Below are 42,720 nucleotides of genomic sequence, written 5' to 3'. Positions count from 1 at the left end.
CTCCCTCAAAACCCCGGCCCCCGCGGCCCCGCTGCGGCCGCTTCGGGGCCGCCACCCACCCCCTCGGGCGGCCGCCCCCCCCACTACACCCACCAAACAGGGAGCGTTCAGAGGCCCGCACGGAGCTCGTCGAAGGTCGGGAACTTCGTGGCGATGTCGCTGCCGGTGAAGTTGCCGATCCAGCCGTCGTCGTCGTGGAAGAACCGGATCGACACGTAGTCGGGCGTGGTGCCCATGTCGAACCAGTGCGTCGTGTTCGCCGGCACGCTCAGCAGGTCACCCGCCTCGCACAGCACCGCGTAGACCTTCGAGCCGATGTGCAGGTAGAAAACGCCTGCGCCGCGGGCGAAGTAGCGGTCCTCGTCGTCGTCGTGCGTGTGCTCGGCGAGGAACTTGTTCCGGAACTCGACGGCCTTCACGCGGTACTCGTCGGTGTCCGCCGGGGTCATCTCCACCGCGTCGACGTAGGTGTAGCCCTCCGTCTCGCTGACGCGGGCGACGTCGGATGCGTAGACCTGCAGGGCGTTCTCGGCGGTCACACCGTCCACAACGGACCACCGGTGGAAGCGCACGCCGTGCTCCTTGAGCGCGGTGGCGATCTCCTCCGGGTCGGTCGTGCGGACGAGCGTCTCCTCGGGGCCGGAGTCCGGCCACACCGTCAGCAACGTCATCAGTGCCTCCCCGTAAAGATGTCTCGCGTCTCCACCTTGAAGCGCAGCAACCACTCCAGGCATTCCAACCGGTGCCGGGCCTGGATCAGGTCGTCACCCCACACGTACACACCGTGCCGGGCCACGAGCAACGCCGGAACACCGGGATCGAAGCCCTTCTCGAACGCGTCGCCGAGCTCGACCATGTCCTGCGAGTTCGGCACGACCGGGACCACGACCTCCTCGTGGGCCTGGCGGCCGAAGCCCTTGAGCATTTCGAGGTCCTGCAGCACCACGCCGTCCGGCCAGTGCTCGGCCGCGACGACCGGGGCCAGCGCGTGGACGTGCACGACGGCGCCCGCACCGGCGACGCGCGCGATCCTGGCGTGCAGGCCGGCCTCGGCGGACGGGATCTTGTCGCTGTCGACCGCGTTGCCGTCGGCGTCGATCACCACGCTGTCCTCGGCGGTGATCTCGCCCTTGTCCACACCGCTGACCGTGACCGCGAGCCGCAGCGGATCTCGTTGCAGCACCACGGAAAGGTTGCCCGAGGTGCCGCGCATCCAGCCCATCGCGGCGTATCGGGCGCACTCGCGGGCGAGCTCCGCCGTCACGAAAGCTCCCAGACGGTCGGGTGGGGCGTGAAGTCGGCGTTGCCGTACGGCTCGCCGGCGCGCGCGACGCCGACCGTCTTCCAGCCCGCCTCCTGCGCGGCGTGCAGCTCGGCCGGGACGTCGCTGTAGAAGGTGATGTCGTCACTCCGCAGCACCGCGGCGATCTTGCGGTACGACTCGGCCTCGCGCTTCGGGCCCGCGTTGACCGTGTCGAAGTGGTGCTCCAGCAACGGGGTCAGGTCGCCGTCCGTGGTGTGCTGGAAGAACGCGATCTGGCCCGCGACCGAGCCGGAGCTGAAGATCGCGAGCTTCACGCCGTCGTCGTGCCACTTGCGCAGCGCGGGGACGACGTCCGGGAAGAACTCCGCCACCAGGTCGCCCTGCGCGTAGCCCTGCTGCCAGATGAGGCCCTGCAACGTCTTGAGCGGCGTGACCTTCTGGTCGGCGTCCATCCAGTCGTGCAGCGCCTTGACAACGTCGTCGTGGCCGCTCAGTTCCTTGATCTGCTTGACCGCGTCGGCGACCACGGGGTCGTCACCGTGCTGCTCGATCCACGGCCCGAGCCTCGGCCGGGCGTAGTCGTACAGGACGACCAGCACCTGGTCCGTCGCGCTCAGCGTGCCCTCGATGTCGAGCACGACCCACTTGCTCACCGCTGTTCTCCCTCGTAGTACTTGTCCAGCTCCCCTGCGCCGAAAACGCCCCGGTCCGTCACCACGTCCGTGACGAACTGCGGCGGCGTGACGTCGAACGCCGGGTACAGCCCCTTCACCCGCGGCGTGGCACTCGGCCTGCCGAGCACCTGCAGCACCTCCGCGCCGTCGCGGTGCTCGATCGGTACGTCCCGTGCCGTCGGCGCCTGCCGGTCCGGTGCCTGCACCAGGGCGTGAAACGGTACGCCGAACGCGTGTGCCGCCACGGCCAACCCCAGTGTGCCGACCTTGTTGACGACGTGCCCGTCCATCGTGACCCGGTCGGCCGCCGTCACCAACGCGTCGATCTCGCCGGACTGCAGCACGGCCGCGCCCATGCCGTCGGTGATGAGCGTGGTGTCGACGCCCATCTCGATCAACGTCTCGGCGGTGAGCCGGGCGCCCTGCAGGTAGGGGCGGGTCTCGGTGCAGAAGAACCGCAGCTGCTTGCCCTGCTGCTGTGCCGCCCTGACCGTCTCGGTGAGGTAGAGGTCGGCCCAGCAGTGCGTGAGGACCGTCGCCTGCTGGGGCAGCAGATTCGCGGTGTGCTCGCCCAGCGCCTGGCTCCTGGCGCGATACCTGCGGTCGCCTTCCTCGGCGCCTTTGAGGGCGTGCGTGACGTCCTGTCCGGCGTCGACCGCGTCGAGGACGATCTTGGTGGCCTTGCGCAGGGCGTTGTTGGTGCGCCTGGTGTTCTCGAGCGCCGCCGCGGTTTTCGCGAGCTCCGCGCGGGCCTGGTCGAACGGGAGGTGTTCGAGGGCGCGCGCCTTGAGCACCATGCCGTACAGCACCGCGAAGTACGGGCCGGAGGACTGGGTGACCATGTCCTCGATGGCCCGCGCGACCTCCTCGGCCGTGCGGCAGAGCACCCAGTTGCGTTCGAACGGGAACTCGCGGCGGTCGAGGATCAGCACGCCTTCGTCGGTGAGCCGGACCGAGTCGGCCAGAACCGGTTGCATCAGCTGTACCCGGTGCAGGCGGGGCGGGCGCCGGTGAGGAAGTGCTCGCCGACCTCGCGGGCCTTGTAGACCACCGGGTCGTGCAGCGTCAGCGTGCGGGCGTTGCGCCAGAAGCGGTCGACGCCGTACTTGGCGGCCGTGCCGCGCGCGCCGACCTGCTCGAAGATCCGGCTGGTGACCTCGTTGACGACCTTGGTGCTGACGACCTTGGCTTCGGAGATGGTGACGGCGACTTCCGCGCGCTTCTGCGGCGTGAGGTGGCGACCGAGCTCGGAGGCCTCCCACAGCCGCCGTCCGGCCTCGTCCGCGAGCAGCCCGGCGGCCCTGGTCTGCGACACCATCTCGCCGTACGCGACGACGATGTACGGGTCCTCGGTGGCCGCCTCGACCCCGCTGACGAACCACGGCCGCGTCTTGGTGCGGGTGTAGTCGGCGGCTTCCTGCAGCGCACCCTCGGCGATCGCGACGTAGAGCTGGGCCAGCACGAGCTGGAACCCGATGGCGGCGAGGCTCAGGCGCGGGTCCTCGCCTGCCGGCTGCACACCGAGGATCTCGGTGACCTCGACGTTCTCGAAGTTGACGCCGCCGGACGCGGTCAGCCGCTGCCCGATGTTGTCCCAGTCGTCCAGGTAGGTGATTCCGTCGGCCTTGCCGTCGAGCAGGAACGTGAGCTTCTCGCCGTTGTCCGTGCGGGTCGCGCTGACCACGATCCGGTCGGCCTGGGAGGCGCCGGTGGCGAACGTCTTGCGGCCGTTGAGCAGGAACCCGCTGCCCTTGGGCGTGAGCTCCAGCGCCGCGTCGAGCGGGTTGCTGACGCCCGCCCAGAACTCGTCGGGCCGGACGCTGAAGGGGACGTCGAACAGGCCGCTGCGCCAGATCTGCAGGTAGTGGTACCCGAGCAGGTGCCCGGCGTTCGCGTCCGCGGCGCCGACGACCCGGTTGATCCGCTGCTGCAGGTCCCACTCCCGGACGTTCAGCAGGCCGCTCTGCCGGAGCAGCTCCACCTCCTTGGCCGGTGGCTGGTTGGCCCGGTCCCTCTCCGCCGCGTCGGACCTGAGCGTCGCGGCGACCTCATGCGCGACGTCCAGCCAGTTCGTCATCCCTGCTCCTCTCGGTGGTACCGCGTTCAACTTACTTCGTCACACCACCGGGCTAACCACGATGTGAGAGAGACCGTCCGCTGGCAGACTGCCCGCGCACCCCGCTCGACGGGGGCATGAACTCTAGGGAGCAATCGGTATGGCGCAAGGCACCGTGAAGTGGTTCAACGGCGAGAAGGGCTTCGGATTCATCGCGCAGGACGGCGGTGGTCCGGACGTGTTCGTGCACTACTCGCAGATCGAGGGCAACGGCTTCAAGTCGCTGGAGGAGAAGCAGCGCGTGGAGTTCGAGATCGGCCAGGGTCAGAAGGGACCGCAGGCGCAGGCCGTTCGCGCCATCTGAGTTGTTTCCGGGGAGCCCGCTCGGTCCTTGCGGCCGGGCGGGCTTCTTCATGCCCGGGCATCCGGCGTCGACCGAAGCGGGCGGCGCGGCCCGTCGACCGCGCCGCCACCGCTTCTCACCGCGGGAATCGGTGTCCGTGAGGGCGCTCCGCGCCCGAGTTCGCGTGGCAACCGAGGGAGTCGAACCCTGCGCGGCTTGTGAAGGCGGCGCTCAGAACCGGCCCTAACCCTTCGGCTGGGCGACGGCTGCCGGGTGGAGTTGTACTACCGGTGAAGAGGGTGGGACGTTGCGTGGGATACCCACAGTGTTAAACGACCAAACGCTTGAGAGCGTTTCATGTTTCACTCAAGTGGGTGACTCTGGTCACCGTGCGATACCTCCCTGCAGTCGCAGCGCTGCTGCTGCTTCCCCTGGTGCCGACCACCGCGCACGCGGCTCCGTCGGGCACGTACTACCTCACCGGCGTCCGGACCGGCCTCAACGTCGCCCAGAGCGGCACCGGACTGGCCCTGCACCGCCCGAAGGGCAACGAAGACCACCAGCAATGGCGACTGAGCGACGGGAGGTTCGAGAACACCGACTCGCCGGGTCAGTGCATCACCCGTCAGCTCACCATGGGTTCGTGCTCACAAGGGGATGCGGTTCACGAGCTCCGTCAGTTCGGTGATCAATGGGAGATCTTCGGCCTCGGCGGCGAGTCCCGCTGGTACCTGACGCCGACCCAGGCGCAGACCGAGCCCATGCCGGCCGATCCGCGGCTGGACCAGATGACGTTCCTGACCGCCCACAACGCCTACGCGAACGGGGTGGACGGCGGGTTCGCGCCGCCGTTCGTCAACCTCGCCAAGAACCAGACGCGCGGCATCGTGCAGCAGCTGAGCGACGGTGTGCGCGGGTTCATGCTGGACATCCACCAGACGCCGGACGGCGCGATCCTGTGTCACAACAGCTGCACGCTGGTGAGCCGGCCGGTGGCGCTCAACGTCGACCTTCAGCGGATCGTGGATTTTCTCCGAAACAATCGGAGCGAGGTCATCACGGTCTTCCTGGAGGACTACGTCGACGCGAACACCCTCCGAAACGAGCTCGGCAGGGTGCGGGGGTTGAACGACGTCCTGTACCGGGCCGAGGGCGTGCCGCAGAACGGGTGGCCCAGGCGCAGTGAACTGCAGGCGGCGAACAAGCGGTTGCTGATCTTCACCGACCACGGCAGGGACGGCCGCGAGGACTCCGGTGTCCTGTACCAGCGGGACTGGACGGTCGAGAACTACTGGTCGATGGGGCCGGGGCTGGGCGACTCCGACTGGTCCTGTTACAGCCGATGGGATGAAAAGCCGCTGACCGCGACCGGCAGCTTCCAGCCGTTGTTCGTCATGAACCACTTCCGCGACGTGCCGTTCACGGCCACGGCGACGAACGACAACGGCAAGCTGCTGAATCGTGCTCAGCAGTTCTGTCAGCCCGCTGCGAGGAAGAAGCCGAACTACCTGGCGGTCGATCTCTATCACCTCGGCAATGCGGCCCAGGCGGTGCAGCAGCTCAACGAGTACGTATATCGCCCGTAGCCCAAATCGTGGGAGTTGTACGCTCCGCGCATGGCCTCGATTCTGTTCACGCGCGGAGCGCCCTCTCTCGACATCATCGACCAGGAGGGCCTGCGCGAAGCGGCGCAGAAAGCCTTCACGGACGACCCCGGCGGCACGTTCGCGTACGGCACGAGCGTCGGTTACGTGCCGTTGCGCGCGTGGATCGCGGAGCAGCACGGTGTCGAGCCGGAGCAGGTGCTGGTCACCAACGGTTCGATGCAGGCCGACGCGTTCCTGTTCGAGCTGCTCGTGCAGCCGGGCGACGACGTGGTGGTCGAGGCGCCGACCTACGACCGCACGCTGCTGAACCTGCGCCAGCGCGGCGCCAAGATCCACGCCGTCGAGCTGGAGACCGACGGCATCAACGTCGACGCGCTCGAGCAGCTGCTGGAGAGCGGTGTGCGGCCGTCGCTCGCGCACATCATCCCGAACTTCCACAACCCGGCCGGCTACACGCTGTCCGAGGCGAAGCGGGCGCGGCTGCTCGACCTCGCGGCCAAGTACGACTTCGTGCTGTTCGAGGACGACCCGTACATCAAGGTCCGGTTCGAGGGCGAGCCCCTGCCGACCATGCTGTCGCAGGACAAGAACGACAAGGTCGTCTACGCGTCGTCGTTCTCGAAGACCATGGCGCCCGGCATCCGCTGCGGCTACCTGGTCGGCCCGAAGGCGATCATCAAGAAGATCCAGGACATCGCCACCACCACGTACATCTCGCCGAACATGGTGGCGCAGTCGATCGTGAACTCGTACTGCCGTTCCGGCCGTCTCGAGGAGTCGGTCGTCAACGTGCGCACGGCACTGCGCGCGCGCAAGGACGCCCTCGTCGCCGCGTTGCAGCGGGAGCTGCCGGAGGCCGTCTTCACCGCGCCGCAGGGCGGCTACTTCATGTGGGTGGAGCTGCCGGGCGTGTCGATCGAGAAGCTCTTCCCGGTCGCGAAGGAGCAGGGTGTCGAGTTCGTGAAGGGCTCGGACTTCCTGCTGGAGGGCGGCGACAACGCCATGCGCCTCGCGTTCTCGGGCGTCACGCCGGAGCAGATCGACGAGGGCATCACGCGCCTCGCCGCGGCGGTCCGCTCGCTTTCCTGATCTGGCTCTCCAGGTGCTTCGGCAGCGCGTGTCGCTGCCGAAGTGCCTGGCGCAGCTTCGGAACGGCCGCGCGGAACGCCCGCGGATCGCGAAGCGACGCCGCCACCGCGCGGTGCACCGGCCGTCGCATCCACGACGTGAGCACGGCGTTGCGGCGTTCGACGAGATCGCCGCCGGGTGCGCGTGACGTGGCCGGGTGGTGGTGCGCCACCACGTCCTCGACGTAGCAGAGCGCCCATCCCGCCGCCGCGAGGTCCCACGAGAGCAGCGTTTCCTCGCCGCGGAAGAACAGCACCGGGCTGAAGCCGCCCACCTCCAGGTACGCCTGCCGCCGCACGATCGCCGAGCAGGCCATGAAACCGAGCACCGCGGGCCCCGCGACGCCGATGCCCAACGGGCTGTCGCGCAGCAACGGCGTGATCGGATCCGGCCGTTCCGACGGGCCGACGAGGGTGCGCGCGGCGATCACCGCGAGGTCCGGGTGGGCGTCGAAGATCGGTTCGGCGCGTTCGAACGCGTCGGGTGCCCACCACGAGTCGTCGTCGGCGAAGGCCACGTACGGGGTGCAGGCGGCGCGCACGCCCAGGTTGCGGGCGACGGCGCCGAGGTTCACCGGCGACTGCAGCACCCGGACCTCGGGGAACTCCGACCGCACGCGCGGCACGGTGGCGTCGGTGGAGGCGTTGTCGACCAGGATCACCGGTACCGCCAGCTCGCTGAGGTGGGACAACGTCCGCAGCAGGCTGGTGGCGCGGTTGCGCGAGGCGATGACGACGGTTGTGCGGGCCACGACGTCGGCTACCCGGCAGGCCGCCGAACAATCCCGGCGGCGGGTGCGCCTGATACTGTGTACACAAATGATTAGTACACCAAGTATCCCCGAGAACCCGCTCGAACTGGAGCGTCAGGTCTGCTTCGCCCTCGCCGTGGCCTCCCGCACGGTGATCGCGGTGTACCGGCCGATCCTGGAGCCGCTGAACCTCACGCACCCCCAGTACCTGGTGATGCTGGCGCTGTGGGAGCGGTCACCGCGCACGGTCAAGGACCTGAGCGCGGTGCTGCAGCTCGACCCCGGCACGCTCAGCCCGTTGCTGAAACGGTTGGAGGCGATCGGTTACCTCGAGCGGCAACGGGACAAAGCCGACGAACGCGCGCTCGCCCTGACCCTGACCGAGGCCGGTCGGGAGCTGAGGACCGAAGCGCTCAAGATCCCCTTCAAGGTCGTGGAGCAGCTGGACATGACGTTCGAGGAGCTCGCGCAGCTGAACGAGGTGCTGCACAAGGTGATCGCCAAGGCCGCTCGATGAACCCAGCGCTGAAGGTCTGGTACTACGCGGGCGGCCGTCTTCCGCAGAAGCACCGCGAGTTCGTCTACGACGACGTGACCGGTCCGAAGTGGTTGGTGCGGTTCACGATCCGCAGCCTCGTGCAGGTCACGCCGCTGGTCACGATCATCGCACTGGCTCTGGTGTTCGGGCTCGGCTCGCCGTGGCCCCTCGCCATCTCGTGCGGTGGGCTCGGTTTCGTTGTAGGACTGTACTTCGCGTTGTCCTACGCACCCGAAAGCGTGGATTACCGGCTCACCAAGTACGGGTACCCACGAGGGTCGGCGACCTCGGGGCGCCGGGAGCGAAACGCCGCGCGGGACCGCGAACGACAAGCGCAGTACGACGCGGTCTGGCGGCGATCTGAGAGGTAGGACGGTCCTATGGCCTTGCTGAGCAACGAACTGGAGTTCACGAGGCCGCAGATCCTCACCCTCTCCGCGGGGTTGTTGCAGCTCGCGTTCGGATGGTTCGACGTGTTCGGCCTGGACCCGAACTACCACGTGATCCAGCTCGGGGTCGGTGTGCTGGGCGTGGTCTGCGCGTGGCGGCACGACCTCGCACGCATGTACGGCGTGCTGTTGATGCTTTCGTTCGGAATGTTGGCGTTGTCGCTCAACGACGTGACGACCGAAAGCTTCCTGGAAGTCCGCACCGCGCTGATCGGGCTCGTCATCACCGTGGCCAGGCCGGCAAGGGGCGCTCGACGCTAGGGTCGCGGGCCACCGACCGCAGCGCCGTCAGCGTGGCGTAACCGGAGGCCAGCAGCGCGGCGTCCGTGCCGGGGGCCGGGGTGTCCTCCGAGCACACCGTGACGAGTTCGACCTCGTTCTCGCCGACCTCCTCCACCCGGCTCTGCACGGCACCGAAGCGGGCCAGCCCGGCCCAGCGAAATCCTTGCACGTCGACGATGTTCGGCACGTTCAGCGAGAGCACCGAGGCCGCCGGCAGGTCGAGCAGCACCGGCAGGACCGCGCGCACCGCCTCACCTGCCTTGTCCCACAACGGTTCGGACCCGTCCAATCCGACGTCGAGCGAGACCGCCATGGCGGTGACGTCGTTCAGGTGGCCGGTCAGCGCCGCGCCGACGGTGCCGGAGTGCAGGATCGCGCGGCCCACGTTCGAGCCCAGGTTCACGCCGGACAGGACCACGTCCGGTTTGCCGCCGAAGCCGCCGCGGCACGCGATCAGCGCGATCAGGCCCGGATGAGCCGCGACCGCGTACGCCTCGGCGTCGAGGCCGGGCAACGTGCGGCGTTCGCTGAGCACCCGGCCGGTCTCGCCGACCGCGGCCACCGACGCGCTCGTGCCGCTGGCCTCCGCGGACGGTGCCGCGACCACCACGTCGAGGCCGCACGACAACGCCGCGCCGGCCAGCGTCACGAGGCCGAGCGAGTCGATTCCGTCGTCGTTCGTGATCAGGGCACGCATCACGCGCCGGAACCGCCGGTCGGGTCCTCCCCGTCCTCAGGTGCGGGCGCGCCGCCCGGATCCATCTTCTCGTCGGCGTGCCACTCACCCGGTCGCGTCATGTCCAGGTACTCGTCGACCTCCTGCGGCGTGGGGTCGACGCCCACCTCTTCGGCGAACTCTTCAGCCTCTTCCGGATCCGTCATGGGCGACGGGTACCCCGGAAGAACGCTCAGCAGACTTCGAACGACGCCTTCCGGGATGCCCGTCGCAACGTCCTGAGCAGCACGGGACCTGTCACGACCACGAGCACCGCGGTGGTGACCGCCCGCCCGAGGTCCCAGCCGAGCGAGGTGGTGAGCGTGAAAGCCGCGAGCCGCACCAGGTTCTCGCCCGCCGGCGCGGCCGGGTCGAAGCTCACCGACGTTCCTTCGCCTACCGCGAACGGCCAGAACGACAGGTTCAGCAGGAACCCGTAGGCCAGCGAACTGATCACGCCGTAGGCCGCGAGCAGTGCGATCTCGGTCTTGCCGCGCCACTGCGGGAGCAACCCGGCGCCGAGCGCGACCCAGGCGGCGCCGAGCATCTGGTACGGCAGCCAGGGACCGACGCCACCGGTCAGCAGCGCCGAGGCGAACAACGTGGTGTTGCCCAGCACGAACCCGAATCCCGGCCCGAACACCCTGCCGCTCAGCACCATCAGGAAGAAGATCGTCTCGATGCCCGCCGTGCCCGCGCCGAGCGGCCGGATCGCGGCACCGAGCGCGGACAGCACGCCGAGCATCGCGATCGCCTTGGAGTCCATGCCCTTCTCGCTCAGCTCGGCCAGCACCACCGCGAGGACGAGCGGCAGCAACAGCGCGAACGTCCAGGGCGCGTCACCGCCGTGCGCGATGTCGCTGGCCGGCGCGACGAACAGCGGCCAGGTGAACGCCGCCAGTCCGATCACACCGGACACGGCCAGCGCGATCGCCGACCTCCGCCTGATGGCGATCACAGGGCCGCCTCGACGTCGGCGACCGTCAGCCACGGGCCGAGGATCTTGCTGACCTGCGGCGCGAAGATCGGCGACGACGTGACGACCTCGCGTGCCGGACCGTCCGCGACGACCTCGCCCTCGGCCAGCACGACCACCCTGCTCGCGTACTCGGCGACGAACTCCACGTCGTGCGTGGCCAGCACGACGGCGCTGTCCAGTCCTTTGAGGACGCCTGCGAGCGCCTCCTTCGCCGGGTGGTCGAGGCCGCGGGTGGGTTCGTCGAGGAGCAGCACGTCCGGGGTGCCGGTCAGCATCACGGCGAGCACGAGCGCCAGGCGTTGACCTTCCGACAGGTCGCGCGGGTGGGTGTCGTCCGGCACCTGCACCAGGCCGTCGAGCAGCTTGCGGCACGTTCCCGGTGGTCGTCCGGTCTCGGTGTCGGCCTGGGCGCACTCCTCGGCGACCGTTTCCAGGTAAAGCAGGTCCTGCGGCTGTTGCGGGACCAGCGCCACCTTGCGGCGCCGCGCCTTCGGTTTCAGCTCCTCGGGATCCGTGGTGCCGACCGCGACGGTGCCGGACGTGCGCTTACCGCTGCCCTGCACCGCCCAGAGCAGCGAAGACTTGCCGGAACCGTTGCGGCCCATCAGCGCCACGCGTTCGCCTGCACCGACGCTGAGCGAAACCCCGCGCACGGCCTGAACGTCGCCGTACTTCACCGTGACGTTCTCGGTGTGGAGGACGGGCTTGAGGTTTTCGGTCGGCTCGGCCGCGGGTTCGGGCAGTCGTGCGCGCAGAGAGGCCGCTTGCCGGCGTGCGTCCCGCACGGACACCGGTACCGGCGACCACCCCGCCACCCGCGCCAGCCTCACCACGGGCGGCGCGACCGGTGACTTCGCCAGCACCGCGCCGACCTCGCCGATCTCGGCCTGCGGCAGGAGCAACGCGCGGTCCGCGTACTGGGCGACGCGTTCCAGGCGGTGTTCGGCGATCACCACCGTCATGCCCAGGTCGTGCACCAGCCGTTGCACGGCGGCCAGCACGTCCTCGGCGGCGCCGGGGTCGAGCGCGGAGGTCGGTTCGTCCAGCACGAGGATCCTGGGATGCGCGGTGAGGGCGGAACCGATCGCGACCCGCTGCTGCTGGCCGCCGCTGAGGGTCGCAAGTGGACGGTCACGGAGTGCGGCGAGACCCAACAGGTCCAGGGTTTCCTCGACGCGTTTGCGCATCACGGTGCCCGGCAGGCCCAGCGACTCCATCGAGTACGCGAGCTCGTCCTCGACGTTGTCCGCGACGAAGCCCGCCACCGGGTCCTGTCCGACGAACCCGACGACGTCGGCGAGCTCGCGGGGCGGGTGGTGTGCGGTGTCGCGCCCGTCCACGAGCACGCGGCCTCTCAGCGTGCCGCCGCTGAAGTGCGGCACGAGACCGTTGATGGCGCGCAGGAACGTCGACTTGCCGGCGCCGGTGCGGCCGACGACCAGGCACAGCTCGCCTTCGCAGATCTCCACGTCGACGTTCGCGAGCACCGGCCGCTCGGCGTAGGTGATCGTGACGTTCTCGAACCTGATCATGCTTCCCTCACGATCACCACCGGTAGCAGCGCGAGCAGTACCGCCAGCGCGGGGACCACCGGCAGTTCCGGTGCCTGAAGCGGAACCGTCGACGGCGACAGCGCCGGATCCCCCGAGAACACCAGTGCCGCTGCGGCGATCATCCCGCTGCAGGCCACCCCCACCGCCCTGAACGTCCACCGGTCCGGCCGGTACCGCGTGCGCGGCACCCTCCGCGCCCCCACCCTGAGTCCCGCGACCGCCAGCACCCCGCCGATCGCGAGCAGCGGCCAGCCCACGCAGACGTCGGCGAGCAGCCCGTACGTGCCGATGCAGAACCCGAACAGCCCGGCCAGCACCAGCGTGCCGGTGAGCAGGCGGTCCCGCGTCGAGATGCCGGCCGTGCGCCCGTACCCGCGCGCGTCCATGGAGGCGGCCAGCACGAGCGACCGGTCGAGGGCGTCTTCCAGCACCGGCACCAACATCGTGCGGATCGCCCGTGCGCCTCGTGCCGTGTCGCCCCTGAGCTGCCGTGCCTTCCTGACCGACCGCGCGGACGCGACCAGTTGCGGTGCAACGGTCAGCGCCACCACCACGGCCACGCTCACCTCGTACAGGGCGGCCGGCAGCGAGCGGAGGAGGCGCTTGGGGTTCGCCAGGGCGTTGGCGGCGCCCACGCAGCTGAGGATCGTGGCGAGCAGCAAACCCTGGTACAGCGCGAATACCAGACCTTCCGCGGTGACCGGGCCGCCGATGCGGATGCCCCGGGCCCAGGTGGGGAGCGGGACCTGGGGCAGGGTGAAGAGGGTGGTCGGGCCTGCCGTGCCGCCCAGGAAGACGTGCAGGAGCACGCGCAGGGCGATGACCATCAGGCCGAATTTCAGGAACACGCCGTAGGTTCCGGACCACGGGGTGTTCGCTCGGCAGGTCACGACCACCAGGCCCGCCACGGCCAGGACCAGGCCCAGCACGAGCGGGTTGGTGGTGCGGCCGGCGGCGGTGGCGAGGCCCAGGGCCCAGAGCCACCACGCGCCGGAGTGAAGCCTCACTCTTCTTCTGCTCGGCGACGACGGCGAGCCACGAGCGCCCCTGCCACGACCAGCCCCGCGATCACCAGCACGCCGGCCGCGGTCCACCACCAGCGCGGCCCCGGCTCCTCCTCAGCCCGCTGGGCCTTCTGCTCGACCACGACCGCCGAGGTCTCCGCGGTGGAAGAAGTCGTCGCCGGCGGAACCGGCTCGCTGGATGGCGAAGGTGCCGCAGACGAGGTCGGCGGCACAGCAGTGGTCACCACAGGCGGGGCCGGAGGTTTCGGAGCCGGAGGTTGAGGCGCGGGCGGCTGCGGTGCCGGTGCCGGTGCCGCCGTCGGCGGTGCCGTCCCCGGTTGCGCTCCCGCCCCGAACGCCCAGCCTTCTACGCTCCCCCGAGCCGGCACGTACGTCGCCGCACCCTGGTTGCTGTAGACCCACGAACCGCCGGCGGAGGCGTGCCAGTAGGACCAGTAGGCCGAGGCGGGCGGGGTGTTGACGCACTTGTCGGCGTCCGCGCCGGGCTTTCCGTCGATGCGGCAGACGAAACCGGGCTGCCGGGACGCGTAGGTGTACCCGAACCCGGCCGCGGTCAGCGCCGCCACACCTGAGGCCGGACCACCGGGCGCGCAGCCCTGCTGCACGCCTCCCCCGAGGCTGCCGAAGTCGACGACGACCGTCACGCCGTCGCAGTCCGCGGCCGACGCGGGCACCGGGAACGCGCACGCGATCACCAGTGCCAGCGCGAAGAAGAGCCTCGTCACGGAGTGGCGCCCGGTGCGGTGCCGGCACCGAACGACCAGCCCTCGACGGTGCCGGGGGCCGGGTCGTAGCTGCCGGCGCCCGCGGTGCTGTAGGTCCAGGTGCCGCCGGGCGAGGCGTGCCAGTACGACCAGTACGCGCTGGTCGTCGGCTTGGTGCACGGGTTCGGCAGCGAGTTGATCGTGCACACGAAGCCGGGCTGGCGCGGCACGAACGAGTACGTGAAGTGCGCTCCCTTCAGCGCGTCCAGCCCGGTCGCGTAGTCACCGGGGGCGCATTCGGTCTGGACGCCACCGCCCAGCGCGGTGAAGTCGACCACGACCTTCACGCCCGCGCAGTCGGCGGCGGAGGCCTGGGGCGTCACCACGAACGACGCGGCCAGGGCGAGAACAGCGAGGATCCGGCGCATCACGCACCAACCTTCCGACGACGGGCTGCGACGAGGAGCACGGCGCCGACCAGCACCGCGGAGGAACCGAACAGGGTCAACGGCACCGCCTGGTCAGGACCGGTCGCGGCGAGCGGCGGGTCGACCGGAGCAGTACCGGCGGGCGCCGGAACCGAAGGCGGAACCGTGGATGGAACCGTGGACGAAGGAGCAGGGGTGCAGTCGCTCCCGGGCACCCCGGCGGTGGCGGAAGCGGCCGTCACGTCGGCGAGGCTCACGCGGGCGAGGCCGAGCATCGCCTGCGTGGTGGCGCGAATCGCCCCGTACAGCTCGAACCCGCCGCCGTCGTACGCGACCGCACCGCGCTGCGCCTCCGGTCCGGAACACCCGATCTGCAAGGACTTCAGGTACGCCACGGCCTTGTCGGCGGCGTCGGTGCGGCCACCGGCGACGAGCGCGCCGACGGCGAGCCCGGTGCTGTTGGCGTTCGTCCCGGCCGTCGCCGACGGGAACCCGCCGTCCGCCTTCTGCTGTGCGGCCAGCCACGTGAGCGCGTCAGCCGACGCCTTCTTCTCCCCCGCGGCCAGCAGCGCCTGCAGCACCATCGCCGTACCGTCCACATCGGACTTGCACACCGGCTCGCCGAACGAGATCGGGAACCCGCCGTCCGGGCACCGCGTGGAAACCTGGTACGCCAACGCCTTGTCGAACGGCAGCCCGGCGCGCTTCAGCACGATGATCGCCAAAGCCTGCGTGAACGCGTTGGTCTGGTCGAACGAAGGATCGGTGCGGTCGCGATAACGCCCCGACTCCTCCTGCAACGCCGACAACCGCGCGAGAAGATCCACGCCCGCGAACTCGTGCGGGTCGGTCCCCAGCGTCTGCGCGACCAGCGCCAGCTTCACCAGGCCACCGACGTACGACTCGCTCTCGCCGTCACCGGCGAAGTACGTCAGCTGCTCGGGCTGGGCGAGCCACGCCGCCGCCTTCACCGCGGTCGACTTGCCGACTCCGGACGCCGCCAGCGCGAAGACGCCGTCCGCGGTCAGCCCGTGGTCGAGCAGACCGGGCCCTCTGAGCAGGTGGTCGCCGTTCTCGAACTGACCGGCCAGCCACGTTCCGGCCGACGGCGCGGGCTCGGCGGCCGCGGGTGTCGCCACGAGCGCGACCGCGACGCACGCGGCCAGCACGGATTTCCGGATCACTACGCCTCCCTGCCCCGCTGTCCTCGACGGGGTTGGTGGAGCTACCGCACGCCACGGGCAGTCGGACTTTCACCGTTGCGGGTCAGTGCCGGAGTTGCACCGGCTTCCCCCGCGGCGTGCGGATGCTGTTGTCAACACCCGATCGTGCGCGAGCGATCATGTTCAGTCAAATGCCTGTGAGCCGGGCCATCACACGGCACAATCGCGCCGTGGGGGAATTCGAGGAACTGGTCCTGCGGGCCGTGCCGGCGATCGAGGCGCTCATCCCGGCGGAACCGGCCGCCGAACTCGGCCGCTACGAACCACGTCAGTGGACCGACGGCCGCCGGCACGGCACGCCCGCGCAGCGAGCGCTCGACGACTTTCCGGGGCTGACCGCGGAACGGCTGCTCGGGGCGCTCGAACTCGGCGTGGCCCGGCTGACGCTGACCGCACCCGCGGAGGCGGTCGCGGGTGTCCGCCCGCTCCCGGACGGCAGCAGCTTCTCGATCCTGTCGTTCGTGGGCCAGAGCGCGCTCAAGACACCGGTCACGATGGCCGCCGCGATGTACCCCGGGGCGATCGAGCTGATCACCGAACGGGTGCGCACCACCGCCGCCCTGCTCGACCTCGGCGACCTGACCGGCGACGAGGCCGCGGTCGCCGCCAAGCACGGCGCGGCGCATCTCGCGCTGGCGGTGGCGGTCTCGGCGGCCGTCCTGACCAGGCTCGGCACCCCGGCGTCGAAAGACCCGCTGGCGATCATCGGCATCGCGATCGGCGTGACCGCGCTGCTGCTGCCGGACATCCCGAAGCCACCGGCGTACGCGCAGGCGTTGCTGCGGAAGCGCCGCGACGAGTACATGGGCTCCTCCTGGGAGACGAGCGTTCCGGTGTCCGGCCACGAGTTCGTGTGCGTGGAGGAACCGAGCCGTTCCTCGGCGGACTTCGCGGCGACGGGTCTCGTTGCCGCCGTCGACACCGGTTTCGCCGTGCACACCGGAATCGAGGAAGGCCGCGTACCGGTGTCGGTGCGGGTGGTGCTCGAAGTGCCCGCAGAGCCGGACGTCGCGCACTGGGACGAGGTCGCCGAGGTCAGCTTCACCGCGGTCGACGGCGACGCCAGGCTCGGTCACGGTGGCATGCCGCCGTGGCCGGGCGACTTCCGCGTCCGGGTGTCCGCCCGTGGCCGGGACGGGGACGACGACGAGGCGTACGAGCTGCTGATCTGGCCGGCACCTCACGCGGAACCCTTGGTGCGCAAGAAGACCGACAGGATCGGTCATCGGCTGCGCGGCGAACCCGAACCGGAGCGCGAGATCGCCCCGGAAGCCGCGCTGAGGTGGTTGCCCAACCTCCTCGGCGAGGCGGCGACCGTCACGGTCATCACCGGCCTCGACGTCGACGACGTGGTGGACGACTTCGAGGACGACTCCATCGCCGTCGAGATCGACGGCGGTGTCGTCGTGGTCGAGGACAACAACTACGTCGGCTCCAACCGGGAAGTGCTGGAACACCTGTCCCGCAAGGGGAAGGCGGCCAGCTACTTCTGGAACGTCAACGCGCTGACGCGGCTGTCGTTCGCCCGCGGCGGCGTACTGATCTCGTCGGAAGAACTTTGGGAGGAAACCGACTTCGGCGGCGACCCGGAGGTCGCCGCCGCTCTCGACGGGCTCGACTTCGGCGACTGGCGGCACCGCAACGCCAAGGGGATCACCGCGGTCGTCCGGTTCACCGGCGCGGTGCTGCCCAGGGACGACCTCACCGCCGCGATCGAGGACCTTTACTAGCATCCGGCCGCTCGTCGAGGTGGATGAAGGGCTCCTTCATCCACCCCAGGTGGAGCAAGGAGCCCTTCATCGACAACAGGGCGACCTGTTCAGTACGTTGTGAGCTGGAAGTCGTTGACAATGCGGTAGAACTCGTCCGTACCCGACAACGCGCCCTGGCTCGTGCTGTTGCGCACCGCGAAGTCCTGGTTGGCCGTCACGTACGGCCGCATGATCTCCTCGTAGCGCTGGAACGCGGTCGCGGCGTTGGTGTGCAGCTCGCCTGCCAGCACGTACGCGCCGATCAACGCCATGCTGGTGCCCTGACCGGACAACGGCGAACCGCAGTAGCCCGCGTCGCCGAGCAGCACCACGTTGCCGCGCGACCAGGAGTCCATGCGGATCTGGCTCATCGAGTCGAAGTGGAAGTCCGGTGCCTCCCACATGTGCTTGAGCGCGGTCTGCCACTCCCAGCCGGCGTCGGCGAACTTCTCGGCGATCAGCCGGCGCTGGGCGTCGACGTCGCGGTGGTCGAAGGCGACCTCGCCGTTGAAGCCCATGTAGACCCGGCATTCGGCGTTGGAGCGGGCGCTCATGATGCCGCCGCCGACGACCTCGCCCTGCTGGAACGTCTGCCAGTGGTCGAGGCCCAGCCAGTTCGGCGCGGTGAACACGGCGAGGTTCATGCCGAGGTGGCTGATGAACTCCGACTCCGGCCCGAAGACCAGCCTGCGGACGTTGGAGTGCAGGCCGTCCGCGCCGACGATGACGTCGAAGTCGCGCGGCGCCGCCTTCTCGAACGTGACGCGGGTGCCGTCGATCGAGGTGATGGTGTCGTCGAACAGGTACTCGACGCCGTCGGCGGCGTTGTACAGCATGTTCGCGAGGTCGTCGCGCAGCAGCTCGACGTCGGGACTCGACAGGTCGCCGCCGCTGACGGTGTGCGTGGTGGAGCTGAACAGCTCGTTGCCGTCGCCGTCGAGCATGGTCATGCCGCGCATGTTCGTGTCGAACGACCGCAGCTGCTCGCCGAGGCCCATCCGCTCGACGACCTCCAGCGCCGGGCCGCGCACGTCGATGGCCTGGCCGCCGGGCCGCAGACCGCGGGCCCGCTCGACGACGGTGACGTCGAACCCGTGGCGGCGCAGCCAGTACGCGAGCGCGGGACCGCCGATGCTGGCGCCGGAGATCAGGACGTTCTTCATGGTGTTGCCCCCTGTGGGTCGGTGTTGCCCACAAGGTGCCGACCGGCGCTGACCGTCCGCTGACCAACCGCGGTCAGCGTTTGACAGCGACCCCCGCGAACGGGACCTCGTTGATCTCCGGGTTCGCCGCGAAGTCGCCCTCGCCGTCCGGCCGCCACGCCGGGCAGCCGACGAGACCGGGCTCCACCAGCTCGAACCCGTCGAAGAACCGCAGCACCTCGTCGTACGTGCGCGGGAAGGCCTGGTTCTGCGAGCTCTTGGTGTTGTAGGTCTGGACGGCCTCGTCCATCCCGGTCGGCTTCGCCTCGGCCGACGCGTGCGACAGGGCGAGGAAGCTGCCGGGCACCAGCCGGTCGCGGTACTGCCCGACGATCGCCGCCGGGTCCCACTCGTCCGGGACGAAGTGCAGCAACAGCAACATGAACAGCCCGACCGGCTGGTCGAAGTCGATGAGCTCGCGGGTCGGGCCCGCGTCGAAGATCGTGTCGAGGTCGCGCAGGTCGGCCTGCAGCACGGCCGTGTTCGGGTTGTTCGCGAGGATCAGCTCGCTGTGCGCGACGGCCACCGGGTCCTTGTCGACGTAGACGACCCTGCAGTCGGGCGCCTCGGCCTGCACGATCTCGTGCAGGTTGCCCACCGTCGGGATGCCGGAACCGATGTCGAGGAACTGCCGCACGCCCTGGCCGACCATGTGCAGAGCGGCCCTGCGCAGGAACGACCGGTTCAACCGCGCCGCGTCGCGGACGCCGGGCATGATCTGCAGGATCTTCTCCGCCAGCACCCGGTCCGGGGCGAAGTTGTGGCCACCACCGAGCCAGTAGTCGTACACCCGCGCCGGTGACGGCACCGTCGTGTCCACACCTGGCGGAACCCAACCGAGGTCGCTGCTCACGGACCGACTGTACTTGTGCGGCCCGGCCTCGCCAGGCCGCCGGCCGCGTACACCAGATCGGCCGAACGCATGAGCATCCGATCGTGTGTATCTGCTCGCCTCCGGTGGCGTGATGGCCCTAGGTTGTTCGGGGTCGCACGAGAGGGTGATTGTGATGCCGAGCGTCACGACGGTGCCGGGCCGATGGCCCCTCATCGGGCACACCGCCACCCTGCTCAGGTCGCCGGTCGAGTTCCTGGCGTCGTTATCCGCCAAGGGTGACGTGGTCAGGGTTTTCCTCGGTCCCCTGCCGGTGTACCTGGTGACGACGCCGGAGCTCGCGACGCAGCTGCTCACGTCGGACAAGTTCGACAAGGGCATCGTGTTCGACAAGATGCGCCCGCTGTTCGGCAACGGGCTCGCCACCTCGAACGGTGCGTTCAACCAGCGGCAGCGCCGGATGATGTTGCCCGCCTTCAACCGCACCAGGGTCGCGACCTACGCCGAGACCGTGATCACCGCGCTGGCGACCGAGCTGCGCGACTCGTGGCACGACGGTCAGCGGCTCGACTTCGACGAGGTGATGCAGGACTTCGTGATGACCGTCGCCGGTCGCACGCTGTTCTCCGCCGACCTCGGTGAAGAGGTGCTGGCCGAGATCAAGCACTCCATCCCGATCATGCTCAAGCACGTGCTGGTGCGCGCGTTCTCCCCGTCGTTCGTGGAGAAGCTGCCGATCAGGGCGAACCGCGAGTTCGACGAGGCCGCCGCCCGGCTGCGCAGGATCATCCCCGAGGTCGTCGTCGGGGCCAGGACGCAGGGCACCGACCACGGCGACCTGCTCTCGGCACTGCTCGCCGCGCGGGACGCCGACACCGGTGAGGCGATGACCGACGAGCAGATCCACGACGAGGTCGTCACGATCCTCACCACCGGCGCGGAGACCACGGCCGTGGCGCTGGCGTGGTTCTTCCACGAGGTCGGCACGCGGCCGTCGGTGCGAGAGCGGTTCCACGCCGAGGTCGACGCCGTGCTCGGGGACCGGCCGGCCACGTTCGGGGACGTCGCGAAACTGGAGTACACCGGCCGGATCATCAACGAGGTGCTGCGCCGCACCCCGCCGATCATCCTGATGCGCCGGGCCCGCGAGGACGTCGAGATCGGTGGCGTGCTCGTGAAGAAGGGGACCGAGATCGCGGTCTCGCAGCACACCCTGCACCGCGATCCCCGCTGGTTCCCCGATCCCGACGGCTTCGACCCCGACCGCTGGGCACCCGAACGGGCCGCGGCGCTGCCGAAGGGGGCCTTCATCCCGTTCGGCGCGGGTTCCCGTTACTGCCCAGGACATTTCCTCGCCCACACGGAGATCACGATCGCCGCCGCGACGATCGCCACCCGGTGGGACCTCGTCCCCGTTGCGGGACAACGCGTCTACGCCCAGGTGAAGGCGACGATGCAGCCCAACCAGCTGCCGATGATCGCCACTAGCAGAAAGCCATCAGCGTGAAACTGCTCCCCGTTGTCGCCGCGGTGCTGGCAATGACGTCATTTGCGCCTGCCGCCAACGCCACTGGCGTCGACTGCTCGATCACCACGCTCCCGGTCTCCGGCCCGACCAGCACTGCGACGATGTCCGGTCAGCTGTGCGAGCCGACAGGCGTGAGCCCGAAGACGATCCAGCTGCTGGTGCACGGCGGCACGTACAACCGCTCGTACTGGGACCTGCCGGGTGCGCCGGAGTCCTATTCGTACCAGCGGGACATGGCCCGCTCGGGCCGGGCGACGTTCGCGGTCGACCGGCTCGGCACCGGCGCCTCGACGCACCCGTCGAGCCTGCCGTTGCTGATCACCCTGGAGGCGCTGAACCTGCACGAGGTCGTGCAGCACCTGCGCGCCGGGCACGTCGGCGGCACCGCGTACGAGAAGGTCGTGATCGTCGGGCACTCCGTCGGGTCCGGCATCGTGGCGATGGAAGCCGCGACCTACCACGACGTGGACGGCGTGGTCCTGTCCGGGATGACGCACATGCCGGCCGTCCCGGTGCTCACCCTCGGTGCGGCGCTGGGACTTCAGCCGGTGTTCCTGGACAACCTGCTCGGCACGCTCGGCAGCGATCCGCTGTACTTCACGACGCGGCCGGGTGCGCGGGCCGGGTTGTTCTACGACCTGGACGACGCCGACCAGCTCGTCGTGGACGCGGACGAGGCCACGAAGGACGAGGTCTCCGTGCCCGGCATGGGAACCGTGGCGGTGTTCGGCATCGTGCTGCCCACCACGTACGGCATCGACGTGCCGGTGTTCAACGCGGTCGGCACGAACGACGTCCTGTTCTGCGGTGTGCTGGCACTGCGCGACTGCTCGAACGCGAATGCGCTGCGCGCCCAGGAGGCGTTGTACTACCGGCCGGAAGCGCAACTGGAAACCTACGTGCTGCCCGGTGCGGGACATTCCCTCGCCCTGCACCGGAACGCGGACGCCTATCGCGACGCGACCCGCGCGTGGCTCAGTTCGAAGTTCGGGATGTGAGCCCCTTTCACACGCGCCCCGGTTGTCGATGAAGGGCGCCTTCATCCACCTCACGTGGATGAAGGCGCCCTTCATCCACCACGACGAGCGGGTGCGCTCAGCGCACCAGGCCCTGGGCGCTGAGCTTCACCGGGAACGGGAACTGCAGCTCGATGATTTCCTCACCGTCGGACCGCGCCTGCTCCACGTACACCCCGTTCTCGAGGTGCAGGCAGCGCAGCCACGGACTGTCGTAGTCGATCATCCAGTAGTTCTCGCAACCGACTTCCTGGAACTTCGCCCGCTTGAGCTCCAGGTCCACGTGGCGGGTCCGGGGCGAGAGGACCTCGACCGCCAGCACGGGCGGTCCCATGAGCGCCTGCTTGGTGAACTGCTCGCGCCGGCCCACCACCAGGTCCGGGATGAAGACCGTGTCGTCGGCGAGCACCACGTCGACCGGAGCGGGGAGGACTTCCAGCTCCGGTGGGCAGACAGCCGTCAGCGCCACCAGCAGCCGGGCGACGACCCGCTGGTGCACAGGACGGGGTGAGGGGCTCATGACCAGCACCCCGTCGACGAGTTCGAAACGGTGCCCATCATCAGGCATCGCCTCCAGGTCCGCCCACGTCAGTGGCCTACCGCGGGGAAACGTCGGGACACCACCCATGGTGCGTTCCACCCCCTGGTCGAGGCCACCGTCCGCCGGCCGGATCCCGGCTATGCCATTAGACAAGACTGGTCCGATTCTCACGACTCGCAAGCCCCTTTTGGCCGACCTCGCACCACTGCACGCACACGTCCCGGTCAACACCGTCCCGCACGGTGAGCGACGACTGGTCCTGCCGTGGCAGGCGACACCCGGTCGGAGCAGTGTTTTGGTTGCAATCGAACAAGTGGCTAATTTTTGATCAATTTTTGGGCGATTTTCGGTAACGCCATCAGCCCTGCCAATTGCCCGCGAATGCGACCCTAACGGAATCTTACGGGTCAGCCAAGCACTCGGTTGGAGCAATACCTCACAGCTGGAAGATCAAATCGTCCAGCACCGGTTTCAGCCCGAATTCCGAGTAAACCGCACCGGCGGCCGCTTCGAGCTCGTCCGCGAGTTGGGTTTCGCCACACGCGCGGTGCACGCGGGACAGTTCCATTCGGGCCCGCGCCGCGCCCACCACGTCGAAGTTCCCCTCGCAGAGGGTCACCGACCCGTGCAGCGACGTGCGGGCGGCACCGAGCCGGCCACGCGCGAACTCGTTGCACCCCAACAGGTAGAGCACGAAGCTCTCGCCACGGCGGTCGCGCGCGCCGCGCACCAGGTCCAGTGCGGCGGTCAGCACACCGAAGGCCTCGTCGTGCCGTCCCTGCGCGGCCAGCAGCTTGCCCAGCCGGTAGTTGATCTGGGCCAGCACCCGCGCGGGACCGATCCCCTCGCACACCTCCAGAGCGGAGCCGAGGCGGTCCAGCGCCCCTGCCGGATCGTCGTCGTAGAGGTCGATCTGCGCCAGGTTCTGCAGCACGGACGCCTGCCCCACCGGGTCGCCCAGCCGCTCGTACACCGCCAGTCCCCGCTGGTACCACCGCCGCGCCGCCGCCATCTCCCCCGACGACCGCGACACGATCCCGAGGTTGCGGTAGGTGAGCCCCAGCCCGGCGAGATCGTCGAGGTCCTCGAAGACGTCCTTGGCGAGCACGGTCATCTCGCGCGCGATGTCGTACCGGCATTGGCTGATGTGCAACGAGGCGAGCGAGCACCGCAGCACAGCGGTACCTCGCGCGTTGCCCGAACAGGCGGCCAGCGCCACGTCGTGCGTGCGCTGCCAGCCGTCGTAGTCCGTGCGGGCCTCGAAGAGGATCACCAGGCCGTGCGCGAGCTCCCAGCTCAGTTCGTCGAACCCGGCCTCAGCGGCGAGCGACACCGCCTCGCACAACCGGTCGGCGGAGACCTCCAGCCACGCCAGCGGATCGGTCCGCAGCAGCCGATCGGGCCGCACCACCTCGCGCACCGACGACCCGCGCACGACCGAGAACTCGCCGCCGTACAACGCGATCCGGGCGCGATCGAGCAGGTGCAGCCACCCGCCCAGCACCCGCCGCAGCGCGTCCGGCGACTCCTGGCCGGCGAACTCCCGGACCAGCGGTGGCACCACGTACTCAGCTCCGTCTGCCGAAACGAGGTGCGCCGACACAAGTTCGTCCACAGCGGACTGTCCGCGCACGTCCCCGAAAGCCGCCACCGGCGCCCACGAAGGCAACCGGTGCGAGCCCAGACCGGCGAGCAGTCCCAGCAGCCTGCGGGCGTGCGAGCTCAGGTCGCCCGTCGCCTCCTCCAACGCCGCCCGAACGGACAGCCCACCGTGCGTCAACGCGTCCAGGGACAGCCGGTCGACCAGCAGCGAGATCGGCCAGTGCGGTCGCGCGGCCAGCCGGGCACCGGCGATCCGCAACGCGAGCGGCGAACAGCCCACCGCCGAAACCAGGGCATCGGCGGACGTCGCCTCGACCGACACGCGGTCGAAGCCGATCTGCCTGCCCAGCAACGTCATCGCCTGCGCACGCTCCAACGCGCCGACCTCGACCACGTGCGGCAGCCGCAACCGGTGCCGTGACGTCACCAGAACCGCGCAGCCGGGTGAGCGCGGCAGCAGCGGTGTCACCTGCTCCGCGCTCGTCGCGTCGTCCAGAACGAGCAGAAGTGACTGGCGCGCAACAGCGTCTCGATAGGCGCTCAGACGGGCACCGAAATCCGCGGGAACGGACAGCCCGAGCGAGGCGAGGAACCGGCCCAGCACCTCGTGCGGTGTCGTACCGCGCAGCCGCACGAACAGCTGACCGTCCGGGAAGTGACCGTTGGCCACCCGGTGCCCGGCGTGCACGGCGAGCGTCGTCTTACCCGCGCCCACCGGTCCGGTCAGCAGCACGACCTGCGGAAACGGGGTGACCAGGTCCACGACGGACTGGAGGAGCTCCTCGCGGCCGACGAAGTCCGCGACGGCCGCCGGCAACTGACGCGGGCGCGGGAAGAGTTCGACGTGCACACCGCCCCCTTCTGCCTGACAAACCGTCAGCCGAAGCCCAGTCTCACACAGAACATCGGCCGGATCACGGCCGTGGAAACCCGTAATACGTGCGACGATCGCTCGCATTCCGTGCCGTGTGAGCGCCGTGGGAACGATGTGTGGACGCTCTCTCGCACCCTCGGTGGCAACACCACCGAGGGGAGCCGGAAATGCACAGGACCAGGGACAAACTCGCCCAGTACGCGGCCTTCACACTGATCATCGTCGTCGCTGCGACGGCATTGCTCCTGGCGCTTTGGCTGTAGCCAGGATCCGCTTCGCCACGGCCACCGCCCTGGGCTGACCCAACCGTTCCGCGGCCGCGACCGCCTCCTCGCCGCAGCGCACGGCGGTCTCGCGGTCGCCGAGCGCCACGTGCACCCGGCACAGCTGCCCTAGCACGCGGTCTCCCATCCAGCTGCGCCTGGCCCGCTTGATCGCCGCCAGGCACCACTCGCCGTACCGCACGGCCTCGGTCAGCCGTCCCTCCAGTTCCGCGCGGATGGCCAGCACGAACGCCAGTTCGAGCTCCCCGACGTGGTCCTCGAACTCGCCCATGGCCCTGAGCACGTCGTCGTCCGCGGTCACGCACAGGCCGGTCCGGCACAACCGCACGGCCGCGTGCGCCATCTCCAGCGCCTTGCCCGGCCGTCCCGACTCCAGTGCCGCGTAGGTGAAGTCCGCCCGCGCGAACGCCTCGCCGCGCCAGTCGCCGCGTTCCTGGAAGACGGGCAACGACCGTTCCAGGTGATTGGCGCATTCGTCGTCGTTGTACAGGTAGAAGTGGACGAAGCCGATGTCCTCCAACGCGAGCGCGATCCGCGAGACGTCGCCGTGTTCCTCGCCCAGTCTCAGTGCCGCGGTGAGGTGCTCCAGCGCTTCGTCGTTCTTCCCCTGCAGCACGCAGGTGAGACCGAGGTGGTGCAGTGCGTACGCCTCCTGGATCGGCGCTCCCACACCGCGGATCAGCTCGACGGCCTGCTCGAAGTACCGCTGCGCCTTGTCGGAGCGGAGGCCTTCCCGCGCGATGATGCCGAAAAGCGCGAGGACAGACGCCTCGCCGAGCACGTCGCCGATCTGACGCATCAGGTCGAGCGCCTCCTGCAGACGCTCGACCGGCTTCGCGTCCGGGCGGGACAGGTACGCCGATCCGAGACCTCGCAACGCTTCCGCGCGGGCCTTCAGGTCACCGAGCTGGTGTGTGGCGGCCAGCGCGACGTTCTGCAGCTCGATGCGTTCACGGCCGTAGCCGCGCAGCAGCAGAAAGGGCGCCATTTGTTGCGGCAGCTGCCATGCGTGCGTGTAATGGCCGCGATAGGCCGCCAGGTACACAGCAGCCCTGAGGTTGCCGCGTTCACGCTCCATCCACTCCGTCGCCTGCCTGATGTTCGCGAGCGGCGGCAGTTCGACCGGCGGGTACCGCACGACCGGAGTGGTCTTCGGCCAGTCCGTCGCCATCAGGAACGCCGCGATGCTCGCCGCATGCAGGTAGAAATCGACGATGCGCAGCACGGCTTCCTCGGCCTCCTCCGGCTCGACCATCGCTTTCGCGTGGTCGGCCAGCAGGTCGTGGAACCGGTAGCGGCCGTTCTCCTTCTGCTGCACCAGGTGCACGTCGAGCAGGCCGTCCAGCAGCCGCTCGGCCGCCACCCGCGTCGACCCGATCACCGCGGCCGCCAGGTGGGCGTCCCAGTCCTCGCCGGTGTGCAGGCCGAGCCGCCGGAACAGCCGCTGCTGCTCGGGCGTGAGTTGCTGGTACGACAGGGCGAACGCGCCCGCGACGCTGCGTTCGCCCGCGGTCAGCTCGGTCAGCCGGTGCTCGGTGAGCCGGCGCGTCACGTCCTGCGCGGTCCAGGCGGGTCTGGTGCGCCACCGGGCGCCGACGATCCGGACCGCGAGCGGCAGGTAGCCGCAGAGCCGGACGATCTCGCGGGAGGCGTCGAGATCGGCCTTCTTTCCGACGATGCTCGCGAGCAGGTTCAGCGCGTCCACCTCGGACAGCACGTCGAGCGAGATCGTGTGGGCGGCGTCGAGGTCCACGAGCCTGCGCCTGCTGGTCACCAGGACCAGGCCGGTGCCGGGCAGCAGCGGGCGGACCTGGGCGGCGCTGCCCGCGTTGTCGAGCACCACGAGTGCCCTGCGGTGGGCCATCTCCGCGCGCCACCGGGCCGCGCGGGCGTCGAGACCGTCCGGGATGTCGTGGGCCGGCACGCCGAGCGCGGTCAGCAACGCCAGCAGCGCGTCCGACGGGGTGCGCGGCTCGACGCCCTCGGTGTAGGAGTGCAGGTCCACGAACAGCTGCGCGTCCGGGAAGCGGGAGGCCAGCCGGTGCGCGGCGCGAACCGCGAGCGTGGTCTTGCCGATGCCCGCCATGCCGTCGATCGCGGTGATCGCGACGCAGCCGGACGGGACGGCGGCGAGGATCTCGTCGAGGTCCTCGGCGCGACCGGCGAAGTCGGCGATGTCGCCGGGCAGGTCGTTGCGGGCCTTCGGGCGGTTGTCGGCCGTGAGCACCTGCTGGTGGGCCTGCTGCAGATCCCTGCCGGGGTCGAGGCCGAGCTCGTCGGCGAGCCTCGCGCGGATGTCGTCGTAGGCCTGCAACGCCTCGGTCTGCCGGTCGCAGCGGTGCAACGCGACGATCAGCTGCGCCCACATGCGTTCCCTGGCCGGGTGCTGCCGGGTGAGCGAGCGCAGTTCGGGGACGAGCTGCTCGTGCAGTCCGTCGCGGAGGTCCTGCTCGATCCGGGCTTCCAGTGCGGCCAGGTACTTCTCGGTCAACGCGGGCACGTGGTCGCGTTCGAGCGCGTCGCTGCCGATGTCGGCGAACGGGCGGCCGCGCCACAGGGCCAGCGCCTCCCGCGGTTCCAGCCGGTCGAACCGGTGCAGGTCGACCTCGTCCGGCCGCACGTCCAGCAGGTACCCGCCCGGCCGGGTCCGCACCAGCTCGGGCCGCCCGAGGTCCTCGCGCAGCCGGCCGACCGCGGTCTGCAACGCTCCTCGTGAGCCACCGACCAGCTCGACCAGCTCGTCGACCCCGACCACCTGGCCGGGACGCAACAACAGAGCGGCCAGCAGCACGCGCCGCTTGCCGGACGGGACGTGGACCCGGTGCCCGTCGAGCACCACGTCCAACGGTCCGAGCAGGCCGAACGACCTCACTGCCACCGATCCCAGTGCACCATCTCGTCGAACGCCTTGCGCTTGCGCGTGCGCGGCGAGGCACCCTCGGAGATGCCCTCCTCCGCGGGATGTCCGATCGCGATCATGCCGATCGGCACGTAGCTGTCCGGCACGCCGAACGCCGCTCGCAGCTGCGGCCACGTCTCCTTGTCGGTCCCGAAGAACACCGCGCCGAGGCCCTCGTCCACCGCGGTCTGCAGGATCAGCAACGCGGCCATGCCGGTGTCGATGTCCCAGTACGGCACCGGCCAGTGGTCCTCGGCGCGGTCCGTCCAGCCCTTGTCGGCCTGCGCGTACCGGTCGAGGTAGACGTCCTTGGCCGAGAACGGGATGACGACGACCGGCGCCGTCTTGGCGTCCTCACCGCCCCACCACTCGAACATCTCGGTGAGCCGCTTCAGCGACTCGCCCCGCAGCACCAGAAAGCCCTGGCCCTGCGAGAACCCGGCGGACGGGCCGCGCACCGCGTTGCGCATGATGCGCTGGATGCTCTCGTCGCTGACGGGCTCGTCGGTGAACTTGCGGACCATGCGCCGACGGCGGACAACGTCCTGGAACTCCACGCCAACCTCCCCAGATGGTGCTTTCGACCGTAGCAGCGGTCCGAGGGGCCGGCGCGGATCAGAGCCGGCGCAGGCCGGCCAGCACCCGTTCCAGCAGCGCACCGTCGGGACGGTCGCCGCCGTACGAGGACGCGGTGCGGTGGACGTCGATCAGGCCGTGCGAGGCCATGTCGCCGAGCAGCACCTTCGTGACACCCAGCGGCAGGCCGCGCAGCGCCGCGATCTCGGCCACCGACCGCGGCGAGTGGCACAACGCCAGCACGTCCTGGTGCTCCGGGCGCACCGCGGTCGCGGAGAACTCGTTCACCGAGACGAGCGTCTCGATCTCCAGGTGCACGTCGGACGTGGTGCGGCCACCGGTCCACGCGTAGGCGCGCACGATCGACGCGGACGACTCGACGGACGGCAGCGGCGGCACGTCGAACGGCATCGTCGCGTACGGGTCCGGCTCCGCCACCGGGTCCACGGCCCGCGTGGCCTTCTTCTTGCCGCGCTTGCGGATCCGCGCGCTGTCGAAGCTGAATCCGCTGACCAGGTCGCCGAAGCTGACCTGCTCCTCCGGCTCTCTGCTCATGCCAGCTCGGCCCGCAGTTCCGGCGTGAGCAGCTGGCCCACCTGCCGCACGACCACCGTCATCTCGTAGGCGACCTGGGCGACGTCGGAGGAGGCCGACGCCAGGACCGCGAGCACCGAGCCGTCGCTGATCGACGACAGCAGCATCACACCGCGGTCCATCTGCACCACCGTGCGGACGACCGCGTCACCGGCGAAGCAGTACGACGCCGACTCCGCGAGCGACACCACGCCGGCCACGATCGCCGCGAACTGGGGCGCGACGTGCGCGGGCAGTTTCGACGACGAGATCAACACCAAGCCGTCTGCCGAGATCACCACCGCGTGCTCGATGCCGGGGGTGCGCTCGGCGAAGTTGGTGACCAGCCAGCCGAACTGGTCCACCTGCGTGCTCATCGACTCTCCTGCCGGTCGGGAAGGCCTCGCTGCACGCCGCGCTGGAAGGCGTCGAGGAAGCCCCGGGCCGACTCAGGCGACTGGCGTGCTGGTGCGGGAGGAGGCGGTCCAGCGGCAACCGGTGACTCGAACCACGACGTCGACTCCTGGGCAGGTGCCGGCGCCGGGGCGGACATCATCGGCCGCAACGGCTGCTGCTCGATCGCTTCCCCTCGGAAAGACTCCCAGGACTCTTCGCGTCGTGGTGCCAGTTCAGCAGGAACCAACACGATCGCGCGAGTCCCCTTGCCCTGTTGGGCATCGAGACGTACCACGATCTGGTGGCGTGCGGCCAGCCTGCCGACGACGAAAAGTCCCATTTCACGGAAGACCTGGACGTCCACGCCCTCGCCCGCGGCCTCCAGGCGGTGGTTCACCGCCGCCAGCGCCTCGGGGTCGATGCCGATGCCGTGGTCGACCACGTCGATCTGCACGATGTCGCCGGCCTCGATCGACGCGCTGATCGAGACCTGGGTGTGCGGCGGCGAGAAAGCCGTTGCGTTGTCAAGGAGTTCGGCCAGGAGGCGGACGAGGTCGCTCGCCACGTAACCGACCACTTCGGCGTTCGGCGCCGTGTGCACCATCACCCGTTGGTACTGCTCGATCTCCGCGGCCGCCGCGCGCAGCACGTCGGTCAGCGGGATCGGCCGGGTGTACCGCCGCGCCACGTCGCCGCCGGAGAGCACCATCAGGTTCTCGTTGTTGCGGCGCATGCGGGTGGCGAGGTGGTCGAGCTTGAAGAGGTTCGCGAGCTGGTCCGGGTCCTCCTCGTACTTCTCCAGCTCCTCCATCAGCTTGAGCTGGCGTTCGACGAGGCTCTGGCTGCGCCGCGAGAGGTTCACGAAGATGTTGCGCATGTTCGCGCGCATGCCGGCCTGCTCGATGACCGACTTCACGGCCTGCTGGTGTACCGCGTCGAACGCGCGTGCCACCTGGCCGAACTCCTCGGTCGTGTGCACCGGCACAGGTTCGATCTCGGTGCTGCCGCGGCCGGTCGCCACCATCTCGGGAAGCTTGTGCCAGGCCACGTCGAGCGCCGAGCGGCGCAACGCGTTGAGCGAGCGCAGCAGGTAACGGCCGACGACGAACCCGATGGTGCCGGCCAGGACCAGGCTGCCGAACAGGATCGCGGCCGTGGCGCCGGCCTGGTCGCTGGTCTCGTCGCGCAGACGGTCCGCGGTGCTGCCGAGGTCTTTCTGCAGCCCCGACACCACACCGTCCAGCGACGTCGCGACCGCGTTGGTGGCCCTGCTCCAGTCGGACGCCGCGATCGGCAACGGTTTGGGCTTCGCGGTGCCGGTTCCCGTGGTCGGTGCGTCGGAGGTCGGGTGCAGCACGGCGGTGGCGAGCATCTTGCGCTGCGCCTCGATGTCCGGGCCGTTGAAGAACGACCAGTACGAGTCGAGCTGCTGCGGCGTCGCGAGCGCGGCGAACTCGCTCGCGATGTAACCGAGCTTGACGTTCGACTCCACCAGCGAGCGCACCTCGGCGGTGACGAGCTGGCCGCGCGTGAGCCCGGACAGCACGACGGCCTGCTGGTAGAGGACCTGCTCCTGCACGTGCAGCACGTGGTGCAGGCCCATCGCCGTGCGGGACAGCGCGGGGTCGCCGAACTCGCTCGCGAGCACCTCGTCCACGTCGAGCATCGACTCGGTGAGCGAGGTGTACTCCTTGATCGCCCCCGGCACGTCGGTGGTCTGCTCGCGCAACGCGGACAGACCGCCGATCCGGGACGCGACGTCGTTCATCCGGGCCATAACGACCTCGGACAGCGCGGTCTTCGCGACCTGCTGCCGCAACGCCGTTCTGGCTTCGTCGGTGCGCCGCACCTGGTCCTGGAGCGCCTGCGGTCCCGACCCCTCGGCCATGATCCGACGTTCCGCCTGCACCCCCTCGATCGCGGGGATCAGCGCAGCGCGGACCTTCACCAGTCGCTGCAGCGCCGCGTAGGTCTCGGCGCGTTCCATGTGGGACTGGATCTGCAGCACGCCGGAGCCCACCGCGATGGCGACCGGAACGATCAACACCGCGGCGAGCTTCACCGGCAGGCGCCAGTTGCGCCAGTTGACGAGCGCGTTCAGCATCAGACGAAGAGCTTGGCCGCGTTCAGGAAGAGCCGGTACAGGCCGTAGGCGAGCGGGATGCCCACCCACAACCAGGCACCGATCAGCAACAAGCGCTGGGAGTTCACTTCCGCACCACGCCTTCCGCGTCTTCTTCCGCGTTCTTGTCCGCCGCCTCTGCGACGTCCGCGGCCTCGGCCTCGTTCCACTTGGTGACCGTGGCCTCGTCGTCCTTGCCGGCCTCGGGCTCCTCGGCCTTGGCAGCCGCAGGCTTCCTGGTCCGGGCAGCCGCGGGCTTCTTGGCCCGGGCAGCCGCAGGCTTCTTCGCCTTGGCAGCCGCAGGCTTCTCGACCTCGGCAGCCGCGGGCTCCTCAGCCTTCTCAACCGCCGGCTCGTCGGTCTCGGCGACCGCAGGCTCCTCAGCCTCGGCAGCCGCGGACTCCTCGGCCTTCACAACCGCGGACTCCTCGACGTCGGCAGCCGCAGGCTCTTCTGCCTCCGCAACCTCGGACTCGTCAGCCTTGGCAGCCGTGGGCTCCTCGGACTTCGCGTCCGCGGACTCCTCAACCTTCTCAGCCGCCGGCTCCTCGGCCTCGACGGCCGCGGACTCGTCAGCCTTGACAGCCGTGGACTCCTCAACCACGGGCTCCTCGGCCTTGACGACCTCAGGCTCCTCAGCCTTCTCGGCCGCGGACTCCTCGACCTCCGCCACCACAGGTTCCTCGGTCTTGACGACCTCGGCCTCGACGGCCGCGGCGGCCGCGGGCTGCGCGGTCTCCTCGGTCACGTCGGCGGCCTTCGGCTCGTGGAACTTCGCGTTGACCGGGCGGACCAGCTCGTTCGCGACGAAACCGACGACCAGCAGCGAGATCATGATGTAGAACGACGTGGTGTACAAGTCGGGACCGACGTGTCCCGCCTTCTTGCCCGCGTCCGCGATGGCGTTGACGATCAGCGGCCCGAGCACGCCCGCCACCGACCACGCGGTCAGCAGGCGCCCGTGGATCGCGCCGACCTGGTAGGTGCCGAAGAGGTCGCGCAGGTAGGCCGGGATCGTCGCGAAACCGCCGCCGTAGAACGACAGGATCACCATCGCCGCGATCACGAACAGCGGCACGCTGGACGAACCGATCGTCAGCAGCACCAGGTAGAGCAGTGCGCCGACACCGAGGTAGACGCGGTAGATGTTCTTGCGCCCCACCAGGTCCGAGGTGGACGACCAGACGAACCGGCCGGCCATGTTCGCGGCGGAGAGCAGCGCCACGAAACCGGTGGCGGCCGTCGCGAGGACCGGGGTCGAGGACTGCTTGAAGAAGTCGACCAGCATCGGCGCGGCCTTCTCCAGGATGCCGATGCCCGCGGTGACGTTGAAGCACAGCACGACCCAGAGCAGCCAGAACTGCGGCGTCTTGATCGCGTTGTTGGCGGACACGTTGAAGGCCACGGTCGACTTCGGCCTGTCCCGCAGCAGTTCCGCCTTCTCCTGCGTGAACTCCGGTGAGGGCAGGCGGATCAGCAGCACGCCGAGGCTCATGAACACGGCGTACGCGAGGCCGTGGATCAGGAAGGCCTTGCCGATGCCCGACGTGGAGGTGTTGCCGAACGCGGTCAGCATCGAGGTCGACCACGGTGACGCGATCAGCGCTCCGCCGCCGAAGCCCATGATCGCGATGCCGGTCGCCATGCCCGGCCGGTCGGGGAACCACTTGATCAGCGTCGAGACCGGCGAGATGTAGCCGATGCCGAGGCCGATGCCGCCGATCAGGCCGTAGCCCAGGACGACGACCCAGTACATGCCCGCCCACACGCCGACGGCCGAGATCAGCAGGCCGGAGCAGAAGCAGACCAGGGAGGTGAACATGGCCCACCTCGGCCCCTTGCGCTCCACGGTCGTGCCGAGCACGGCCGCCGAGAGCCCGAGCATCACGATGCCGAGCTGGAAGGGCAGAGCCGACTGCGTTCCCGTGATACCGAGAGATTTCTCCAGCGGCGTCTTGAAGACGCTCCAGGCGTATGCCTGACCAATGGAGAGATGAATCGCCAGTGCTGCGGGCGGAACGAGCCAGCGGTTCCATCCGGGAGGCGCGACTGTGCGTTCGCGCGCTAAGAACCCCACTTTATCCCCAACCGTCACCAAAAACGCGGACCGAACGATCCTAGGCCAGGTGTACACGTGCGACAACGGTCTGGACCTGTCGAACGGGAGTCGAACACTGTTGCACGTGGCGCAACGTCCGGCCACCGCAACCAAACCGTTGTCGACCCCCACCATTTGAGACGAATGCGTGTCCGGTTTCGACCGTTTCCGGGGCCCCGGCCGCGTTGACTGCACACGTGAGGGAGCTACAGTGAGCGCCGCACGCAGGAGGGCGGAGTCCATGACCAAGGCGATGTGGTCGCCTGGAGAAACACAGCACGAGCATCGGGAAATCCGGGGTTTCGCGTCGTTCGACGACCCGGACACCCTGTCGTACGTCGATTCGAACGGCAAACCGAACTTCGTGCTGATTCAGCAGACCGACGAATTCCGCGCGTTACGTCGGCGACTCACCACGTTCATCTTCCCGATGACCGTGTTGTTCCTCGCCTCCTACTTGACCTTCGTGCTGCTGTCCGCATATGCGAAAGACTTCGTCAGCACCAAGGTCGTCGGAGTCGTCAACCTCGGGATCCTGTTGGGTCTCGGACAGTTCGTGGTGTCCATCGTTATCACGCTCTCGTACGCGCGCTTCGCCAAGCGCAGGCTGGACCCGCAGCGCAAGGCACTCGCCGAGAAGACCGGGGTCGAGGAGTAAGGCATGCCCACCACCGGCAACCCGGTGCTGAACCTCAGCGTCTTCGGGGTGTTCGTCCTGATCACCCTCTACATCGTCTACCGGGCCTCGAGCCGGAACCAGACGGCGTCGGACTACTACGCCGCGGGCAGCTCGTTCACCGGCGCCCAGAACGGCGTGGCGCTCTCCGGTGACTTCCTGTCGGCCGCGTCGTTCCTCGGCATCTCCGGCGGTATCGCGGCGAACGGCTACGACGGCTTCCTCTACTCCGTCGGCTGGGTCGTCGCGTGGCTGGTCGGCCTGCTGCTGATCGCCGAGGGACTGCGCAACACCGGCCGCTTCACCGTCGGCGACGTGCTGGCGTTCCGGATGCGGCAGCGCCCGGTCCGCGCGGCCGCCGCGAACGCCACGCTGGTGATCTCCTTCTTCTACATGATCGCGCAGATGGCCGGCGCCGGCGGCCTGATCGCCTTGCTGCTCAACGTGTCCTCGAAGACCGGTCAGGCGTTCCTGATCGCCGTCGTCGGCATCGTCATGGTGTTCTACGTGCTGGTCGGCGGCATGAAGGGCACCACCTGGGTGCAGATCATCAAGGCCGTCCTGCTGCTGCTCTGCGTGACGCTGATGAGCATCTTCCTGCTCGGCAAGTTCGGCTTCAGCCTGTCCGCGATCATGGAACAGGCCACCGAGCACAACAAGCACGGCGCCGCCGTCCTCGACCCCGGCGTGAAGTACGGCATCAGCACGATGTCCAAACTGGACTTCGTGTCGCTCGCGCTGTCGCTGGTGCTGGGCATCGCCTCGCTGCCGCACGTGCTGATGCGCTTCTACACCGTGCCGAACGCCTCGGAAGCCCGCCGTTCGGTCGTGTGGGCGACCTGGACGATGGTCATCTTCTACCTGTGCACGCTGGTGATCGGCTTCGGGGCGATGGCACTGGTCGGCACCGAGACCATCGCCGCCGCACCGGGTGGCGAGAACTCCGCCGCGCCGCTGCTCGCGTTCCGGATCGGCGGCGCCGTCCTGCTGGGCATCGTGTCCGCCGTCGCGTTCGCCACGATCCTCGCGGTCGTCGCGGGCCTGACGCTGGCGGCGTCGGCCTCGTTCGCCCACGACGTGTACGCGAACGTGATCAAGCGCGGTGGCGCCGAGCCCCGGAAGGAGATCCGCGTCGCGCGCCTGACCGCCATCGTCGTCGGCGTGCTGTCGATCATCGGTGGCATCGCGGCGAACGGCCAGAACGTGGCGTTCCTCGTGTCGCTCGCGCTGGCGCTCGCCGCGTCCGCGAACCTGTCGACGATCCTCTACACGCTCTTCTGGCGGCGCTTCAACACCACCGGCACGCTGTGGAGCATCTACGGCGGCCTCGGCTCGTGCCTGATCCTGATCATCTTCTCCCCGGTGATGTCCGGCCACACGACGTCGATCTTCCCGGACATCGACTTCGCGTGGTTCCCGCTGGGCAACCCCGGTCTGGTGTCGATCCCGTTCTCGTTCCTGTGCGGGTTCCTCGGCACGATGTTCTCCAAGGCGGAGCCGGAGAACTCGACCAGGGCGGCGGAGATGGAAGTCAGGGCGATCGCGGGCCTGGGCACCAGGTCCTGAGCTCTCGATGAAGGGCTCCTTCATCCACCCCAGGTGGATGAAGGAGCCCTTCATCGTTTGGCCAGGGTTCTGACCGCGTCAGCCGGGGATGAGCCCGGCTTCGTGCGCGATGATCGCCGCCTGCACCCGGTTCCGGACGCCCAGCTGCCGCAGAATCGTGCTGACGTACACCTTCACGGTTCCCTCGACGACGTGGAGCTGACCCGCGATCTCGGCGTTGGACAGGCCCGCGCCGACGAGGCCGAGCACCTCTCGTTCGCGCGCCGTGAGCGCCTGGACCCGTTGTGCCGCACCGGGCCGAGGCCGGTTCTTCGCCAGCTGGTCGACCACTCGCCTGGCCACCAGGGGTGACAGGTAGGCGGCGCCGGTGGCGACGGCCCGCACGCCCGCGATGATCTCCTGCGGGTCGCCGGTCTTGAGCACGAACCCGGAAGCGCCCTCCCCCAGCGCCCGGCTGATGTACCCGTCGTCGGCGAACGTCGTCAGCACCAGCGTCCTGGTGTCCGGGTGGTGTGCGCGGATCAGGTTGGCCGCGTCCAGGCCGTCGAGGCGCGGCATGCGGATGTCGAGCACCGCCACGTCCGGGCGGTGCGCCGCGACCAGCTCGACGGCCTCGCTGCCGTTCTCCGCCTCCGCCACCACGTCGACGTCCCCCGCGGTGGCGAGCACGGCCCTCACGCCGAACCGGACCACCGGCTCGTCGTCCGCGAGCACCACCCTGATCAACCGCGCCTCCTGACGAGCCACTGCTTGTAGACGAGCCGATCATCCCGGAAGCAGAGCTGGTGCAGGTCGTGCCGGTCGGCGTCGAACGGGTTGGCGTGCGTGCTGTAGTACCGGCATTCGGTGCCGGCGGGCGCGGTGACGCCGAGCGGGTTGTCGACGCGGGTGCGCAGGGGCAGGTCCAGGTCGTCGTCGTCCTGGCCGAGCTGCGCCCGTGCGAACTGCTCCGGGCTCAGCACCGACGTCGCCGCGTCGAACACCATGTAGCCGGGCACGCCGATCGCGATGCCGGCGCAGACCGCGGACGTGATCAGCATCGTCCTGCGCGCGCTGCGCCGGATCTCCGCCTCGGTGCTCTGGCGGCGCACGTGCGTGGGAGTGGTGCGCGGCAGCGGACGTTCCGGCAGCTTCGCGCGGACCTCGAACCCGCCGTCCAACGGTGCGGCGTCGAACCAGCCGCCGACGAGCGCGACGCGTTCGGCGAGGCCCACCAGGCCCTTCCCGCTGCCGACCGCGGGCGGTTTCGGGGCCGGGCCGTTGGTGACGCGGAGGTCGAGGTTCGCCGCGAGCTCGACGGTGACCTTCGCGCCGGGAGCGTGCTTGATCACGTTGGTCAGCGCTTCGGCGACGACCCGGTGCACGGTCCTCGCGATGATCCCGTCGATCGGCTCGGTGCGGTCGTTGACCAGCTCGACGTCGAGGCCGCTGCGGTGGACGACCTCCTCGATCGTCGTCACGGGTTCGTCCTCGTCGGCGCGCAGCACCTGCATGACGTCCGCGAGCCGTTCCGCGGCGGCGGTGACGCTCGTCCGCGCCGTCTTCGCCGCCTCCCGCTGCCCTGCCGTGAGCGTCGGTTCCAGCTCCAGCGCGCCGACGAGCAGTGCGGCCCGCGCGAGCTCGTGACCGACCAGGTCGTGCATCTCACCGGCGAGGCGGGTGCGTTCGGCGTTGCGGGCGTTGTCCACGTCGCGTTCGAGCAGGGCCGCGTGCTCCCAGCCGACGTTGAGCAGCTCCGCGTACCGCCGCCGGAACCTGCCGACCGCCCACGGCACCACACCCAGCACACCGATGCCGGACGTGACGGCGAGCGCGGTGTCCGAACCGCCGCGTACGGTCAGCGCCACGACGACACCGGCGATCTCCGCGACGGTCAACGCGATCGCGCCGGCTCTGGGGTCCTTCGCGTGCCGCCCGGCGAGGAAGCTCGTGATCGCGAGCGCAGGCGCCGGCGCGAGCACGCCGGTGGCGCTGTCGAACTCGACCCGCGCGAGGTAGCAGACCAGCCACGCCCCGAGCGCGAGCCCCAGTGCGACCGCGGGACGTTTCCGCACCACCACGAACGCCAGCGCGAGCACCGCCAGGTCGAGCGCGACCTCCCAGCCGGAGAGCCGGCCCGGCCGCGAGGTCAGCGCCGCGGCCACCACCGGCACCGCCGCGCCCACCCACAAGACCAGCCGCACCCACACGGCACCCATCATCCCAGCCGGGTCAGCACCACGGTCGGCGCGTCGTCCTCGACCCGCTTCTTCTTCAGCAGAACCGCGATCACCCACGAGACGAGCGCGCCGAGCAGCAACCCGGCCAGCACGTCGTGCACGTAGTGGACACCGACGGCGACCCGTGAAGCCGCCGCCGCGACCGCGCACACCGCCGCCACCCAGCCGAGCGCCCGGTGCAGCGACCAGATCGCCATCGCGGACGCCCCGGCGATCACCGAGTGGTTGCTGGGGAACGACCAGTCGCCCGGCGGCGGGCAGTGCGCGAGCGAAGGCGCTGTGCGGCAGGGCCGGTCCTCCTGCACCGCGAACTTGACCAGTTCGCTGATCACGTACGCCACCGCCACGCCCGCGCCGGCGAGGACGGCGCGGAGCCGGTGCCGCAGCACGAGCCAGCCGAACATCAACACGAACACACCGAGCACCGCGTCGGTGCCGACCACCAGCCAAGTCACCCAGTCGAAGCTACCAAGTCCACACCGGACGCACCTCTGCCGATCGGAACCGGTCAGACCTTACTTTCGACAAGGTCGGCCTCCAGCTCGCGCACGATCGGCAGGACGTGCCTGCCGAAGTGCTCGACTTCTTCTTTGTAGTGCAGGAAACCCAGGAGCAGCAGGTCCACGCCCCGCCGCCGGTACTCCACGATCCGCTCGGCGACCTGCTCCGGCGTGCCGATCAGCTTCGTGCGGAAACCGTCGTTGTACTGCACGAGATCCTCGAACGACGAGTCCGCCCACATACCGCGCTTGTCCCCGGTCGACGGCCCGGCCTGCCGCACCGCGTCCCGGAACCCCCGCACTGCGAGAACGTCCGCCTTCGCCACGATCTCCCTGAGCGTCTCGCGGGCCTCCTTCTCGGTGTCGCGGGCGATCAGGAAGCCGTTCAGTCCAAATCGGACCTTCCGGCCGTTGGCCTGTGCGGCCGCGGACACCTCGGCGATCTGCTCGGAGACGCCGTCGAAGTCCTTGCCGTTCGAGAAGTACCAGTCGGAGACGCGACCGGCCATCGCGCGGGCGGCGGTGGAGTTGCCGCCCTGGAAGATCTCCGGCGTCCCCAGCGGTTTCGGCTTCAGGTCGTAGCCGTGCAGCCGGTAGAAGTCGCCCTGGAACTCGCCGGTGTCCCACGAGGCCCGCAGCACCCGGATGAACTCCTCCGATCGCCGGTAGCGCTCGTCGTGCTCCAGCCACGGTTCACCCAGCGCGGTGAACTCGCCCTTGAACCAGCCGGACACCACGTTGACCGCCGCCCGTCCCCCGGACAGGTGAGACGCGGTCGCGATGAGCTTGGCCAGCACGCCCGGTTGCCATAGCCCCGGATGCACGGCGGCGATCACCTTCAGCCGTTGCGTGGCCAGCAGCAGTGCGAGCGAGAACGACGTGGACTCGTGCTGGTAGGCAGCACCGTACGAAGCGAGATAACGCACCTGCGAGAGCGCGTACTCGAAACCGTTGTTCTCGGCGAGAACGGCCAGGTCGCGGTTGTACTCGTAGGACCAGTCAGTGCGCTGCTCAATGCCGCTCACCACGAGTCCGCCACTCACGTTGGGCACCCAATAGGCGAACTTCACTCCGTCTTCGCTCACCGAGCACTCCTCACCAAAGGCTGATACAAATAGAGAGACAAAACGCGAACCATCGGTGGCCGAGATAATCTTTCACCGATGTTCGCCTTTTCACCGAGCGTCAGCGTGCTGCGCCGACCGACTGAAAAAGAACACCACCGAGTGGCTTCCCACTCTTTGGTCAGCGCGTTGACAACATTGGTGGGCTATCGAGATCCTCAGCCACATGTGCATCGGTGTCGTCCTGGTGGGACGCCTTCACGTGGACCTGCGCCAGCAGGCCAGCGCACTCTGTCACGCTCACTGAGCATCCCTTTCCCGCATCAGCGCCTGTTTCTGCCCTGCGTCAGAAACGGCGAATTCGGCGTGCCCGAAACAAGGAGAAGAAGACTGCAATGCGATGGCGAAAAACTCTGGCCGGAACCGCGGTGGCGGTGCTCGCGGCCGGTGTGGTCACGGCGAGCGGGGACAACGCCCCCGCCTATGCCGATGTGCAAACGGTCGTCGACAGCAAGACGGCATCGGACGGCAAGCAGTACTGGGTGACGAACCACCTCACCCGTGAGGCGCAGACGTTGAGCGCCGGGCGCAAGAAGTGGCTTCTCGTCTGGGCTGGAGACGAGAACGTCGCCGACACGCTCGTGAAGGACCTGAAGAACCTGCCCGGTTCGCTGAGCGGTGGGCTCGGCAAGGTCACCAACGCGCTGCCGGGACCCGACTTCCTGGCCGTCATCGACGCGACCGAGGGCTCGCCGAGCTACGGCGAGGTCGTGAACACCGCGACCGTCGGCCCGCTGGTCGAGAACGAGCCGCACCACATGCAGTACGTGTGGCACAAGGGCGACACGGTCTACGCGGGCGCGCTGTTCGCGGCGGCCACCTACGCGTTCGACGTGAGCGCACTCCCGCAGCTGAAGCTCAAGGGCATCAGCCTGCCGACGAACACGCTCGGCGGGTCCGTGCCCGACGCCTACTGGACGTTGAAGGACGGCACGGCGTACGGCACCTACATGGGCGGCCCCGTGGTGCCGGGCCCGTACACCTACGCCAACGGCCAAACGGTGGTGGGCAACGGTTTCGCGGGCTCGCCCGGCGCGTTGCTGCGGTTCTCCCCGAACGGCGAGGTGCTGTCGCAGACCTCCGCCGCGACCCCGCAGGGCGACGACGAGAAGCTCTGCCTGAACCTGCCGCGGCTGGGCGCGCCGTCGTGCGCGAACCCGCACGGCATCCAGGCGCGCGAGGACCTGAACATCCTCGTGACGAGCGACTACGCCGAGCCGCGCAACATCATCCTCGACCCGGTCAAGGCGCCCTCGCCCTACCTGCGCCGCCCGACGGTCCGCACGTGGGACATCTCCGACCGCAACAACCCCCGGTTGAAGGCCGTGAGCTACCTGCAGAACGGCCCGCGCGCCGACGCCGACGACCCGCTGCACCAGGAGAGCCGCGCGGTCATGGAGACGACGGTGACGAACCTGCCGGGGCACAAGGGCGCGTTCGCCCAGACCATGCAGGGCGGCGCGGTGCACTACACGCCGGACATCACGGCTGCCGAGCCGCACTGGTACGAGGTGTTCGACGACGGCTCGGCCGGCAAGGCGATCTTCGCGGGCAACGATTCGAACGGTGGCGGTTCGAATGGTGGCTGGATCCAGACGTCGCCGGACGACAGGTACCTCTACCGCGCGATCTCCGGACGGGCCAAGGGCGCTCTCGGCCCGAACGACCCCGGCACCACCGGTGGCGTGTACGTGCTGAACATCGAGAAGCTGCTGGCGGCGGGCACGAACTTCAAGTGCCGCATCGACACGCTCGCCGAGGCGCAGAACGGTGGCGGCGAGGCCGACTGCCCGACGCTCGCGGGTGCCGTCCCGATCAACCCCGGCACGCCCGCCGCCGGTCCGCACTGGGGCGCGTACGACAACTTCGAACTCAGCGGCGACGGTTACTACCACGAGGTCTCGTCGCCCAAGCGGCTCGCGGTGTCGAACTACTTCGTCGCGCGCACCGGCCTCGACGGTGACCACAAGGTCAACATCGTGAAGGTCGGCCCGGACGGTCAGCTCACGCTGGACACGTCGTTCAAGGACGAGTTCTCCGGTCAGGTCGGCATCAACTTCAACCGCAAGGACTGGCCGCACGGCCCGTTCGGCAACGCGAAGCCGCACTCGGAGCTGTTCGTGATCTCGGACGCGGACGTGAAGTGATGGATCACCCCCACGGAGGTTTCGACGCACCCGCCGACGTCTCCCCCTGGATCGTCGTGGTGCGGCTGGCACTGCTGCTCGTGTCGGCGCTGATCGCCGGCTCCGGGCTCGCGGTCGTGGTCCCGCCACGGCTGAGGGCCGCGAACTTCGCACTCGCGGCGCTCGCCCTGGGGCTCGTCACCGTGTCGCTGGTGGCGTTCGACGCGCACGTGCTGGGCGCGTTGGCACACGGGCTGCTCGTCGTCCTGGTGCCGGTGCTGCTCGGCAGGCCCGCGGTCCGGTGGGTGGCGGCGGCGCTGACGTTGCTGCTGGTGATCGAGACCTCCGTGGGGGACTCCGGCGTGCTGCTGGTGGCCGGCACCGTCTACGTGGCCGGTGCGGTCGGGTGGGTGGCGCTGGCGCTGGCGCCGGGTTCCCGGTTCCGGCAGCACGCGCTGTCGCTGGGCGTGGTGCTGGCGCTGGCGGGTGTCGTGCG

The 42,720-nt window shown here is 69.4% G+C and carries 40 protein-coding genes, 1 pseudogene and 1 riboswitch (1 of these 42 only partly in view); of the genes and pseudogenes, 13 read left to right on the top strand and 28 right to left on the bottom strand.

Going from position 1 to position 42,720, the window contains the following annotated elements:
• Window positions 1-107: 107 nt before the first annotated feature.
• Genes ABZV40_RS08460 through ABZV40_RS08440 form a run of 5 tightly spaced genes read right to left on the bottom strand, consistent with a single transcriptional unit; the run spans window position 108 to window position 4,015 of the window.
• On the bottom strand, window positions 108-671 hold the full coding sequence (locus tag ABZV40_RS08460; protein ID WP_355437531.1) for a cupin: 564 nt from the start codon (window positions 669-671) through the stop codon (window positions 108-110).
• The gene (gene mtnB / locus ABZV40_RS08455) at window positions 671-1,264 is read right to left on the bottom strand and encodes a methylthioribulose 1-phosphate dehydratase (protein WP_355437529.1); all 594 of its coding nucleotides are present in this window, start codon (window positions 1,262-1,264) and stop codon (window positions 671-673) included. The genes ABZV40_RS08460 and mtnB overlap by 1 nt, the downstream gene beginning before the upstream one ends.
• Window positions 1,261-1,917, bottom strand: a complete 657-nt coding sequence (gene mtnC, locus ABZV40_RS08450) for an acireductone synthase (RefSeq protein ID WP_355437527.1) — start codon at window positions 1,915-1,917, stop codon at window positions 1,261-1,263. The genes mtnB and mtnC overlap by 4 nt, the downstream gene beginning before the upstream one ends.
• Window positions 1,914-2,915 (bottom strand): s-methyl-5-thioribose-1-phosphate isomerase, encoded by a 1,002-nt coding sequence (locus ABZV40_RS08445; protein WP_355437525.1) that lies wholly within the window; start codon window positions 2,913-2,915, stop codon window positions 1,914-1,916. Before ABZV40_RS08445 ends, mtnC begins: the two co-directional genes overlap by 4 nt.
• Window positions 2,915-4,015 (bottom strand): acyl-CoA dehydrogenase family protein, encoded by a 1,101-nt coding sequence (locus ABZV40_RS08440; RefSeq protein ID WP_355437523.1) that lies wholly within the window; start codon window positions 4,013-4,015, stop codon window positions 2,915-2,917. The genes ABZV40_RS08445 and ABZV40_RS08440 overlap by 1 nt, the downstream gene beginning before the upstream one ends.
• Before the next feature lie 139 nt (window positions 4,016-4,154).
• Between ABZV40_RS08440 and ABZV40_RS08435 the strand changes: the two genes are divergently transcribed.
• From ABZV40_RS08435 to ABZV40_RS08425, 3 genes are all read left to right on the top strand, one after another.
• Window positions 4,155-4,358 (top strand): cold-shock protein, encoded by a 204-nt coding sequence (locus ABZV40_RS08435; RefSeq protein WP_109639991.1) that lies wholly within the window; start codon window positions 4,155-4,157, stop codon window positions 4,356-4,358.
• A 368-nt stretch (window positions 4,359-4,726) separates the two neighbouring features.
• On the top strand, window positions 4,727-5,923 hold the full coding sequence (locus ABZV40_RS08430) for a PI-PLC domain-containing protein (protein WP_355437521.1): 1,197 nt from the start codon (window positions 4,727-4,729) through the stop codon (window positions 5,921-5,923).
• 30 nt (window positions 5,924-5,953) lie between these two features.
• On the top strand, window positions 5,954-7,033 hold the full coding sequence (locus ABZV40_RS08425; RefSeq protein WP_355437519.1) for a PLP-dependent aminotransferase family protein: 1,080 nt from the start codon (window positions 5,954-5,956) through the stop codon (window positions 7,031-7,033).
• Here the strand turns inward: ABZV40_RS08425 and ABZV40_RS08420 are convergent.
• Complete coding sequence (locus tag ABZV40_RS08420) at window positions 6,996-7,823, bottom strand: glycosyltransferase (RefSeq protein WP_355437517.1); 828 nt, start codon at window positions 7,821-7,823, stop codon at window positions 6,996-6,998. The two genes, ABZV40_RS08425 and ABZV40_RS08420, sit on opposite strands and share 38 nt — an antisense overlap.
• Before the next feature lie 67 nt (window positions 7,824-7,890).
• Between ABZV40_RS08420 and ABZV40_RS08415 the strand changes: the two genes are divergently transcribed.
• From ABZV40_RS08415 to ABZV40_RS08405, 3 genes are read left to right on the top strand one after another with little or no spacing between them, the layout of a single operon-like run.
• Window positions 7,891-8,340, top strand: a complete 450-nt coding sequence (locus tag ABZV40_RS08415; protein WP_355437515.1) for a MarR family transcriptional regulator — start codon at window positions 7,891-7,893, stop codon at window positions 8,338-8,340.
• Window positions 8,337-8,732, top strand: coding sequence for a DUF5313 family protein (locus tag ABZV40_RS08410; protein ID WP_355437513.1), 396 nt, complete (start codon window positions 8,337-8,339; stop codon window positions 8,730-8,732). The genes ABZV40_RS08415 and ABZV40_RS08410 overlap by 4 nt, the downstream gene beginning before the upstream one ends.
• Before the next feature lie 9 nt (window positions 8,733-8,741).
• A complete protein-coding gene (locus tag ABZV40_RS08405; RefSeq protein ID WP_355437511.1) occupies window positions 8,742-9,071 on the top strand; it encodes a hypothetical protein in 330 nt (109 codons plus the stop codon).
• Here the strand turns inward: ABZV40_RS08405 and ABZV40_RS08400 are convergent.
• The 8 genes from ABZV40_RS08400 to ABZV40_RS08365 are packed head-to-tail and all read right to left on the bottom strand — an operon-like array spanning window position 9,034 to window position 15,680.
• Window positions 9,034-9,789 carry a 5'/3'-nucleotidase SurE gene (locus ABZV40_RS08400; protein ID WP_355437509.1) on the bottom strand — a complete coding sequence of 252 codons (756 nt, stop codon included), beginning with the start codon at window positions 9,787-9,789 and terminating at the stop codon, window positions 9,034-9,036. The genes ABZV40_RS08405 and ABZV40_RS08400 overlap by 38 nt on opposite strands.
• The gene (locus ABZV40_RS08395) at window positions 9,789-9,974 is read right to left on the bottom strand and encodes a hypothetical protein (protein WP_355437507.1); all 186 of its coding nucleotides are present in this window, start codon (window positions 9,972-9,974) and stop codon (window positions 9,789-9,791) included. Before ABZV40_RS08395 ends, ABZV40_RS08400 begins: the two co-directional genes overlap by 1 nt.
• A gap of 26 nt (window positions 9,975-10,000) precedes the next feature.
• Window positions 10,001-10,765, bottom strand: a complete 765-nt coding sequence (locus ABZV40_RS08390) for an ECF transporter S component (protein WP_355437505.1) — start codon at window positions 10,763-10,765, stop codon at window positions 10,001-10,003.
• Window positions 10,762-12,318, bottom strand: a complete 1,557-nt coding sequence (locus tag ABZV40_RS08385; protein ID WP_355437503.1) for an ATP-binding cassette domain-containing protein — start codon at window positions 12,316-12,318, stop codon at window positions 10,762-10,764. The genes ABZV40_RS08390 and ABZV40_RS08385 overlap by 4 nt, the downstream gene beginning before the upstream one ends.
• Entirely contained in the window at window positions 12,315-13,346 is a 1,032-nt protein-coding gene (locus tag ABZV40_RS08380; protein WP_355437501.1) for a CbiQ family ECF transporter T component, read from the bottom strand. The genes ABZV40_RS08385 and ABZV40_RS08380 overlap by 4 nt, the downstream gene beginning before the upstream one ends.
• Window positions 13,343-14,089, bottom strand: coding sequence for a hypothetical protein (locus tag ABZV40_RS08375; RefSeq protein ID WP_355437499.1), 747 nt, complete (start codon window positions 14,087-14,089; stop codon window positions 13,343-13,345). The genes ABZV40_RS08380 and ABZV40_RS08375 overlap by 4 nt, the downstream gene beginning before the upstream one ends.
• The gene (locus tag ABZV40_RS08370; RefSeq protein WP_355437497.1) at window positions 14,086-14,499 is read right to left on the bottom strand and encodes a hypothetical protein; all 414 of its coding nucleotides are present in this window, start codon (window positions 14,497-14,499) and stop codon (window positions 14,086-14,088) included. Before ABZV40_RS08370 ends, ABZV40_RS08375 begins: the two co-directional genes overlap by 4 nt.
• Window positions 14,496-15,680 carry an LPXTG cell wall anchor domain-containing protein gene (locus tag ABZV40_RS08365; protein WP_355437495.1) on the bottom strand — a complete coding sequence of 395 codons (1,185 nt, stop codon included), beginning with the start codon at window positions 15,678-15,680 and terminating at the stop codon, window positions 14,496-14,498. Before ABZV40_RS08365 ends, ABZV40_RS08370 begins: the two co-directional genes overlap by 4 nt.
• A gap of 34 nt (window positions 15,681-15,714) precedes the next feature.
• Window positions 15,715-15,823: riboswitch (cobalamin riboswitch) on the bottom strand.
• A 66-nt stretch (window positions 15,824-15,889) separates the two neighbouring features.
• Between ABZV40_RS08365 and ABZV40_RS08360 the strand changes: the two genes are divergently transcribed.
• The gene (locus ABZV40_RS08360) at window positions 15,890-17,449 is read left to right on the top strand and encodes a DUF6461 domain-containing protein (RefSeq protein WP_355437493.1); all 1,560 of its coding nucleotides are present in this window, start codon (window positions 15,890-15,892) and stop codon (window positions 17,447-17,449) included.
• Between the two features lie 89 nt (window positions 17,450-17,538).
• On the opposite strand, the gene ABZV40_RS08355 is transcribed toward ABZV40_RS08360, so the two are convergent.
• Both ABZV40_RS08355 and ABZV40_RS08350 read right to left on the bottom strand, forming a co-directional pair.
• On the bottom strand, window positions 17,539-18,633 hold the full coding sequence (locus tag ABZV40_RS08355; RefSeq protein ID WP_355437491.1) for an FAD-dependent monooxygenase: 1,095 nt from the start codon (window positions 18,631-18,633) through the stop codon (window positions 17,539-17,541).
• 73 nt (window positions 18,634-18,706) lie between these two features.
• Entirely contained in the window at window positions 18,707-19,525 is an 819-nt protein-coding gene (locus ABZV40_RS08350) for an SAM-dependent methyltransferase (protein WP_355437489.1), read from the bottom strand.
• Between the two features lie 154 nt (window positions 19,526-19,679).
• Here ABZV40_RS08350 and ABZV40_RS08345 point away from each other — a divergent pair, with 154 nt between their 5' ends.
• Together ABZV40_RS08345 and ABZV40_RS08340 are read left to right on the top strand one after the other, a co-directional pair.
• Complete coding sequence (locus tag ABZV40_RS08345; protein WP_355437487.1) at window positions 19,680-21,011, top strand: cytochrome P450; 1,332 nt, start codon at window positions 19,680-19,682, stop codon at window positions 21,009-21,011.
• Between the two features lie 32 nt (window positions 21,012-21,043).
• Window positions 21,044-22,030 carry an alpha/beta fold hydrolase gene (locus ABZV40_RS08340; protein WP_355437485.1) on the top strand — a complete coding sequence of 329 codons (987 nt, stop codon included), beginning with the start codon at window positions 21,044-21,046 and terminating at the stop codon, window positions 22,028-22,030.
• Between the two features lie 97 nt (window positions 22,031-22,127).
• Here ABZV40_RS08340 and ABZV40_RS08335 read toward each other — a convergent pair whose 3' ends face one another.
• From ABZV40_RS08335 to ABZV40_RS08300, 8 genes and pseudogenes are all read right to left on the bottom strand, one after another.
• Complete coding sequence (locus ABZV40_RS08335) at window positions 22,128-22,676, bottom strand: Uma2 family endonuclease (protein WP_355437483.1); 549 nt, start codon at window positions 22,674-22,676, stop codon at window positions 22,128-22,130.
• A gap of 349 nt (window positions 22,677-23,025) precedes the next feature.
• Window positions 23,026-25,041, bottom strand: a complete 2,016-nt coding sequence (locus tag ABZV40_RS08330) for a tetratricopeptide repeat protein (RefSeq protein ID WP_355437481.1) — start codon at window positions 25,039-25,041, stop codon at window positions 23,026-23,028.
• 240 nt (window positions 25,042-25,281) lie between these two features.
• Window positions 25,282-28,227 carry a BTAD domain-containing putative transcriptional regulator gene (locus ABZV40_RS08325; protein WP_355437479.1) on the bottom strand — a complete coding sequence of 982 codons (2,946 nt, stop codon included), beginning with the start codon at window positions 28,225-28,227 and terminating at the stop codon, window positions 25,282-25,284.
• Window positions 28,218-28,805 carry a nitroreductase family protein gene (locus ABZV40_RS08320; protein WP_355437477.1) on the bottom strand — a complete coding sequence of 196 codons (588 nt, stop codon included), beginning with the start codon at window positions 28,803-28,805 and terminating at the stop codon, window positions 28,218-28,220. The genes ABZV40_RS08325 and ABZV40_RS08320 overlap by 10 nt, the downstream gene beginning before the upstream one ends.
• Before the next feature lie 58 nt (window positions 28,806-28,863).
• A complete protein-coding gene (locus ABZV40_RS08315; protein ID WP_355437475.1) occupies window positions 28,864-29,379 on the bottom strand; it encodes a DUF742 domain-containing protein in 516 nt (171 codons plus the stop codon).
• Window positions 29,376-29,774: a roadblock/LC7 domain-containing protein gene (locus ABZV40_RS08310; RefSeq protein ID WP_355437473.1), complete on the bottom strand. Its 399-nt coding sequence runs from the start codon at window positions 29,772-29,774 to the stop codon at window positions 29,376-29,378. Before ABZV40_RS08310 ends, ABZV40_RS08315 begins: the two co-directional genes overlap by 4 nt.
• Window positions 29,771-31,897, bottom strand: coding sequence for a nitrate- and nitrite sensing domain-containing protein (locus tag ABZV40_RS08305; protein WP_355437471.1), 2,127 nt, complete (start codon window positions 31,895-31,897; stop codon window positions 29,771-29,773). The genes ABZV40_RS08310 and ABZV40_RS08305 overlap by 4 nt, the downstream gene beginning before the upstream one ends.
• A 778-nt stretch (window positions 31,898-32,675) precedes the next feature.
• Window positions 32,676-33,992: pseudogene (locus ABZV40_RS08300) on the bottom strand (OFA family MFS transporter); the annotation flags it as partial.
• 169 nt (window positions 33,993-34,161) lie between these two features.
• Here ABZV40_RS08300 and ABZV40_RS08295 point away from each other — a divergent pair.
• Complete coding sequence (locus ABZV40_RS08295; RefSeq protein ID WP_355437469.1) at window positions 34,162-34,671, top strand: DUF485 domain-containing protein; 510 nt, start codon at window positions 34,162-34,164, stop codon at window positions 34,669-34,671.
• Between the two features lie 3 nt (window positions 34,672-34,674).
• Window positions 34,675-36,255, top strand: coding sequence for a cation acetate symporter (locus tag ABZV40_RS08290; RefSeq protein WP_355437467.1), 1,581 nt, complete (start codon window positions 34,675-34,677; stop codon window positions 36,253-36,255).
• A gap of 78 nt (window positions 36,256-36,333) precedes the next feature.
• On the opposite strand, the gene ABZV40_RS08285 is transcribed toward ABZV40_RS08290, so the two are convergent.
• Genes ABZV40_RS08285 through sfnG form a run of 4 tightly spaced genes read right to left on the bottom strand, consistent with a single transcriptional unit; the run spans window position 36,334 to window position 40,059 of the window.
• Window positions 36,334-36,981, bottom strand: coding sequence for a response regulator transcription factor (locus ABZV40_RS08285; RefSeq protein ID WP_355437465.1), 648 nt, complete (start codon window positions 36,979-36,981; stop codon window positions 36,334-36,336).
• Window positions 36,978-38,438 (bottom strand): histidine kinase, encoded by a 1,461-nt coding sequence (locus ABZV40_RS08280; RefSeq protein WP_355437463.1) that lies wholly within the window; start codon window positions 38,436-38,438, stop codon window positions 36,978-36,980. The genes ABZV40_RS08285 and ABZV40_RS08280 overlap by 4 nt, the downstream gene beginning before the upstream one ends.
• Window positions 38,439-38,452: 14 nt before the next feature.
• Complete coding sequence (locus ABZV40_RS08275) at window positions 38,453-38,929, bottom strand: phosphatase PAP2 family protein (RefSeq protein ID WP_355437461.1); 477 nt, start codon at window positions 38,927-38,929, stop codon at window positions 38,453-38,455.
• Window positions 38,930-38,982: 53 nt separating this feature from the next.
• On the bottom strand, window positions 38,983-40,059 hold the full coding sequence (gene sfnG, locus ABZV40_RS08270; protein WP_355437459.1) for a dimethylsulfone monooxygenase SfnG: 1,077 nt from the start codon (window positions 40,057-40,059) through the stop codon (window positions 38,983-38,985).
• 374 nt (window positions 40,060-40,433) lie between these two features.
• Here sfnG and ABZV40_RS08265 point away from each other — a divergent pair, with 374 nt between their 5' ends.
• Together ABZV40_RS08265 and ABZV40_RS08260 are read left to right on the top strand one after the other, a co-directional pair.
• Window positions 40,434-42,245 (top strand): hypothetical protein, encoded by a 1,812-nt coding sequence (locus ABZV40_RS08265; RefSeq protein WP_355437456.1) that lies wholly within the window; start codon window positions 40,434-40,436, stop codon window positions 42,243-42,245.
• On the top strand, window positions 42,245-42,720 hold the 5' end (the start) of the coding sequence (locus ABZV40_RS08260; protein WP_355437454.1) for a hypothetical protein. 1,129 nt of this gene lie beyond the right edge of the window; the window shows 476 of its 1,605 coding nt (coding positions 1-476); it begins with the start codon at window positions 42,245-42,247; its stop codon lies off the right edge, out of view. The genes ABZV40_RS08265 and ABZV40_RS08260 overlap by 1 nt, the downstream gene beginning before the upstream one ends.

The organism is Lentzea sp. NPDC004782 (genome assembly GCF_040609115.1).
GTDB lineage: Bacteria > Actinomycetota > Actinomycetes > Mycobacteriales > Pseudonocardiaceae > Lentzea.
Note: the sequence above shows the minus strand (reverse complement) of the source record. Positions and strands in the feature narration are given on the sequence as shown.

Bases quoted from the DNA above. Each gene is read 5' to 3' on its own strand.
- ABZV40_RS08460 (WP_355437531.1), bottom strand. From the start codon at position 671: ATGACGTTGCTGACGGTGTGGCCGGACTCCGGCCCCGAGGAGACGCTC.
- ABZV40_RS08445 (WP_355437525.1), bottom strand. From the start codon at position 2,915: ATGCAACCGGTTCTGGCCGACTCGGTCCGGCTCACCGACGAAGGCGTG.
- ABZV40_RS08440 (WP_355437523.1), bottom strand. From the start codon at position 4,015: ATGACGAACTGGCTGGACGTCGCGCATGAGGTCGCCGCGACGCTCAGG.
- ABZV40_RS08435 (WP_109639991.1), top strand. From the start codon at position 4,155: ATGGCGCAAGGCACCGTGAAGTGGTTCAACGGCGAGAAGGGCTTCGGA.
- ABZV40_RS08425 (WP_355437519.1), top strand. From the start codon at position 5,954: ATGGCCTCGATTCTGTTCACGCGCGGAGCGCCCTCTCTCGACATCATC.
- ABZV40_RS08415 (WP_355437515.1), top strand. From the start codon at position 7,891: ATGATTAGTACACCAAGTATCCCCGAGAACCCGCTCGAACTGGAGCGT.
- ABZV40_RS08410 (WP_355437513.1), top strand. From the start codon at position 8,337: ATGAACCCAGCGCTGAAGGTCTGGTACTACGCGGGCGGCCGTCTTCCG.
- ABZV40_RS08405 (WP_355437511.1), top strand. From the start codon at position 8,742: ATGGCCTTGCTGAGCAACGAACTGGAGTTCACGAGGCCGCAGATCCTC.
- ABZV40_RS08400 (WP_355437509.1), bottom strand. From the start codon at position 9,789: ATGCGTGCCCTGATCACGAACGACGACGGAATCGACTCGCTCGGCCTC.
- ABZV40_RS08395 (WP_355437507.1), bottom strand. From the start codon at position 9,974: ATGACGGATCCGGAAGAGGCTGAAGAGTTCGCCGAAGAGGTGGGCGTC.
- ABZV40_RS08385 (WP_355437503.1), bottom strand. From the start codon at position 12,318: ATGATCAGGTTCGAGAACGTCACGATCACCTACGCCGAGCGGCCGGTG.
- ABZV40_RS08355 (WP_355437491.1), bottom strand. From the start codon at position 18,633: ATGAAGAACGTCCTGATCTCCGGCGCCAGCATCGGCGGTCCCGCGCTC.
- ABZV40_RS08345 (WP_355437487.1), top strand. From the start codon at position 19,680: ATGCCGAGCGTCACGACGGTGCCGGGCCGATGGCCCCTCATCGGGCAC.
- ABZV40_RS08340 (WP_355437485.1), top strand. From the start codon at position 21,044: ATGACGTCATTTGCGCCTGCCGCCAACGCCACTGGCGTCGACTGCTCG.
- ABZV40_RS08335 (WP_355437483.1), bottom strand. From the start codon at position 22,676: ATGGGTGGTGTCCCGACGTTTCCCCGCGGTAGGCCACTGACGTGGGCG.
- ABZV40_RS08315 (WP_355437475.1), bottom strand. From the start codon at position 29,379: ATGAGCAGAGAGCCGGAGGAGCAGGTCAGCTTCGGCGACCTGGTCAGC.
- ABZV40_RS08310 (WP_355437473.1), bottom strand. From the start codon at position 29,774: ATGAGCACGCAGGTGGACCAGTTCGGCTGGCTGGTCACCAACTTCGCC.
- ABZV40_RS08305 (WP_355437471.1), bottom strand. From the start codon at position 31,897: ATGCTGAACGCGCTCGTCAACTGGCGCAACTGGCGCCTGCCGGTGAAG.
- ABZV40_RS08290 (WP_355437467.1), top strand. From the start codon at position 34,675: ATGCCCACCACCGGCAACCCGGTGCTGAACCTCAGCGTCTTCGGGGTG.
- ABZV40_RS08265 (WP_355437456.1), top strand. From the start codon at position 40,434: ATGCGATGGCGAAAAACTCTGGCCGGAACCGCGGTGGCGGTGCTCGCG.